The 42088-nt window shown below is 43.1% G+C and carries 32 protein-coding genes (1 of these 32 running past the window's edge); 19 read left to right on the top strand and 13 right to left on the bottom strand.

The features are described from left to right. The 6 genes from M23134_RS42245 to M23134_RS25635 form a co-directional block, all read left to right on the top strand. Positions 1-579, top strand: the 3' portion of a protein-coding gene (locus tag M23134_RS42245) for a polymorphic toxin-type HINT domain-containing protein (protein ID WP_232296835.1). Its footprint begins 612 nt before the window's first position; the window shows 579 of its 1191 coding nt (coding positions 613-1191); its start codon lies beyond the left edge, outside the window; the stop codon is at positions 577-579. A 13-nt stretch (positions 580-592) separates the two neighbouring features. Beyond that, entirely contained in the window at positions 593-1084 is a 492-nt protein-coding gene (locus M23134_RS25620; protein WP_157558646.1) for a hypothetical protein, read from the top strand. Between the two features lie 93 nt (positions 1085-1177). After that, positions 1178-1366 carry a hypothetical protein gene (locus M23134_RS41360; RefSeq protein WP_002701149.1) on the top strand — a complete coding sequence of 63 codons (189 nt, stop codon included), beginning with the start codon at positions 1178-1180 and terminating at the stop codon, positions 1364-1366. A 382-nt stretch (positions 1367-1748) separates the two neighbouring features. Continuing rightward, positions 1749-3254 (top strand): IPT/TIG domain-containing protein, encoded by a 1506-nt coding sequence (locus tag M23134_RS38890; RefSeq protein ID WP_002701152.1) that lies wholly within the window; start codon positions 1749-1751, stop codon positions 3252-3254. A 97-nt stretch (positions 3255-3351) separates the two neighbouring features. After that, entirely contained in the window at positions 3352-8019 is a 4668-nt protein-coding gene (locus M23134_RS25630) for a T9SS type A sorting domain-containing protein (protein WP_002701153.1), read from the top strand. 131 nt (positions 8020-8150) lie between these two features. Next, positions 8151-12908, top strand: coding sequence for a hypothetical protein (locus M23134_RS25635; protein WP_002701155.1), 4758 nt, complete (start codon positions 8151-8153; stop codon positions 12906-12908). Between the two features lie 450 nt (positions 12909-13358). Here the strand turns inward: M23134_RS25635 and M23134_RS25640 are convergent, their stop codons facing one another. The 3 genes from M23134_RS25640 to tsaD all read right to left on the bottom strand — a co-directional run bounded on the left by M23134_RS25640 (position 13359) and on the right by tsaD (position 16106). Beyond that, positions 13359-13664 (bottom strand): GIY-YIG nuclease family protein, encoded by a 306-nt coding sequence (locus tag M23134_RS25640; protein WP_002701157.1) that lies wholly within the window; start codon positions 13662-13664, stop codon positions 13359-13361. 319 nt (positions 13665-13983) lie between these two features. Continuing rightward, on the bottom strand, positions 13984-14535 hold the full coding sequence (locus M23134_RS25645; RefSeq protein ID WP_002701159.1) for a hypothetical protein: 552 nt from the start codon (positions 14533-14535) through the stop codon (positions 13984-13986). A gap of 536 nt (positions 14536-15071) precedes the next feature. Further along, positions 15072-16106 (bottom strand): tRNA (adenosine(37)-N6)-threonylcarbamoyltransferase complex transferase subunit TsaD, encoded by a 1035-nt coding sequence (tsaD, locus tag M23134_RS25650; protein ID WP_002701162.1) that lies wholly within the window; start codon positions 16104-16106, stop codon positions 15072-15074. Positions 16107-16136: 30 nt separating this feature from the next. On the opposite strand from tsaD, the gene M23134_RS25655 reads away from it, so the two are divergent. Further along, on the top strand, positions 16137-20924 hold the full coding sequence (locus tag M23134_RS25655) for a translocation/assembly module TamB domain-containing protein (protein ID WP_002701164.1): 4788 nt from the start codon (positions 16137-16139) through the stop codon (positions 20922-20924). An 80-nt stretch (positions 20925-21004) separates the two neighbouring features. Further along, the gene (locus tag M23134_RS25660) at positions 21005-22348 is read left to right on the top strand and encodes a cryptochrome/photolyase family protein (RefSeq protein WP_002701166.1); all 1344 of its coding nucleotides are present in this window, start codon (positions 21005-21007) and stop codon (positions 22346-22348) included. Between the two features lie 8 nt (positions 22349-22356). Here the strand turns inward: M23134_RS25660 and M23134_RS25665 are convergent, their stop codons facing one another. Then, positions 22357-24456: a nucleotidyl transferase AbiEii/AbiGii toxin family protein gene (locus M23134_RS25665; RefSeq protein ID WP_002701168.1), complete on the bottom strand. Its 2100-nt coding sequence runs from the start codon at positions 24454-24456 to the stop codon at positions 22357-22359. Positions 24457-24489: 33 nt separating this feature from the next. Continuing rightward, complete coding sequence (locus M23134_RS25670) at positions 24490-25002, bottom strand: hypothetical protein (protein WP_002701170.1); 513 nt, start codon at positions 25000-25002, stop codon at positions 24490-24492. A 486-nt stretch (positions 25003-25488) separates the two neighbouring features. Here M23134_RS25670 and M23134_RS25675 point away from each other — a divergent pair, with 486 nt between their 5' ends. Continuing rightward, positions 25489-26820 (top strand): hypothetical protein, encoded by a 1332-nt coding sequence (locus M23134_RS25675; protein WP_002701175.1) that lies wholly within the window; start codon positions 25489-25491, stop codon positions 26818-26820. A gap of 346 nt (positions 26821-27166) precedes the next feature. Next, a complete protein-coding gene (locus tag M23134_RS25680; RefSeq protein ID WP_045114337.1) occupies positions 27167-27616 on the top strand; it encodes a DUF2147 domain-containing protein in 450 nt (149 codons plus the stop codon). Between the two features lie 55 nt (positions 27617-27671). On the opposite strand, the gene M23134_RS25685 is transcribed toward M23134_RS25680, so the two are convergent. Beyond that, complete coding sequence (locus M23134_RS25685) at positions 27672-28178, bottom strand: hypothetical protein (RefSeq protein ID WP_002701180.1); 507 nt, start codon at positions 28176-28178, stop codon at positions 27672-27674. 276 nt (positions 28179-28454) lie between these two features. Here M23134_RS25685 and M23134_RS38895 point away from each other — a divergent pair, with 276 nt between their 5' ends. Both M23134_RS38895 and M23134_RS25690 read left to right on the top strand, forming a co-directional pair. After that, positions 28455-28943 (top strand): PD40 domain-containing protein, encoded by a 489-nt coding sequence (locus M23134_RS38895; protein ID WP_082226693.1) that lies wholly within the window; start codon positions 28455-28457, stop codon positions 28941-28943. 17 nt (positions 28944-28960) lie between these two features. Next, positions 28961-29971 carry an OmpA family protein gene (locus M23134_RS25690; protein ID WP_002701184.1) on the top strand — a complete coding sequence of 337 codons (1011 nt, stop codon included), beginning with the start codon at positions 28961-28963 and terminating at the stop codon, positions 29969-29971. 278 nt (positions 29972-30249) lie between these two features. On the opposite strand, the gene M23134_RS25695 is transcribed toward M23134_RS25690, so the two are convergent. The 4 genes from M23134_RS25695 to M23134_RS38900 all read right to left on the bottom strand — a co-directional run bounded on the left by M23134_RS25695 (position 30250) and on the right by M23134_RS38900 (position 34521). Further along, complete coding sequence (locus M23134_RS25695) at positions 30250-31269, bottom strand: hypothetical protein (RefSeq protein WP_002701186.1); 1020 nt, start codon at positions 31267-31269, stop codon at positions 30250-30252. A 126-nt stretch (positions 31270-31395) separates the two neighbouring features. Then, positions 31396-32079 carry a hypothetical protein gene (locus M23134_RS25700; RefSeq protein ID WP_157558647.1) on the bottom strand — a complete coding sequence of 228 codons (684 nt, stop codon included), beginning with the start codon at positions 32077-32079 and terminating at the stop codon, positions 31396-31398. A gap of 190 nt (positions 32080-32269) precedes the next feature. Continuing rightward, positions 32270-33082 carry a DUF5683 domain-containing protein gene (locus M23134_RS25705; RefSeq protein WP_157558648.1) on the bottom strand — a complete coding sequence of 271 codons (813 nt, stop codon included), beginning with the start codon at positions 33080-33082 and terminating at the stop codon, positions 32270-32272. Positions 33083-33159: 77 nt separating this feature from the next. Then, complete coding sequence (locus tag M23134_RS38900; RefSeq protein WP_053337389.1) at positions 33160-34521, bottom strand: OmpA family protein; 1362 nt, start codon at positions 34519-34521, stop codon at positions 33160-33162. Positions 34522-34846: 325 nt separating this feature from the next. On the opposite strand from M23134_RS38900, the gene M23134_RS41365 reads away from it, so the two are divergent. Both M23134_RS41365 and M23134_RS25715 read left to right on the top strand, forming a co-directional pair. Then, a complete protein-coding gene (locus M23134_RS41365) occupies positions 34847-35017 on the top strand; it encodes a hypothetical protein (protein WP_002701194.1) in 171 nt (56 codons plus the stop codon). A gap of 314 nt (positions 35018-35331) precedes the next feature. After that, positions 35332-36126: an ABC transporter substrate-binding protein gene (locus M23134_RS25715; protein WP_002701196.1), complete on the top strand. Its 795-nt coding sequence runs from the start codon at positions 35332-35334 to the stop codon at positions 36124-36126. Positions 36127-36135: 9 nt separating this feature from the next. On the opposite strand, the gene M23134_RS25720 is transcribed toward M23134_RS25715, so the two are convergent. After that, the gene (locus tag M23134_RS25720) at positions 36136-36906 is read right to left on the bottom strand and encodes a sulfite exporter TauE/SafE family protein (protein ID WP_002701198.1); all 771 of its coding nucleotides are present in this window, start codon (positions 36904-36906) and stop codon (positions 36136-36138) included. A 1074-nt stretch (positions 36907-37980) separates the two neighbouring features. Here M23134_RS25720 and M23134_RS25725 point away from each other — a divergent pair. Further along, positions 37981-38355, top strand: coding sequence for a hypothetical protein (locus M23134_RS25725; RefSeq protein ID WP_002701203.1), 375 nt, complete (start codon positions 37981-37983; stop codon positions 38353-38355). Positions 38356-38564: 209 nt separating this feature from the next. Further along, complete coding sequence (locus tag M23134_RS25730) at positions 38565-38915, top strand: hypothetical protein (RefSeq protein ID WP_002701204.1); 351 nt, start codon at positions 38565-38567, stop codon at positions 38913-38915. Between the two features lie 71 nt (positions 38916-38986). On the opposite strand, the gene cobT is transcribed toward M23134_RS25730, so the two are convergent. Both cobT and M23134_RS25740 read right to left on the bottom strand, forming a co-directional pair. Further along, complete coding sequence (gene cobT, locus M23134_RS25735; protein WP_002701206.1) at positions 38987-40057, bottom strand: nicotinate-nucleotide--dimethylbenzimidazole phosphoribosyltransferase; 1071 nt, start codon at positions 40055-40057, stop codon at positions 38987-38989. Between the two features lie 251 nt (positions 40058-40308). Beyond that, positions 40309-40683 (bottom strand): cysteine-rich CWC family protein, encoded by a 375-nt coding sequence (locus M23134_RS25740; RefSeq protein WP_198145091.1) that lies wholly within the window; start codon positions 40681-40683, stop codon positions 40309-40311. A 361-nt stretch (positions 40684-41044) separates the two neighbouring features. On the opposite strand from M23134_RS25740, the gene M23134_RS25745 reads away from it, so the two are divergent. The 3 genes from M23134_RS25745 to M23134_RS42860 all read left to right on the top strand — a co-directional run. Next, on the top strand, positions 41045-41338 hold the full coding sequence (locus M23134_RS25745) for a hypothetical protein (RefSeq protein ID WP_002701209.1): 294 nt from the start codon (positions 41045-41047) through the stop codon (positions 41336-41338). A 212-nt stretch (positions 41339-41550) separates the two neighbouring features. Continuing rightward, positions 41551-41886: a leucine-rich repeat domain-containing protein gene (locus M23134_RS25750; RefSeq protein WP_157558649.1), complete on the top strand. Its 336-nt coding sequence runs from the start codon at positions 41551-41553 to the stop codon at positions 41884-41886. 107 nt (positions 41887-41993) lie between these two features. Then, positions 41994-42088: ACP phosphodiesterase (locus tag M23134_RS42860; RefSeq protein ID WP_002701212.1), on the top strand; the 95-nt coding region annotated here is incomplete at its 3' end.

The raw sequence follows: 42088 nt of genomic DNA on the forward strand, positions 1-42088 counted from the left end.
GAGTTTAAAAAGATCTATGATGGATTCAAAAATGGCTCAGTTGCTAGAAAACATTCTAAAGAATTATCCTTACTGGAAGAAACAAGCATTAAGTTTTATACCAATGAAACGTATTTTAAATTTAATAATGCGCTAATCCAAGGTTCTAAATCTGATGATACTTTAGCACTAGAGAAATTATTAAATAAAAGTTTGGATAAAACCCCATCTTCTCCCGGTAAATATTATAGAGGCATAGGCAAGCCTGAAATAGCTATGCTAAATAAATTAAAAATAGGAGGTGAGGTGCCTTATAAAAATTTCGTGTCGACATCCAGCGATATTGGGACAGCAGGAACGTTTGCAAGAAAAAACAATACAAAAACAGGAGAAGCAGCTTTGGTTATTATTGAATCTAAAAATGGAAAGAATATCAAAAAATATTCTGATGCAGAATTTGAAGCAGAGGTATTACATAAAAGTGGTTCTAAATTTATATTAAAAAGTATTGAAGAAAATAAACTTCTAAATGCTTTTGAGCATCAGTTTGATTATATGCCACCTGTATATGGCAGAAAATATACAATCGTAGAAAAGTAGATTTATGCTAAACTTGGAAAAAATCGCAGATATTTACTCTTACAATGATTATGATACAGAGGAATTAATGCATATTCAATCAATAAAAAAGGCTAAAGATTGGCTTTTAAAAACAGATAAAGAAAAACAAGATTATAGGAAGTCTTATTTACAAATGTTGACGGTTCATTTTCAGGATGAACAGGATTTGGAATACATAAAACAAGCAGTACTTGTTACTGATAGAATATTAACATTTTTACAAAAGGCAACATATTATCAAAATTTGTCTGATAATATTAGTAGTAGTGAAGAACCTTTTTATCGAATTTATAATATGCTATGGTGTGAGAAAGAATACTTATTGTATTTTACAAGCATAAGAGCGATAAAAGTTCATGTCCCTATTGATTTATTTAAACCTTTGATTATTAAGATAGAAGATACCAAGAAATATAAAGAATATGAATTAGATAGGTTATTTAAGGAGTATAATAAAATGCTGTCATTGTTCATGTCAAAATAGCCTCACTGGCGCACATTTTAATGCATACCTTTTTTCTACAAACATTAACTTTGTTGAGCTCGCGAAAAGCTCGGTTTTAAAGGCATTAGAACATTGATTGTTAAAGAGTCAAAGCCAAGCCCTCACACCCAGCTTTTTTCTCTCCAAACCTCACAACAAAACCCCGATGGTAAATTTATCGCAAAAACGAAAAAGGGGGATATGGGATTAATAACCACCAAGGAAAAGCTTGTTTTACAGCCAGTCACTCTTATACTGACCAATCCAGGCCACAAAAAATAGAAGACATCAAACGTACAACGATCACCTACCGTACTCAAACTCAAATAATGCCTCAAAATCTTACCTCGACAGGTTGCCCCCCAGAAAAAAAAGCATGGCAACAAATTAATGCCTACTTTTAGAAAAAAATACCACTCCTACTTTCCACAAAAGCGCTTCATCCTTGTCCAACTACACCTAAATGGCGATATTTGCCTGTATTTTAGAAGTTTTTTTCCAAAAAATGTCCGAACCGTTCATAAGATTTGGTATCAATTGTAAGAAAGCTTTTTATACCAAACACCAATTTAAAATTAAACGAAGTGACTGAATAGACATACTTGGCTATTTTTGAGTCACTTATCCTTACTCTTAATTCTTAATTGATAATTACTTAAGTTCCATGCGATTAATCCAAAAACAATTGCCTTTGCTGTTGGCAGCCTTATTTTTATTCACTGTTGGTTGTAAGAAAAAAGAGGAAGACCCTCAACAACCTGCCCAGACCAGCCTGAGTACTTTTATTCCTACTTCGGTAGATTTTACATCGGTCACCCTCAAGGGAAGTATTTTGACCGTAGGGGATGGAGGCATTACCGACCACGGTTTTGTCTGGGGTGAAACCGCCAGTCCTGACCTCAACTCAGCGGGCAAGCATTCTCTAGGAGCCAAGTCTGAAGCAGGCGCTTTTGAGCACGCCGTGACTGGGCTTACTGCGGGCAAAACCTACCACGTGCGCGCCTACGCCACCGATGCCCAGGGAACAGTCTACGGCGAAGATAAAACCTTTAGCACTACCAACAGCCCCACCATTACTGAGTTTACCCCCACCGAAGCCGGGCAGGGCGATACCGTGACCATCAAGGGTACGAACTTCAACGCTACCACCGCTGAAACAAGCATTAAATTTGGCACTACCGCCGCTACTACCATTTTGAGTGTAAGCGAAACCGAAATAAAAGTAGTAGTACCCAGCGGAGTAACCGAAGGTGCCAACAAAATCACCGCAACGATCAAAGGGCTAGAGGCTGCTTCTACCACTGATTTTACTTATTTGTTGGGTACTTGGACACAGAAAAAGGATTTTGGGGGAGTGGCAAGAACTGATGCAGTAAGCTTTAGTGTAGGAACTAAAGGTTATATTTTAGGAGGACGTACAGAATATAATACCTCAAAAGGGTTGAATGATATGTGGGAATACGATACTGCTACGGATACTTGGACGCAAAAAGCCAATTACCCTGGTGGGAAAAGAACCTTACCTGTTGCTTTTGTTTTGCAAGATATTGCTTTTGTTGGTTTGGGTACAGATGATAACAATGTGGATAAAAAGGACTTTTGGCAATATAAGCCTGCTGATAATACTTGGACACAACTTAATGATTTTGCTGGAACAATCTCGTTCGGAAGAAACTTTGCCTTTTCGTTAGGCAGTAAGGGCTATGTAATAAAACATGACTCGAATGAGTTGTGGGAAGTTAGTTTAAACACTTGGACACAAAAAAATAATCTTCCAGCATCTAACTTTAGAGGTCACTTTGTACTGAATGGTGTTGCTTATATTGTAGCTAAAGATAAGAAAGCTTGGAAATATAATGACTCTAATGACACTTGGACTTCAGTTGCAAGTTTTCCAGGAAAAGATTTTGTTAATCACTCGTTTAGTGTGTCTAATATTGGCTACTTGACTGAATCTGTGTCTTCAAGTACCATCACTTTTGGTCTAGATAACTCTAAACTATGGAAATACTCCCCTACAAGTGATAGTTGGCAAAGAGCGAGAACCCTAACTGATAATTCTAAAAAGTCTTGGATATTTTCTGACGTGTTTGTCATTGGAAGCAAGGCTTATATTAGAACTGGTAGCTTTAACGGAGTGGGTTTGTGGGAGTTTGACCCTGCCAAATAAAAGCATTGAAAAGCAAGAAGCTAGTATTGACTGCTGGCTTCTACTTTTTTATGTGTGATCAAACAATGCAATGATTACCTATTTTAATCCATCCATCATGAAATTTACAATTACGACATTCAGGCATTTTATTATTTTATTTTTACTCTCAGTGGGCATTCAGTTTGTGGCTCAAGCCCAAATTGCGGGTAATATTACTGTCACTAACTCTGGCATAGGTGCTTCCGAATCTTATACTATAGTGTTCAATGGGGAAAACAAATTACCTGGTATTTCCAAAGGGCATTTCTACCCTGATCCTTTGGTGCAAGATGGAGGCTGTGAGTATACCGCCGAAGTAACCACCCTCTCCGATTATGATGCAGGAGTGCTTCATTCTCAAACTATCATACCACTTAATACCAATGGGTGTAGCAACCGGGGATTTGCATTTCGGTGGATACCTCAGTCGATGTATGTTCCTACCATTCCTAACAATAGTGTATGTTCAGGGAGTAGTTTTATTTTGTCTCTACCAACGAAAGATGAGGACAGAATTGACCAATACCATTGGCAACAATCTACCGATGGAGGGGCTACCTGGACAGATGCTGCTAACACCAGCGGAGGCACGGCTTACACCACCAGCCCTTCCTTAGTGGTCAATGCGCCCAAAGTAGCCAGCGCACAAAATATGCTGTACCGGGCAAGGGGTTTTCGTTATGGCAAGTTGGTGGCTCCATTTGGAGGGGCACTGCCCGTTTATATATTTTCTACGCCACCCGACGCATACAAAGACAACTTGGGCAACCATATATTCTATCAAGACAATACCTGGAGAACAAAAGACATTATACCAATTACAATAGGAGGGGTATTAAAAGGTAATATTGAAGTCACTCACCTTGTTTGTCGGAATGAATTCAAAGCAAAGGTTGCTGTCAAATTTAATGAAGACATTGCTGCAAATTATTATTATAGTTTAGCATCTGGTAAAGTTTTACCTGGACAAAGCCCTAATTCTGCTTTAAACATTCCTAATCCATCCCAAACCAGTACTTTCCCTGATGATGCGTTTGGTAGCCCTGGAGATGTATTAGGTGCCGGAGAGTACACCTTAATGATAGAGGCTGTAGATAGAAGCCAGAGTCCTGCACTTAGAAATTGCCTGGAAAGGTATTTTATTAGGGTCAAATCTCCCTCCCCAGTCACTCTAGTAGAGCAAACCACCCAAAGACGCAACCCCAGTTGTATTGGTGCAGCCGATGGGCAAATTGTACTTACGGCTGGTGGGGGAGCTGCAGCACAATCTGGTACTTACAAATACACGATTTTAAAATACCGCAATGGTGCTTTGGTAGAAACCCGCCCCAATTTGTCACCGGGTAGCCATACCTTTGGCGGGCTCGATGCGGCAAACTACCATTTTGAAATTAGAGAATCGGGTTGTGGAGCCAATACTTTGGTTACTTTGCCCAATCCTGGCGCCATTACCTTGTCCAATCCACCCACCACGGTGGCTACTTCGGCAGTTTTGGCACCCATTATTTGTGAGGGGGGCACGGGCAGCATCGAAGTCAAGTTTACCCAAGGTAACGGGAGTGGCACCTATACTATAGAAGCTTATAAAGACGGGGCAAGTACTGCCCACGCGACCGCTACTGGAGTGACTTTCGCTTCGGGAGGGCATACCTTTACTGGTTTGCCTGCGGGCAGTTATACCTTTGCCCTCAAGCACTCGTGTAGCAGTGGAGGCAACTACGACATTACCACCCCTCAAACCCTGACCAACCTGGTGCCCGTAGCGGGTACTCTGGCAAGCATTCCACAAACGGGCAGTACCCACGCCATTTCCTGTAAGGGTGGTGGCGATGGAAGACTGGGGCTAAAAGTAACCACAGGCAACGCCGTCGCTCCCAATACCGCTTATACGTTGGTACTCAAACAAGAGGGAGCGGTGGTCAACGCCCCTACTTTTATGGGCTTTGGTACCACCTCACTTACTGGGGTCACCGTAGGCGATTCGGTGGTATTCACCGGACTGGCGGAAGGGGCGTACAGCGTAGAAATCAGCCAAAACAACTGCCCCCAACCCGCCAAGGTCTTGGGCAGTGTGACCCTTACTGCCCCGGAAACTTTGACGGCAACGATCACCCCAGTACTCCGTTTTGCTACCTACCACGTTACTTGTGCCGATGGTGAAGACGGACAAATCAGGGTAGACAATGTGACGGGAGGCAACGGCAGTTACAGTATAGAACTTAACGAAAACGGCTCGAAGATAGCCACCCAAACGGGCGTTTCGGCTTTGTTTACGGGTTTACGCCCGGTAAACTTCCAGGGGGGAAGCATCAATTACAGCATTCGAATAGTGGACAGCAAAACCTGCGAGTACATTAGCCTGCCCATTCAACTACAGGCACCCGCCGTGCTCACTACCACGCTTACTCCGGAGCGGGTGACCTGTAAAGGTGAAAGCAACGGAAGCATTGCCGCTACTATTGGTGGTGGAGTCAAGCCCTACACCATTCAATGGGTAGATGGAACTGGTACTGCCATTACCGGAGAAATTACTTTGGGAGCGACTGAAGGCACGGCTACTTTGGATAACCGCCCGGCGGGTGCCTACACGCTCCGGGTAAAAGACAGCAAAGGTTGCCACAATTTTGTAACCGGGGGCTGGTATGAAACGGCTACCACTATAGACGAACCTGCGGTGGCTTTTGCCTTTGAAACGGCCTCTTTTACGGTGGATTCAGTGTCTTGTCACGGGGGCAACGATGGCCGTTTGAGCCTGGCGGTAGCCGGGGGTTGGGGTGGGTACACCTATTCCAAAGACGGCACCAACTTTCAGGCATCAGCGGCCTTTAGTGGCTTTGCCGCAGGCGACCATACCCTGTATGCCCGTGACGGCGAAAACTGTACGATCAGTACGATCGTCACGATCAAAGAACCATTGCCGCTTGCGCTGACCCAGCAGCAAATTACCCACGTCAGTTGTCACGGAGGCTACAACGGGGAATATATTTTTGAAGCCAAAGGGGGCAACGACGTGGGCACCCAGCCTTATACCATCCTGGTCAATGGGGCACCCTATGCCGAAACCGATTGGTTCCACTGGACTAGCAACCGTCAGATTGCCTTGCGGGGTTTGGCAGCAGCGAGTTATACCATTCAAGCGACTGATCATAAAGGTTGCCAGCAAACCTTGAGTTTTACCATTACTGAACCCGCCCAACTGGAAGCCAACATTACGAGTATCACCACGGCTACCTGTGGTTTGCCCAACGGCAGCGCCACGGTGGTAGCGACCGGAGGGACAACGCCTTATAGTTACACCTGGAAAAAATACGAAGCAGCTTTGGGTACCTTAAAAACCTGGAGCACTTCGGCGAGCCTGACGAATGCCGAAGGGGGCGCCTATGAAATGATTGTAACCGATGCTTTGGGTTGTTCGGTGACCCAGGTGGTGCAGCTATCCAACGCTGATGCTGCCACGGTGACCAACCAAAACATTGCCCCGGTGAGTTGTGCCGAAGCCAAAGACGGTGTGGCTACTTTTAGCGTAGCTGGAGAGTTTCCGATTACTGTGAACTGGGTAAACAGCAGTGAAACCGGGCAGATTGCCTGGCAAGATGCGACTACCCTAAAGCTTAGTGGTCTAGCCAAGGGTTACCACGATTTCCAGACCCAGGACGCCAAGGGTTGTATCCGTTTCGAGCGGGTGCTCGTGCCCGGTCCCGAACCTTTGCTTATTACCCGTCAAACGAGCCAAGACCCTACTTGTCATAATGGAACCAATGGGGCTCTGGCAATTGCCATCAGTGGAGGCACTGAACCTTACCAAATTGCCTGGGACCAGGGGCTGACTGCGGGAGCCACTTCTTTTGACAACCTCGGTGCGGGCACCTACACCGTAGTAGTGACCGATGCTCAGGGTTGTACTCGACAAGCAGGTTTTGTACTCCAAAACCCCCTGCCAATCAGCGTAGACCTGGGGATAGGCAGCACAGTATGCGCTGGACAAAGTGTGACTTTAAAACCGACCATTCCGGCGGGCAACACCATTGCTACCTACGCCTGGACTTCGGCGAGTGGGAATTTTAATAGCACCGCCAGCGAAGTGACCATAAACACCGCGGATACTTATTTCTTAACCGTGACCACCACCGCAGGTTGCAGTGGCAGCGGTGAGTACAAGCTGGCAAACTCGGCGAACGCTTTCGAGGCTGATTTTCTAATGCCTTCCGACGCAGTCGTAGGCGATACAGTAGTGCTGATAGAGATTTGCCGCCCGGCACCTACCACCCTATTTTGGGACATCGAGGGGCTCGATCAAGACGTGTTCTTGTTGGAAAGCACCGTGACCAATCCTAAGCAACATTTACTCGTTCCCAAAGAAGGAACCTATACGGTGCGTTTATATGCCTCGTTGGGGGGTTGTCAGGACGTGTTCGAACGCCAGGTAACGGTAGTCAAGCCCGAAGGGAAGCGTTTTGCCCAGGCTGGTAAGGCAAGCCAAAAGATCACCGCCCAGGTATCACCTAACCCAGTGACTGGTGGCAAGGTAAACATTGGGGTCTCTTTGGCGCAAGCGGCCCCGGTATCGGTAGAGATTTTCAATATTTCGTCGGGCAACCGTTGGCGTTACAAGCAACCGATCAAAGGCAGTGGGAAAACCGATTACCATTGGTCGCTCCACATCCCCGAAATGACCCAAGGGGTGTATGTAGTGAGGGTGCAAACTCCTACCAGCCAGAAAATGTTGAAGGTGGTGGTGAAATAAATAAGAATGAATGCTTTTGGCGAACGGTTTGAGGGTTAACAAATCCTTCGCCAAAGGATGAGCCCCAAACAAGCTCTCAGCATTATCAAGCGAACTATTTACTTGAAATATCAAATACTTGATCAAGAGTTATGAAAATACAAATCCTACAGAAAAACAAAGGGCAATCGTTTCCCTTAAGTGTACTTGTCTTTTTGTTCAGCATCTTTTTGTCGATGGTGACTTGGGCAAATGATACTTTGCGGACTGACACCACTATAGTGCTCAAGCCCTCCCACATTGTCAGTGGCAAAACACCTGCTTTGGTAAAGCCACCCCCGCTCCCCAAAAACTACCAATTGGGCAGTACCCGCTCTTTTGCCGGGCTCAATGGCTTGCAAGCCTTGCCGATAGAAAGTGTAGACATGCACGCCTTATATCAGCAACGGCTTCAACGACCGATGACCGATTCGGTGCGCAAAATAGTGAACAAAATAGAAGCTGATCTTAAGAAGGTGACTGAAGAGAATTTGTTTGTCAAAACCATTACCAGCGGCGAACTCGTGAAGCTTAACCTTCCACAGGGTGTCACAAGAGAAATTGGTGGTAAAGAATATACCCTGGTGCTACATGGGGTTCATTTTCGCAAAGGCGATGGCTATATCCAGGTATCGATGAAGTTGCCCATACCCGAAAGCAAAGACAGTCAGGGAAAAGATCGTGCGCTCTATTTTTGGGGGCAGGTAGGCTTTACCCAGGGTGGTGCTTTCCAGCAGGGACGCATTGGCTTATTGGTAGACTTTCCGATGAAGTTTGGCGACAATATTCTCACTTTTGAGAATTCAACTTTGGGAGCCCAAAACCCCGATGGCACCTTTGTTACCTTCGATTGCAATGGTTTCAAGAATATGGGGGTAAAAGGGCAATTGGAGTTTTCTCGGAATGTATTGGTGCCCGAAACCGCCGCTGGCAAACGAGATCCCGACACCAACAACAGGGTCAAAGGAAGTTTCAACGCTGTAGTAGGGGGTTGGAACGATATTTTGCTGGAGATAGACCTACCCCAACGTTTTCAGGCGGCTCGTTTGCCCCGCTTTGGTTTTGTGGTAAAACAAGCAGTACTCGACCTCAGCGATGAACGCAACGCCGCCGGACAACAGTTTCCGGCGGGGTACGCTGAAAGCTACCTGCCCGACGGCAACAGCCCCCTTTGGCGAGGCTTGTCTATCAAAGAGTTTAGGTTATACCTACCCCCCGAATTTAAAAAGACCGACAACAACCAGGCTTCCTCTGCTGGTTTGTATATAGTTGCCCAAAATGCCCTCATCGACAAACAAGGTTTTACTGGAGAAATAAGCGGTACCAACATCATTGCTAAAGGGCAGGGTAAAATGGGCAAGTGGCCTTTTTCGGTAGAACAGTTCTATGTGAAAATGGAAGCCACCCAATTGCGAGCCGCCCACTTTGGAGGCAAAGTTCGCTTGCCCATTAGCAAAGACGACCCAAGTGCTTACCTTGGTTACACGGTCATTATCAACCCCGATGCAGGAGACTATGTAGCACAAGTACGCTATAACAAAAACATGAAACTTGGCTTGTGGGTAGCGCAAATGGAAGTATTGCCTTCTTCGTCGCTGGAGTTAGGTGTGCAAAATGGTGAGTTTCTGGCGCGCGCCACCCTCAACGGTAAATTTACTGACATTGGAGGAAAAAAATTCAGCAAGACCCTGCAAATGAAAGACATAGATTTTGAACGTATGGTTATTCAAACCCAGGCGCCTTACCTGAGCGTAGGGGCTATGTCGTTGGGGAGTATAGGCAAAACTCAAAAGCTGGGCGGTTTTACTTTTACTTTAGAAAAAATTGGCTTTATCGAAGGCGAAGCCGAACGCCTGGGGCAAACTGGTTTGCAGGTAGGGGGCAAAGTAAATTTCGTGCAAGGAAAAAATGGTTTTGGTGCAGAAGCCTACGGGACTATTTATGGACGTTTAGAGGATACCCCTTTGGGTTTCCAAGTCCCTGTATTTGAAGACGTAGAACTCAACAAAATTGGCATTGATATAGACATGGGGGCTTTCCGGCTTGCCGGGCGACTTCAGTTTTATAAAAATAACGACCTCTATGGTCGAGGTTTTCGGGGTGATATTCAGGCAGCCTTCGGCAAATCAAAAATGCGCATTAACGTCAAAGCTTCGGCTATGTTTGGCAATGTAGGCGGTTTTAACTATTGGTTTGCCGATGCCCTGGCTACCTTTACCCCTGGTATTCCGCTCGTCGCCAATGGCATTCAATTGGGAGGCTTCGGTGGGGGAGCTTATTACCATATGAAACGTGCCATCAACTCTAACTTTAGCAACCAATTGGGGGCAACCCGTTCGGGCATTAGCTACGAACCTGACAAAGCCACTTTTTTGGGCATCAAAGCAAGTGTGATGCTTATGGGACCCAATCCTAGTACTTATAATGGCGAAGCAGGTTTTGAGATTGCCTTTAACCGTAATGGAGGGTTGCGTAAAATTGGTTTTGATGCAAGGCTGGACGTTGCTACCCCTACCATCGAGGTAGATATAGGGGTAATGAAAAAGATGACTGCCGAAATTACTAAAATGGAGCAAGCAGCCAACAAAGCTTCTGGTGGTTTGTTGTCAAAACTCACCAGCAAAAGTAAAGGGGGTGCTCAACCCAGCTACAGTGCATCTGGCAATGGCGCTATCAGGGCGGTAGCACGCATTGATTTCGATATCCCCAACAGTACTTTACACGCCAATCTGAGTGTAGATATCAATGTGGCAGGTGGAGCAATTAAGGGAGGAGGAGAGGCTGTTTTTCACTTTGCCCCCGATACCTGGTATGTACACATTGGTACCCCCGAGCGTCGTATTGGAGTAAATATCATGGGAGTAATTCAAACCGGAGCTTATTTTATGGTAGGCGACCACATTCCCGAAATGCCTGCCCCACCCGAAAACGTAATCCGTATTTTGGGTTTGCAAAGCGAATACAACACCCAAAGAGACGATGCCGCTATGTTGGCGGGCAAAGGTTTTTCTTTCGGGGCGAACTTTAGCATGGACACAGGCAATATGAGCTTTCTGATGTTTTATGCCCGTTTTGCTGCCGGGTTGGGGTTTGATGTGATGCTTAAAAAATATGGAGATGGGGTCAGTTGTAAAGGACGCCCCGGAGGAGTGGGAATCAATAATTGGTACGCGCAAGGGCAGGTATATGGCTTTTTTGAGGGAGAAATTGGCATCAGGGTAAACTTACCTTTCAAAAAGGGTAACTTCCCTATCATTCAGGGAGAGCTTGCCGCACTGATGCAGGCGCAGTTGCCCAACCCAGTATGGATCAGGGGAATTGTAGGAGGGCGATTCAGCATTTTGGGAGGATTGATCAAAGGTAGCTGTAAGTTTGAGCTTGAAATAGGCAAAAAGTGTGAATTAGTAGGTGGTAGTGCCCTCGATGGTGTCGAGATTATAAGCGATGTAAGCCCCGCAGCAGGTACTCCCGAAGTGGGTGTATTCACCTCCCCTCAGGCTACCTTCAACCTGGCCGTAAACAAAACTTTTGAACTCAAAGACCCGGTCGCAGATAAGCTGAAACGATTCCGGGTCAAGCTCGATTATTTTAAAGTAACTGCGCGCACTACTGGGCAGGCGATTGAGGGCAAAATAGAGTGGAACGAAGACCACACCGCGTTGTCTTTTGTACCCAAAGATATTTTACCTTCCGAAAAGGTAATGAATGCCGAAGTACAGGTAAGCTTTGAAGAGGGCACCGGAGGTGTTTGGAAACCAGTAGCGGGGGTAGTAGAAAAGAAAAGCATGGAGTTTAAAACGGGCAAAGCCCCTGACCACATTACCCGCCAAAACATTGCCTATAGCTACCCAGTGATCCAGCAGTTAAACTTTCATGTAGGAGAAACCAGCCAGGGCTATATTCAGCTCAAACAAGGGCGCCCCGATTTGCTGGCAGACGAAAAAACCCAAAGTTTATTCGACCAAAAGTTGCGTTTTGTGGCAGCCAATAACCCCAAGGTTTTCAAAGAACTACCTTTTGTATATGACCGGGCAAATGTTCGGATTAACTTTGCTATTCCACAAGACCTGAGTAAAGAAGTAGTATATCACTGGCAAATTGTAAATATACCCAAAGGCAAAGCCGCCAGAGTAGATGAAAATGTAACCAACGTAGTAAAGAAAAACAACTCGGCCAATGTATCGGTGACCTCGAAAAAACTGGAAGGGAGTCGTTCGGTACTTAAGGAGAAAAACATCTTTAATGCTCCGGTACGTACGAGTGCCTATGCTACTTTTGCCGATAAGTTCAACGCCTTGACCCGTACATCGGGCTGGAGCTGGCCAATTGCTACCAGTGTACACGTGTTAGGGGCTACTTATACGGGTAAAGAAACTTTTGACCTTTTTGAGATTGCTGGAGAAGGAGGCAAACCAGCACTTGTTGAGCTGGAAGCGTTGATTGCCAACACGCCTTGGTATCAAAACGTGATCAATCCCTTGATTTATCAAAACTTATCAAGGGTGGGGCTGGAACGCAGCGTGAAGCCCTTTGGTATACCGCCGTTCAAGGCGATGTTTATCAATCAGAAAAACTGGCAAACCGTACTTTCTGAAGAAACATTGCAGGCAACCAAACCCGCGCATTACCGGGGAGCATTCATTTTTAATATACCCTCGGTGGTGCAACGCGATTATATGGACTTAGTATACAAAGCTGCTGCGCTTAAGCTGACCACTTCGGCACCGTGGATTGACCGTATACTCACTACGCCTTTTCCGAGCATCAGTACTGGAAGCTACGAAGCAGTCATTCGTTATCGTTTGCCCGGTAGCAATCGGGTTACCTTTGAGCGCAAGTTTACCATTATTAACCCAGGTATTAAAGATTAATTGGACTGGCGGGTTATACTGCTAAAATATAGGGGCTGTCTCATCAGGGATTTTATGAGATTATTCTTCTATCTCTACCTGCCAGGTTTTTGAAGCTTGGCAGGTATAATTTTTTTTCAGGTGGTGGAGGTATAGCAGGAAACGGAAATGCTTTTATGTCTTTTGCTAATACCTTAGGGAACGCTCCTTTTGTTGCTTTGACAACTGCTTTGGCAAAAGTCCAAGTTTTTTTCTTAATCCTTATTATTTATTTGTTCCCCCCGTTTGCCGGGAGGACACAGAGAAAGTCCAAGTTTTCTTGCCGTTCCAAGGCAGGAGGAACTTCTTTGTGTAAAACAGCTGCTTTGGCAAAAGACCAAGTATTTTCTTACTTCTGGTGGCTTAGGAGCTCCCTCCATTCGTTGTGAGGACATGTTAAAAGCACAAGTGTTTTTCTCATCCTTTGTTCTTCTATTCATCGACTATTTCGTCGTTGAGAAAAAGCCATTGAGGGTTCAATGATTCAATCAAGGCAAGCTTCTTGGAGAATTTCCAGCCCTTGATTTGCTTTTCGCGGTCAATGGCGTGGTTTACGTATTGAAACCGTTCCCAGTAGACTAAATAGTAGCAACTGTTCTCCCCTGCAAAACTTCCTTTTTTTCCTCGATTGCGGTAATGTTCATCCAGTCGCCTTTCCAAATCGTTGGTTATACCTTTGTAAATGGTTTGTCTTTGGGCATTGGTGATGATGTATATAAAATAGTTATGTTGCCGCATTTTTTCTTGTGCTTAGTGGTGTTTTATTTTGCCGGGTTTTTTAGGTGTTTCCGAGGTGCTAGGAACCTCTTTGTTGTTTGCTTATCTTTGTAAAACAACTAAACTGCTTTAGCAAAAGTCCAGGTTGTTTGAGTTTGTCAGGAAGACAGGTTAACAGTACAAGTTTTTTCTTAATCCTTGTGGTTTAGGTGCTCCCTCCATTCGTTGTGAGGACATGTTAAAAGCACAAGTTTTATTTGGACATAAAAAAACGTTGAGCATTTCGACAATACCCAACGTTTTTATTTCTTAAAATAATGGCAGAAAGCATACAGTGCTACTATACCCACAAAATACTGTAAATGCTCGACTCGGCACCAATCAAACGATGCGGCAAGTTGCTGTCTAGCTGTACATTGATCAGCGAAGCATCACTCGGTTTAAAGCCACGGCTTAGTCCGGTAAGAATGCCCCGATCGAGGTAACAGGGATAAGGGTTTTTGCATTCTACTCTGGCCTCTTTCTTACGTCGGTCAAAGCTCAACAAGCGGTAGTACCCACTTTGCCCCTCACGGTGACTCTGCTGTAGTACTACATCAAGGTGGTTGAGGGCTGCTTCCAGGGTTCTTATTTCTTCGGGAAAACTCAACGATTCAAACATTGCCTTGCCCATCTCAAACAAGAGGTGGGGGCCTAAGTTTTGGGCTACTTCTTTATAGCTATTTAAAAACTTTTGCTGGGCAAACCAATCACTGGTTTGTATGTTTTTGATGCCATTGCGGGCGAAAATATTTCTTACTTTTTGCTCTTGCTGAGGAATTGCTGCTATGATGGAGGAAATGAGATTGGTAGATACCTCTACCTTTGGGGAAAATGCTATATACTGCGCCATAATTTATCAAAATTTTAACATCTGTAAGCCTATACGTTGGGTGTTTGGCATAGAAAAAAACATCGTACAATAATACTCAGAGGCAAATTTTATACCTTTATAGATAAAATCCTAGAATTAGTTGGATAATCACAGGTAAGGCTTGCATCTATTTGTCTAAAAAACCATCTTAGGTAAGGTTTGTCTAAAAAACAAGTTTTTTATTGATGGATATAAGAAAAAAAGTGTTGGGTGCCATAAAAGCCGATTAAATAAAAATAATACATTCAAGAGTGTGGGATTTATTGGATAGATATAACAAACATACAATCAAAACCTTACAAAAATAAGGTATAAAATAGAATTACACAAAAACACTATTCTATGCCAGCAAGTTACAGCTTGGTAAAAGGTAGCCGTTCTACCAGTGAACAGGTAAGAGCAGTTGAAACAAAAAGTTGATGTGTAAGTAAACCAGCCAAACATTATGTTTGACTGGTTGTATGTTTCTAAAGGCTTGAAAAACTACTATTGAGAGGGGGAAATGTGGCTTTTTATTAGAATTTCATTCGGGGCATAGCACTTACCTTTTGGTTGGTAAACTCTCCTTGTTGGTATTTGTAATAGCCCGCAATGGCAATCATAGCCGCATTATCGGTACAATACTCAAACGCAGGAATGTACACTTGCCACTGTTGTTTAACAGCCAGGTCTGTCAATGCCTGGCGCAATCCGGCATTGGCCGAAACCCCCCCCGCAATGGCTATTTCTTTAATGCCAGTTTCTTTGGCGGCTTTTTTTACTTTATGCAACAAAATGCGAATCAAAGTATATTGGATGCTGGCGCAAATATCAGCCATATTTTTTTCGATAAACTGCGCGTCTTCTTTTACTTTATCGCGCAAAAAATACAAAATGTTGGTTTTTATACCGCTAAACGAGTAGTTGAGTTTGGGCATATTTACCTCAGGAAAAGGAAAAGCCAGTGGGTTGCCCTCTTGAGCATAACGGTCGATGATAGGACCACCTGGGTAAGGTAAACCCAGCAGCTTGGCTGTTTTGTCAAAAGCTTCGCCAACCGCATCGTCCAGGGTTTCACCTATTACCTCCATTTCCAGGTAATTTCTTACCAACACTATTTGGGTGTGCCCACCGCTTACAGTAAGGCAAAGAAACGGAAATTTGGGTTTAGGCGTATCGATAAAGTGAGCCAGTACGTGGGCTTGCATGTGGTTTACCTCTACCAAAGGGATACCCAGCCCCAGGGCAAGCGACTTGGCAAACGAGGTGCCTACCAACAATGCACCCAATAAACCAGGCCCTCTTGTAAAAGCTACGGCATTTAAATCCTTTTTGCTTACTTTTGCCATCTCAAGGGCTTGGGTGATCACCGGGACAATGTTTTTTTGGTGTGCCCGCGAGGCAAGTTCAGGTACTACACCACCGTAAGCTTCGTGTACTTGTTGGTTGGCAATGACATTAGATAATACTTTGCCATCTTTTATTACAGCGGCAGATGTTTCGTCACAAGACGATTCTATAGCAAGTATAGTACTGGGCTTAATATTTGAGTTTAAAAAATCAGGGTTCATCCTAGGCTATTAGGGTGTTAAAAAAAATAGATGCAAAAAACTTTGGTAGAAAATAGTGTTACATCAAATGCTCCAAAACCGTGGCGCAAAGTAATGCGTAATGCCCGGCAAGTTATTAAAAAAATCACGATTAGAATAATAAAGTTTTTTTTGATAAGTGTTGTAGGGTTTACTGTGTTGGCTGTTTTTGCCCTTTATTTTTCGTTTACTCAAACCGTGCTTACCCAAGAAATGATGCGCTACCTGACCAGCAAAAGCGGGTTTGAGATGGAATTGGAGCATTTAGACATAGATTGGCTCGGTTCTAAAGCCACCCTCCAGCAGGTAAGTATTCGGGATTTGCAAAAAAAGCAAATGATTTTTGCCCAACATGTAGTGGTTGATTTTAGCTATCAAACTATATTTGCCAACAATAAAATTGTGCTTGATAGGGTAGAGGTAGACCAGGCAAGTGTAAACCTGGCTATAGATGCAGGCTCCGAACAGCTCAACATTGTAGCATTTACCGACACATTGGGGCAACTACTTTCATCGCCCAAAGCAAAGAAGACCAAGACGGTTTCCCAAAAATTTATCATCAAAAAAATTATTCTCAAAAACAACTATTTTGGCTATGACGATAACCGCACCGAAGCCCTGATAGACCACCGTTTGTTTGACTACAACCACTTTAGCATTGACAATATCAATCTAAAAGCCTCCCGTTTTTTGAACGTGGCAGATACTACCCAATTACAAATAGAACGACTTACAGGCAAAGAGCTGGGCAATGAGTTTCCAGTACATCGTCTGCAGACTTTCTTCCGGGTGTTTGACCAGGGCATGGAGTTTCGAAACCTGTATTGTGGTGTAGGCAAATCTATTTTGCGCGATGAGGTGATTTTTAGGTTTGAACGCTTGAGTCACATGGGCGACTTCAACACGATGGTAGACTTTAGCGGACGCTTTAAAGAAACCATTATTCATAACGAAGATCTGGCAAGGTTTGACGAGTACTTTAGGGGTTGGCACGATGCCACCAAGGTATGGGGCAAGGTAGCGGGTAAGGTCAATGATTTTAAAGGAGACAAGGTAAGGCTGCGTTTTGGTAAAAATAGTTTTATTACGGGTAAGTTTGCCTTTAGTGGTTTGCCCAACCTGGACTCTACCCAAATGAATCTTGACTTTGACAACTCTAACTTGTTGGCAAGCGATATCAGCCGTTATGTAAACAGTCCCTCCACTGATACTATTTTGCAGAAGTTTGGCAATATACAATATCAGGGTTCCTTTGTGGGTACCATGAACGACTTTGTAGCTACAGGCAAGGTACGCACCGACCTGGGAACCATTATTACCGATGCCCGGTTTCAGTTACACGCCAACGAAGCTTTGTCGGCTTACCAGGGCAAGGTGGCTACTCAGGAACTCGACTTGGGCAAACTGCTCAATCGCCCTGATTTATTGCAAAGTGTAACCCTAAAGGGTACCATCGATGGGGTGGGCTTTTCTACCAAGAGCGCGGTTTTTTCACTCAATGCTGCTATAGAAAAAATAGGAGTGAATGGCTACGATTACCGCAACATAGAGGTAAATGGTGAACTGGGTAAAAAACGGTTCAAAGGATATTTTTTATCGCTTGATCCCAACTTCAATTTAGAAATGAAGGGCGAGATTAACTTTGCCTATAAAGACTCGACGATCAAACGTTTGCCTCAAGGAAAATTTGACCTTGAGTCTACCATAAAAAACGTTGACTTTCAGGCAATTGGTTTATCTGCCTACCCTGCCCGTATTCAGGGCAACCTATTGATGGATATTTATGGCTTAAGCCTGGACAGTCTGGTAGGGACTGTAGAATTGAGCAAAGCCTATTTTCAATACAAAGACAAGACAATTGCCCCTGAAAAAGAGTTTTTGTTTAGCTCTTTTGAGAAAAAAGACCGCACCGGAGCCTATCATCGTACCGTCGATTTTAATTCAGCGTTTTTGAAAGCACACTTTGAGGGCGATTTTTTGTTTTCTCAGCTTGCCGCCAATATTCCGGAGCTTCGTCACGAGTACCAAATGAGCCTACGCAATAACCCCAAAGAAATCAAAGATTATTACGAAGAAAAAAAGAAAAAACCCAGTCCAAAATTTAACCTGGCTTATAGTTTTACCTTCAAAAATATCAACCCTGTGTTGAACTTTTTAGACGTAGATGCATCCGTTTCGCCCGATGTCAACTTTGAAGGGTACCTGGTGCAAGACTCTACCTCTATGATTGCCACCATTCACAGTACCAATGATATTCCTCAGATAAGCTACCTTGACAATCAATTGTTCGATACTGGTTTAGACTTATCGTCGCGTCGTAAAATAGATAGTGCCAGTGTAGATGTTGAGTTTTACATTAAATCAAACAAGCAAAATTTTGGGGGCTTTACTACCGATAGTTTACTCATTACTACCCGTTGGCAGCGCGACAGCATCAACTTTTCGGTCAATGTAGCACAAACCCCCCAGCTGGAAGATTCTATTCGAAATTTTCTGAAGCTTGCCGGAGGCATCAAAATCACCTCTGAACGTACCGACATTGCTTTCAAAGATTCTTATATGGACATTTTTAACCATCGTTGGACAGTACTTAACTCTCACCTGATTACGATTAGGGACTCATCGGTAGTGGTAGACCATTTGTTGATCAAAAGAGGTCAGAAACGAGCCACTATTTTGTTAGATGGCAAGATGGGTTACAACGATCAGGATACGATGCGGCTCGATGTTAACAATATAAGAATAGGGGCATTTGCCCACTTGTTTGGAGTAAACGCCAGTGGCTTGGTCAGAAGCTCGTTCAAGGTGCACCACGCCTATCAAAAGCCACAGGTGGTGGGTGAGGCTTATATTTATAATATGATGCTGGACAGCGTGCTCATTGGCGACTTGATGATAAATAAGCTCAACTGGAACGACTCGCTCAAAAAAGCAGCCATTGACTTTGACGTGTACCGACGAAGTATGCAACCTATGTTGAGCGTATATGGCACCTATGATCCGTTTGCCCCACTAGATCGGCGTTTTGATGTATTGGCTAAGTTGCAGGGAATGAATTTACAGATTTTATCGCCTTTTGCCAAGCCTTACCTTAGCAAGTTAGATGGCTCTGCCAATGGGCGTCTCAAGCTTTTGGGTTCGCTCGACAAGCCAGTGCTGGAGGGCAGTGTAGACGTAGTCAACGGAACATTTAAGATCAATTACCTGGGTTCTAAGTTTTATTTTTCTGACCGAATCTTTTTTAAACGCAACGAAATTGGTGTCAAACGATTGACATTGTACGACAACTGGGACAGCTACCAGGCAGAGTCAAAGCAGCGCGTATTAAAGGTAGGTGGAGGGATTTACCACGACTACTTTAGTAACTTTTTGATGGCCATCGAGGGAACGTTTAATAACCTAAAGGTGATCAACAAACCTGCTGTTCCAAACGAGGTATTTTATGGCGAAGCCTACGCCTCGGGCAACCTAAGAGTAACGGGTTACATCGATAACATGGTAGAACTCAAAGTAAACGCTACCAGCGATAAGGGCACCAAGGTTTATATGCCGTTGGATGGCTACACAGAGGTATCAAAGAAGAGTTATATCGAGTTTGTAAACTTCAGCGATACCCTGCAGAAAAAACTATCTTCTGTGGTAAAAAAGGTAGACCTTACGGGTTTTAAAATGGACTTTAACCTGGACTTGAACGACAATGCTCAGTTTGAGATTATTTTTGATGCCCAGGCGGGCGATCTGATCAGGGCAACTGGCAGTGGTAAAATAAACCTGGAGATGGACGAAGAGGGAGATTTTAGTATTTTTGGTGACTACATCATTTCTAAGGGAACTTACAATTTTACCTTACTCAACCTGATCAACAAAGGATTTAACATCAATGCGGGAAGCCGGGTAGTATTTAATGGCGATTTATACGATAGTAATATCAATATAAGTGCGGGTTATCAGCGGCAGGTGTCATTGATGCCGCTTATTAATTTAGACCAGGTGACTGACCCACAAAACCCCGAATACAGAAGACGTTATCCGGTCAATGTATTGCTCAACCTAAGAGGCAAACTCATGAGCCCCGAAATCAAACTGGACATTGACTTAAGCGAGGCTCAAAAGACCCCCAATGTGGTATTGCAAGATGCCATTAGAGACTTAAGGTCTATCATTAGGCTCGACGAACAGCAACTCAATCGTCAGGTATTCAGTGTATTGGTGCTGCAAAGGCTTGCCCCCAGGGTTACTGGGTTTACTGGATTGGGAGCTGCTACTGGCAGTAGCCTTACCGAGCTGTTGTCAAACCAATTGAGCAACTGGGTTTCTCAGGTAGACAAAAACCTGGAGCTTACGCTTGACCTGGACCCTAGTGCCCTGGATGCTGCCCAACTCAATGTGTCTTATAGTTTGCTTGATGGCAGGTTGCGCATTAGCAGGGCAGGTGGATTTACCAACACCCAAAACCAAACTGATGTGGCAAGTGTAGTAGGAGAGTGGACTATAGAATATATGCTGAGTGATGACGGACGCTTTAGGGCAAAAATGTACAATAAAAATAACCAAAGCCCTTTGGGTAATATCAACTTGAGCAATGCTTCAAACACCACGGCAGGCTTTAGCATGTTGTATACCGAGAGTTTTTCGAGCCTGAGGGACTTGTTGAGGTTTGGCAAGAAGAAAAAGCCCGGAAAAAAGCCTGGTAAAGAGAAGAAAAAATACACAAAAAAGGCGAAAAAAATTAAAAATAACTCACCACTTATGCCGCCCAAAAAAACAGATGATTCCTCTAAAAAAGGTGCCAATTACTGATTTATGAAAACATTTTAGTTGTGGAGAGGTTTTGTGTAAATCAATATCAATTTGACACATTCCTAAAGAATTTCTTCTACATGAATTCAATCACTGTTTTTTGGTTTCGCCGCGACTTAAGGTTGCACGACAATACGGGTTTATATGAAGCATTGAAAAACGAACAAAATGTACTGCCCATTTTCATTTTTGATCGCCACATTTTAGACGATCTCGAAGACAAAAAAGACCTTCGGGTTGCTTACATCTATGCTGCATTGCAGCAAATACAACAATCGCTTGCCGATGATCTCCAAAGCAGCTTAAAGGTGTACTACGACTACCCCGAACAAGTATTTGAGCAATTGACGCAAGCCGGTATAACCCTCAATGGTGAAACCTATCAGGTAAAATCGGTTTATACCAACCACGACTACGAACCTTATGCCCGGCAACGTGATGAAAAAGTGCAGCAAATACTCTCAAATTCGGGCGTTGCCTGGCATAGCTTCAAAGATCAGGTGATTTTTGAAAAGCAAGAAGTACTGACCAATGCCGACAAACCCTATACAGTGTTTACACCTTACAGCAAAAAGTGGAAGCACCACCTGACTGATGCTCACCTGCAAGAACGTTTGGTAGCATCACACGCCCAAAACCTGCTTAAGTTAAGCCCGCAACTGCCCTTGATGCCCTTAGAAAAAACAGGGTTTGTAGATATAAACAAGAGTTTTTCATCCAAAACTATCAAAAAACAGTTGGTGATTGACTACCAGCAAAACCGCGACTTTCCGGCAGTACAAGGTACCAGCCGCCTTAGCGTGCACTTGCGTTTTGGTACAGTAAGCATTCGCAAAATAGTAAAGGCTGCCCAAAAATACAGTGATACCTGGCTTAATGAGTTGATTTGGCGGGAATTTTATATGATGATTTTATACAGTTTTCCACACGTAGTTGATAAATCGTTTAAACCCGCCTACGACTGTATCCAGTGGCGCAACAACCCCGATGAGTTTAAACGTTGGTGTGAGGGAACCACTGGCTACCCTATAGTAGACGCCGGCATGCGCGAGTTGAACACGACTGGTTTTATGCATAACAGGGTGCGTATGATTACAGCGAGTTTTTTGACCAAACATTTGTTGATAGACTGGAGGTGGGGAGAGGCGTACTTTGCCAAAAAATTGCTTGACTATGACCTTTCGGCAAATAATGGAGGGTGGCAGTGGGCGGCAGGCTCGGGTTGCGATGCTGCCCCTTATTTCAGGGTATTTAACCCTTATGCCCAAACCGAAAAGTTTGACAAGCAACGCCAGTATATCAGGCAATGGGTGCCTGAGTTTGAGTTGTCGCGTTACCCTGCGCCTATTGTAGAGCACAAGTTTGCCCGACAGCGCGCCCTGGATACTTACAAAGCTGGTTTGAGCAAAGAGGCGACGGTCTAACAGCAAAGCTACCCCGCCAGTACTTTGTTTCTTATGCGTTGCAAGCGTTGCCGGGTTTGACAGTGTGCCAGTAAAATTTCGGTGACAATTTCGGCAAAATTGGTGGCTTTGCCGTGGGCTTGATAAGCGTGCCACCCTCTAAACGCTAAACTCTCTCGCAGGCTATTTTGACGACGGGCGTAGCTCAAGGCAAACAACTTGTTAGCTTCGGTGGGAGTGTGGGTAGCCTTGCCGATGGCTTTGTGTGCCCCCGTTACAAAGTCTTGCAACCATTGGATCAAGTGTTGGACGGCTGTCGCCAATGTATTTGAAAACGCTTGAATATTGGGGCGCAAGCCAGGGGCAACCCCTGCCAGCATATCGGCTATTTCACCCTTGAGGGTTGCTTGCCAAATATATATCTCGTTGCTTTCGTGTGCCACGAGTTGATGCAGTTTTTGGTACCACTTGTTTTTTACCTTATAAAACCTGTCATCCGGAAAACGTAAAATATACCCTTCGCCCCGCCGCTCTGTGGCTACTGTCTCTACAAAACGTTGCGCCTCTTCAAGATTTGCCAAAATACCTACCTGTTTGATATGGGCTACTTGGTGCCGTTGGGCAAGTGCCACCATGGTGTCAAAGTTGAGGTAATGCCCTGTTGTAGTATGGCGCACTACAGTCAATACCAGGCGGTCGTTGGGGTGGTCAAGCACTATGGGGTGTTGGCGGCTACACCACTCAAAGCAAGGAGTCCAGCCTGCCTTAAGCAGTGCTTGCACCATAGGTAGGTAGCCAGTAGTTGCCCCGTTTTTTTGTTGCCTTTCGGCGAAAGCCCCTGCCTGATCAGCAATCGTAGATAAACCCTTGCGGGTAGTCCAGCGCAAGGTTCCCTGCCATACTATAGGTGCCACCAGTGAGCCGTCTAGTTTTTCAAGCACCAGGCAAGGGTGTGTCCAGTCAATATTGGTCAGACGACTCTCTTCATTTTCGTCTATTCTAAAAAACTTGTGCAACTTGCGGTGTACCAACTCACCCCTTTTGTTGAAAATAAGTCCCCGACACTCGCGGCGGAGCGCATAAATACTGGCCACCGATGGGTGCATTGCCTGAGCTACGGGCAAAAATGAATACTTGAGCTGGTTTTTGTAGTCTACTATTTGGTAAGTATCACGTGTATATACCTGAAACTCGTCGCGTTCGGCAATGGCAGGCAATACATCCTGGAGGTGTTTGATCAGAGGGAAGCCTCGCTCGCCCAAGGCTGCAATGTGGCTGTGGGTATGCAGCAATTGTTTGAAATGTGGCTCTAGCTTCTGGCGAATGGTTTGCACCACTTCTTCCACCTTTTCGGGCAAGTCAAAGCCAGGGTGTGTTCGACAAAAGCTCCTCCATAGGCGTTGACTACCTTTACCACGGGCAAAAGTACCCTCAAAAAAACGAGCTGCCATCCCTAGAGGAGTGCCCCGCTCTACTGAAGTCTCCCGAAAAGATGCCAGGACCTGGGCAAGGTTTAGGTTGTAATGAGTAAGCAACCAATAAAAGCCAAACAAATCTTTGGGGCGCCATTTATCACGTTTGCGCTCAAACAAACCGTAAAACTTCCAACCTGCCGAAGTTTCACGGTGCACCATTTTTAGTTGTGGGAGCGCATGTGTTGCCAATACAGTAGCGTAAGCACGGGTGGTAGCAACAGGTACTACAGGGTCGGCGTAACTAATGTCTATTTGGGCGTTCAGCAAAGCATCTTGGTGGGCCACTTTTGCCTGCACAAAAATACGTAAGCCTGGGTCTTTGGCTTCAGCCCAGGTCACCTCGCTGTGCAAGCCTTTGGTTAAAAAACGAACCTCGTCGTCAGGAGCAGGCACCTGGTTTAAGATGTGCCGCCAGGCTTCTTCCATTGCCTCAACTGCCATTGGGGTTTGCACCATAAAATCAATATCGCCTGGCATCCATTTACCTGGTGCATACCAGTGCCGCGACATCATTCCTCCCCGTAGCACCAATGTTTGGCTAAACTCAGTCGTGGCTACCCGCCGAATGATCCCCTCGAACACGTGCAGTTGCAACAGCTCGGCTGGGGTATACACAGATTGTTGCGCTATTTGTTGTAGTTGTTGAATAAGCATGTGGGTGGTTTTATCTTCTTTGACCGTATAATCTTACGCAAAAAACTGCATGTCCAGTGCTTGAAACTTGTCTATTACTGGCTGAAGCATATACCACTCTTCGGGTAAGTCTGAGTGCCATTTGAGCGAGATATGACCACTGTAGTGGTGCAGGCGCAGTTCATGATAAGTACCATCACGAATGATTAATTCGGGTTTAGGCGGCAAAGGCATCGTAAAGGCAAGCCCTTGGGTGTGTTCGTTGAGTTCTCTAAAACTATCTGGTGCCAACAAACAAGTTTGGGTGGTAATGGTAGGAACAAAGTCGTGCAAATTCATTTGTCCCGAAAGGTTTGCCTGTTGAAAATTCTGAAAGTCTTTGCCACTGTCCCAAGTCATTTTTTTTATAAAAATGCCCTCAGGAGTTTGATAGACTCTGAGTGCGTACAATTGTTGGGCGTTGGGTTCGCGCAGTAGCTCTATATCGCCTGCCCTGCCCAAATGGTTAAAATAGCTTAGTACCAAACGACGAAAGCTTTCCCACTTCTCATATTTTATTGCATTCATTCCCACTTCATGTATAGTTCAACAAATTCCTCTTGTTGATTGTTATTTACTCAAGTTACGCCACGTGTACAAAGTAAATGAGACAGGTTTTTACCTTGGGGGAGCTCAGCAAAGCCAAGCAATGTGCTCGTAATAAGGGAGCAACCATTAAAATAGGCATACTTTACCGCAGCAGCGTAACATCCAGAAGTTGTTCCTATTCATTTAAAAACAACTGACAAGGTAAACCTGTTCGATATTTAAAACAAACCTGCCAGAGTAAAATTCACTTTGTTAAAGTAATGGCTCTCCAGTAACGGGCTTTGCCCAGGTATAGTTATATAAGCAGCAGCAAGTAAGAGTAACTCATTCATAATATGGCTGTTATACCTACTCATTAGGTATATTTGATTCTACCTCGGTACTTAAGCCGTCTAAGCCTGGCTATTTCTTTTATAAGTGCTAAAGATTATTTATATTAATATAACCAATCAATAACTCTACTCAATGGGGCACCTTCAAGGTTTTAAACACATTATAAAATTAATAGCCCTTTGGGTAACCTTTCCTTTAGTGGTGGAGGCACAAACCCCACCTGCCAACGATGAAGCAATAGACGAAATTTTACAACGTACCCAAAAGTTTCAGATAGAAAAATACCAGTTTCCGATAGCAGACACTGGCTATGTCAAACTTCGTATGGCGTTTGACAAGTTCGAGGCGATCAACCCCAAAGTATTGGCAAGGTTGCGTAAGCAAAAGATATTTGCCATTGACCTAGTGTACACCCAATTTCCCAAAAAACGGTCTTTTGATAAACTCAACCGCAAACGACTCGTAAACCTGCAGCAGTATTTGCCTCGCAAAATACAGGATACAGAGATAGCCTGGAGGCACTTTGGTCAAAATAGCTGCAATACCTATGCTGAAGCTTACCAGCTTTTTCACGGCTTGGTGGTTTATTTTTATCCACTCAAAGATACCATCAACGCCCCCTTTGTGGTCATTGGTGCCGACAATCCTGAGTTGGTGCTTAAGCCTGATACTTTGCCTGCTGTAGCCAAACCCAAGTATGACCTGACCAACCTGCCCTTACTCGATGCACAAAATATTGACTATAGCCACCCTCGTACGTTTTACCAAATTGCCCAGCAAAAATATCTGCCCGAAGACTCGACCGTGTTTAAGGTGTTTGAGCGTAACCGTTGGGATAGTATGCTGGTAGTGGTAGACTGGACAGGCAGTATGTACCATCATGGGGCACAGTTGCTGGTATGGATGGAGGTTTTTCACCAACAAAAAAACCGCTTAAGAAACTTTGTGTTTTTCAACGATGGAGATGGCAAAACACTGGGCGAAAAGATAATGGGGCAAACTGGAGGCTTGCATTATGCCAGTGCTCAAAGCCTGGATGTGGTGATAGATGCCATGCATAAGGCAGAAAAAAGCGGCAAAGGTGATGATACCCCCGAAAACGACATCGAAGCGCTCATTAAGGGTGTTCGAAGATTTCCTGATTGCAAGGAGGTGATTCTAATTGCCGATGCCAGCTCGCAAATACGTGACTACCCGCTCCTCAAAGAACTTGTTCGGCTTAAACGCCCAATCAGGGTGATTTTATGTGGTAAAGAGATGATGCCCGATTATATATTGTTGGCTTATTATACCAATGGTTCGCTGCATACTATAGACCAAGACGTGACCGAAATGCAAACCAAACTGCGCAACGGTGAAGAGGTAGAGGTGGGCAACACCCTGGTAAAAATCAAAAAAAAGAGGTTTCATATGAAGCTCACGTCTCCGAGGTACAAAAAAAGAAAACGTCGCAGGAAAAAGTAGCTTTATCTTCTTGTAAAATTTACTGCGATTGGGTAAAAAAAGTGTACTTATGCACCCTACATTCTACTGAATATTACATAAAAAAAACACCTTTTCACTAATTTTAAACAAAAGAACCACTCTGGAGTTTATAGTACTTTATACAGTGTTCGTAGCATTATTTAGTATTCAAGGTTTTTTGTCGGCTTATTTCTTGTAAGTAGCAGTTAAAAATTATGAATATTTTTGCATAAAAATAATTCAACGCCGTTATTGTATCAGAAAAATTATTACGTTTGACTGTTGGTCATTAAAAAACCAATTGTAAACACATTGTCTAACACACTATATTAAAACCCAGAAAAATATGAAATTAAGCGCGACATTTTTGTTAGCCGCTCTTTTTTTTGTGAGCACCCAGGCATTCTCTCAAGATGTGGTGGGAACATGGAAAACCATTGACGACGAAACAGGTAAAGCCAAATCTCATGTAAAAATATACAAAAATAAAAGCGGAGTTGTTTTTGGAAGAGTAGTAAAAATTCTTGACCCTAAAAAACGCGATGCTACTTGTAGCAAGTGTCCCGAAAAATACAATGGCTTTGGAAAAAAAGGTCAAAAAGTATTGGGAATGTTGATTTTAAAAGGATTGGCAAAAGATGATGACGAATACAATGGAGGCAACATCTTTGACCCAAATAAAGGCAAGTCTTACCGTTGTTATATTACGCTCAAAGGCAAAGACAAACTTAAGGTAAGAGGTTTTATTGGCACTCGTTATGTAGGCCGTACCCAGTATTGGTACCGGGTAAAATAATTACTTTTTATTGAAAAATTCACAAGCCGATTGGTGTTATACTAATCGGCTTTTTTTATGCTTCTTGCGCAAAAAAATGTTGAATTTTATCTAAGATTTCGTCTTTATTGCCCTCTTTATCGAGACAATCAAACAACTCGTGGAATAGTGAACAATTGATGGCTCGACCGTTTCTTATTTTTAATAAATGAGGAAACTGGGTGAAATGATCAAAATTGTGAAAGGTTTTGAGCATATGTTGACCGTTGTAGGCTGGTTGGCTGTCAATGCGCCTGCCTTGTAGGTAGAGCACTTCTACTTGGGGGGGCAAGGTGGGCAAAATTTCATGTTCGATAAATTTCTGTCCTTTTTCGCGGTTGTTATAACAAAAAAAGTCTTTACCTTCCAGACTTCTTATATAACGTTGGTAAGCATTACTGGCGCGTTGGTTGCGAATGAGGCGCAAAGTACCCCCAATAATAATGAAGGTAAACACAAAAGGGAATAAAATAATGCCTCCAGTCAGTAGTATTAATACAATGGCAACCATTACCTTCACTTTTTTCCACCTACTCATCAACATTTGCTTACTGTTTTGTTTCAGAAGGCAAGTTTAGCAAAGTCCGTTGTTAGATCAAACGATATGGGCTAGTTTGATGACGATTTCTAGGCATAACCTCGATATAATTGTACTTTTCTTTTGTTGGGCATAATGTTGTGTCTTTCATAAGCATAGGCTGTGCTTCGTAGCTACTGGCAGCAGTGTTTTTTGGGGTTGCCCTTTTTTAAAGGTGAATTGGAGAGTTGGCTTTATGACCTGAACACCCTATCTTCACCCAAAATTTTAAAGCTAACAACAATGAAAAAGCTATTATGTATCTTATGGGGGGTGATGGCGTGCCTGCCCACACTTGCCCAAAATGAGGGCATTAATTATCTGAAAAACATCGAGTATTACAAGGCTGAAGATTTGGGAGGAAACGTCAACTCAAAAAGCGATGAGTCTTATCCGGTGATTTCGCCCGATGGTAAGATTTTGTACTTTACCCGTGAAGGGCACCCAGGAAACATAGAATACAAATACGACAAGCGCGATCAGGACATTTGGTACGCTACTATGGCAGCAGGCGGAATTTGGTCGTTGGCAAAAAACCTAGGCAAGCCCGTGAACGAAGGCTACCGAAGCTTGGTCAATGCACCTAACAATAATACCCTCATTGTTTGGGGGGCACCCAAAGGGTATACCGGAGTAAAGGTGTCAAAACGCACTTCAGATGGCTGGACAACTCCCGAAAATTTTTATCGACACAAGACAAGAAAAAATGCCAAAGGAGAAAATATTTTGTAGGCAACGACCTTCAGACAATGCTGATTTCGCGCAAGGGAGATATTTTTGTCTTGTTTAAAGCACTCGATGGTTCCTGGAGTGAACCTAAGTCTTTGGGAGCCACCATCAATACCAAAGCTATTGAGTCTATAGCTTTTTTGGCACCCGACAATGTCACCCTTTATTTTGCGTCTGTGGGCCATCCGGGTTTTGGAGGCAGTGATTTGTACTTGAGTCGTCGACTTGACGATAGCTGGCAGAAATGGTCTACCCCGCTAAACCTGGGACCCTCCATCAACACTCAAGAGAGCGAAAGTGGTTTGTATTTGCCCGCTTCGGGCGAATATGCTTATTTTCACCGCGAAAGCCGTCGTCGAAACCGAGAAATTTTTAGGGTAAAACTGCACGAAAAGTTGCGACCAACCCCTGTAGTATTGATCACCGGAAGAGTGCTTGATGCCAAAACAAAAAAGCCTATAGGCACCGCTATTTCTTACCGCCACCTTGCCAAAAATATCGAGGTAGGGGTGTCATCGTCTGACCCAAAAAACGGCAACTATGAAGTAACACTACCCGCCAGGCATAAGTATGGATATTTTGCTACCAAAAAAGGGTATTACCCCATTAGTGAAAACATAGACCTTACTGGACTTAAAAACTACAAAGAAATAAAGGTAGATTTGTTTGTGACACCTATAGAAAAGGGGGTGAAGATTTTGTTGAATAATTTATTTTTTGGGGTATCGAGTTCCAAAATAGAAAGCACTTCGTTCGACGAGCTTGACCGCCTGGTACGTACTTTAAACGAATACCCAAAAATGGTGGTTCAGCTCAATGGGCATACCGACAACCAGGGAGGGGCTACCCGCAACCAGCTTTTGTCGCAGCATCGGGCACGTAGTGTACGCAACTACCTGGCAAACAAGGGCATTGCCCGCCACCGAGTCAAAGTAAAAGGATTTGGTGCAAGCCAACCTATTGCCGATAACAACACCCTAAAGGGGAGGATAAGAAACCGTAGGGTAGAGTTTGAAGTGTTGGAGTTTTAGATAACCATTGATCAGTGGTCAATGAGTACAAAGGGAGTGTTCAAAAAATGGCGCTTGCCAGTCATTTGGTTTTGTGACAAACTACAGGCGAATGAACACTCCTAAAAAAAACAAGTAATTACTCAAATTACGCAGATTTACTTTGTCGTTTTAATTTCTACTGTGATACGGTTATATTGCTACATTAGTGATGCAACGCATCGCGTAACTATCAAACAATAAAGCCATAGAACAATATAAATAAGCAGACTTAGAACTTACTGCGTAACATCAGGTAACTATTCTACCGATGCCAGCAATACTTCAAATACTTTTTTATAAACAACAAGACGGGCACGGCTAATGTCTATCCTCAGCACAATCATTCGGGCTTTTTCTGTTTGGTTGCCAAAGTAGCCAAAAGCCTGGTATATGTTTTTGTTTTTACTTATCAAGTTGCGTTCTTGCCCCCGCTGACCAGTATAACCAAAATACATGTTGTTATAAGTGAGCAGGTTATTAAAACTCGATTCCATATTATAGCCATTTCGGTAAATATAAGGTTGCCCTTTGATGCCTTCGTGCCAATCTCTTATTTCGTATATACCGTTTTTGTAGTCGAGCACATAGTCTAATATGCTCACGTGTTGAGGGGCAAAAACAAATTCCTGGCGTTGTTTCCAATAATACTGCACCAGCATATCGCCTCGTTTGGCAAGGTCTACATCTATAGGAATAAAACCCAAATCATTGGTTTTGCTTACTAAGCGCTCTACATTGATATATTGAGGGATTTTTTGCGAAAGGTTGGCTTTTACTTTCTTGCCTGGTGTTTTTGCCTGTAGCTTTTGTTTTTCTATTTCCAGGGTTTTTTTCAGCAGGTGTACTTTGCCATAAGCCAGCTCACGCAAATTGCCTACCCCAGTGCCTGCCATTACCTGGCACCATCCGTTTACACAAGTGTTGCTTTCGTCATTTTTGCCATTGTAGCCGTAGTTATGGTAAATGTTTTTTCCTTCCATTTTTCGGGCAACCAACCACACTCTGTACTGGTAATACTTATCGCGCAAAGCATGGAGTTGTTTGATCAGGGTATCTTTTTCAAGTTTTTCTTTGGCAAAAAAAGTGTTTTTATAAGCCACCAGTCTTTGTTTGAGGGTAGTAATACTTGTGTTGAGTTTTTTCGATACAGTTTGAATAATTTGTTTTGCAATGGGGTAATTGATAGAGTAAGCAGGATCATTATTGGCGTAAGTTTTCTGTAAAGCCGCACTGCCAAATATCAGAGAAAACACCCCTAAAATGAAAAACCTTTTCATAATTTATTATGCCTGTTATTTTAATAATAGATGGATTAAAAACATTTACTCCCGCTAAAGTTGTGCCATCCTATATACGTTTTATATGACAAGACAAGGTGGCACCAACGAATTGTTGTTTACCAGTTATTTTTCGGGGAGAGTGATAAACGAGCCATTCTGTCCATACAAGGTGTCTTTTTGTGTAATAATGTATGTACGTACATTATATTCGGTTTCCCTGTTTAAGTAACCCATATTACTTATAAAATCAAGGCTGTCAGATTTGGCTCCCAACTTTGTAACGCTGTCAGCAATGGTGGGGTTTTCGTTGATTGACCAACAGTGCCCGTGCTCTATAACGGTATTTGTAGGTACAAGATCTAGTTTACCTATTGCTTGAGCACTGGTGTCTTTTACAATCACTATAAAAGTAGTGACTCTGGGGACGGTAAACTTATAGTTTTCTCCATAAATAAAGCCGTTTTCGTTGTCATAAGTATACCCCCTCACAAAATAAGTAGTGCCAGGTTGGAGCGGGGCAAGGCTACTGGTATAATTGCTCGCTTTGCGTTTTTCGCCCAGTTCGGTAAACTGTTTACCTTCTCCTACTACAGGGTTGATGATGGTGTCCCAGCAATGCCCGTGTTGCTTTACCCTACTACTATTGCGGTTGCTTACATCGCGTAACGTACCTGTAATGGTGGCCTTGGTATAGTCCAGGCTATCGGTGGTTCCGGTAGCCACAAAGCTTTTTCGTTCCAGTTGCACCAGGTCACAGGCAGAAAGTGCCATCAGGCAAAAAAACATATAAAGTCCAGTTTTTGTCATTGTAAGTGCCAAATCAAAATTAAAAGTGTAGTTGGTTTCTTATTAAAGCAAGCATCCCGATCCCGACAAATTGCAGATGGCTATTATGCTCCGGCAAGGGAATCGCCCCTCCTACATTTGTAACCGAAAACATGCCAAGATTTTAGCTAATTCGTAATTACTTATCCTGGCGTCACCATCAAACCATTGTTTAAAACTTCCACAAAAAACCTATGGAAGAAGAGTTAAGTACGGGGTTATACCCTAGGCTGATCACCTTTTGTTGCCTTCTTTGCAGGTTTCGTCTGATAATTCTTTTCTTTCGTCTTTTGTTATGTCCTCCTCTTATGGCCACTTTTACTATGTCGTAAGCCCACAAACCCGCCGCCAACACCGCTGCTGTAGTAGCAAGCAGGTTTTGCCGATTGGCTCGCTTATACAAATCCTGGGTTTCGCTTAAGGTGGTTGCTTCCAGGTATTTTTGGTAGTTGTTGTTCGACAACTGCTTTAAATACAAACTACCTGCAATAAGCCCATAAGTACCTGCTGCAGTAAGTATCCAGCGCCATTTCCATTTTTTACGGGGTTTCTTTACATACACATTGCCCCAACCCGGCAACAACGCTGAACGCAAGGCATTGATTGGACCACCCAAAAAAGGTTCATACGAAGCGTCTACCTTAAACTCTACGTTTTGCCCGTCAAACCCATTGCCTTCGGCCAGGTAATACCAATATATTTTTTGGTCTTTTCCGGCAATCAACTCATTGCCTACATCACCTTTTACTTGGGTAAGAGGCCCTATAAAAGTAGCACCACCATCTTGAGTATACGTCAGCTGAATGTTATAAGTAGCCAGATAGTCACCCAGTTTGGCGTTGGTTTCTACTATGCTATAGCCAATCATAATACGGTTGCTGTCTTTTTGCAATACCGGATTGAGCTGTTGGAAATCTATCTGGGCGTTGGCTATGCCAGCAAAAAGCCCCACAATCATTACTGACCTTATTAGAAGTTTTATCATAAAATACCCCTTAGCAAATGGTTTAATATTGTTTGTTTTAAGTCACGACTTTTCGTGATACTACTGTATTTGTGGGTCTATTGTGTCGAGCGAATTACCCGCAACTCTACCCGTCGGTTTTTAGCCTTGTTCTTTTTGCTGGTATTGGGCACCAGAGGGCGGTCTTCGCCAAACCCCTTGGTGACCAATCTGTTTTGGTCAATTTTCTTTTCTTTGAGATAGTCTGCCACACTTTTGGCGCGTCGGTTCGACAGTTTCAGGTTTTTTGCCTTACTTCCTACATTATCGGTGTGGGCTTCTATGCTCAACTTTACCTTTGGATTAGTCTGCAGCATTTTTACTACCCGGTTGAGCTCTATAAAAGAAGAGTCTTTGAGTGCTGCCGAGTTAAAGTCAAAATAAATATCGTTCAGGGCAATTTTAGCCCCGGTTTTTAACTTGGTCAATTTTACCATTACATTTTTTGAAGCACCCTTCGGCTGAACTTTTATTGTTTGGGTATGGAAAAAGTAGTTTTTCGAGGCGTTCACTTCCATATCGTATTCATCGCCTTCACGTAGTTTCACCTGAATAGCCCTGCCCGAACCCGTTGTTGGATGGATAATAATTTGTTCATTGCGGTTTTTGTTGGTAAAAATAGCCCCTGCTTTTATATTTTCATCTGTTTCTAAATCTTGCACATTCAACGACACCGTCTTTCCCCCCTTTACTGCCAGCAAGCTAGCATCTTTTAGGCTTGCCTTATCTTTAAATTGGCGTACTGTATATATATTATAACCTTGCACTTTTTGGGCGGTTATCAATAAATTGGTTCCTTTACTTTTGTTGATTTTTCCTTTATAAATCGCCAGGTTATTGCCATCTTTTATCTCTACATCGTAATCGTCTTTCTCGCGGATACCTACCTTGTATACACCATCTTTGTTTCGGTCTTTGTTGTTCAGCGTAATTTGCTCATTTCGGTTTTTGTTGTTCAGTACTACATTTACTGGCACATCGTTTCCTGTTTCTACATCGCTTACTTTTAGCCCAAAAGCCACTCTTTGGGGGCGCATCAATACCTGCTGGTTGTCTTTATAGTTAACCTTTTTGCCTGTAAGGTCATAAACAAGGGTAGTATCGGCATAGTCGGCAAGGCTAAGCTTAATTTGGTACTTTTTATAAATAGGCAGGTTTAGGCTGAGCTGGTCTTTTGTAAAACTACCCGGAAATTCACTCAATACTTGCTTGGTAGAGTCGTTGAGCACCTGTACCCGGGGGCGTAAAGACTTTTGGGGGTTTTCAGCGTCTTTTGCTGTCAGTGTGAGCGTAACAGTGGCTACATCGAAGTTGGCTTTTTTGGTTTTGGGCGTGTTTATCTTGATTTGGGCATGGCTCTCAAATCCTATAAAAAGAATGAGTAATAAAACAGTAAAATATCCAGGTAGAGGTCTTTTCATTGCTTGTTGTTTTAGCACTTGGGCAAAGTTTATAGAAAAAATAAAGCTCTTAGTCACGCTAAAAAACGTATAAGTTGATGTATAAAATAATAACTGGGAGATAAAGTAATGAAATTTCAGGCAAAATGCCGTTTTTTGGAGTGGCAAATCTACCTCACCTTATTGATTAAATTGCCTAAATTCTTTGAATACTAGGTATAAAAATGTAACTTGCATTACATAATACTCGTTATGCATATTACGAGAATCAAGGTAAAACTTGCACAAAACGTTAAATTTTCGTTTATTTATTATATCATTCGCAGAAACAAAATCTATATAAGACATGAATAAAACAACAAAACTTGTTTTTTTTGTAGTACTAATTGTAGTCGGTTTGGTTGCGTTTAAGTTCCTTGCTGGAATGCTACGCAATATTCTGTTTATAGCAGTTGCCGCCGTTTTAGCAATTGGTGCGTACCGTTTCGTATTTGGCTCAAAAGCAGGAAAAAAATAAACACTCACCCGTTCAATTGGGAAAATGTATCGAGGCATACTCTGTATTCAGGGTGTGCTTTTTTTATGTCCAATATACTAGGATTAAAGTGATTACCTGCGGTGAGCTCGTCACAGCAAGCTGCCCCGATGAATCGGGATTTATAAATAGACTCGGTTTTAGGATTTACAGGATTAGCTGAAGCAGAACTCAGCACAGCAAGCTGTAGCTTCGGTTGATTAATGTTGGTATTCAGACAATTAGTCAAAATCTATCCTCAAAACCATTTTTGTTTAAGTATATTATACCTTTGCCGTTCAACAACTCTTATAATTATGCCTGTATTTACTGATCAAATGCAACGTAAGGTAACCATTGCTGACTCGCCTCAGCGCATTGTGTCTTTGGTGCCCTCGCAAACCGAACTTTTGTTTGACTTAGGGTTGCAAGACCAAATAGTAGGCATCACTAAGTTTTGCGTGCATCCCAAGGCTTTATGTGCTGCTAAAACCCACATAGGAGGTACCAAAAACTTTCACTTTGACCGCATAGAGGCACTCAAGCCCGACCTGATCATTGGCAACAAAGAAGAAAACTACCAGGAAGGCATTGACACCTTGGCAAAAAAATACCCGGTATGGATGAGCGACATCTTTACCCTGAATGATGCTTTGCAGATGATGCAGCAATTGAGCGAAATCACCCAGACCAGCCCACGGGCTCAGGTGCTCATACAACAGATAAAAGACCAATTTGAGGCATTTGTACTGCCCGATCAGGCATTTTCTGCCAAGGTTGCTTACTTTATTTGGCGCAAGCCCTATATGGTGGCTGGCAGCCAAAATTTTATCGACGAAATGATAAAACACTGTGGTTGGCAAAATGTATTTGCTCACCAGCCCCGTTATCCAGTGGTAAACCCTGAACAACTGGCGGCACAATCGCCCGATATTATTTTGTTATCGTCTGAACCTTACCCTTTTAAGCAAAAACACCTGGAAGAGTTTAAACAGATTTGCCCTCAGGCTAAAGTCCTGTTGGTAGATGGAGAGCTTTTTTCGTGGTATGGTAGTCGGTTGCGTTTGGCTCCTGCTTATTTTGGGCAATTGCTAAACGAGGTGGTCGTTTGATAAGCTTGCCTACTTCAATAGTATCACAATGGCGCCTATGCCAGTGAGTATAAGAATAAGTTTACGGTAATAGCGTTCGTTTATTTTTCTGACCAGGCGTACCCCTGTCAACAAGCCCAGCAAAACCAGGGGTACCAAACGCACATCAAGGCTTGCAGTATCTAAGTTGATGGTTTGCCAGGCAAAAATATGAAAAGGTAGCTTGAACAGGTTGATAAGTAAAAATAGCCAGGCAGCCGTGCCTATAAAATTATTTTTGGGTAAACGCATGGCCAGAAAAAACAAGTTGGTAAATGCCCCGGCAAGGTTGCCTATCATAGTAGTAAAGCCAGCCATGAGCCCCATCATGATGGCAAACCACCAATGATCGGGTACTTGTTTGTTTTTTTGCCGATCCCACCAATACATCATGGCTACAGTGGCAAGTATAATGGCTGCCATCATTTGCTTGAATACCCTTTCGGGTAAATCTTTGCCTACCCAGGCACCTACCACTACGCCCAGCATCATGGCGGGCAACAAACGCTTAAGGTGATGCCATTCGGTGTAGCGGTGGTAGTAGATAACGGCAAACACGTCGCCTACCAACAGCAAAGGCAGTATAATGCCAGTAGATGCTTTGCCCCCAAAAACCATTGCCATAAGGGTAACTACCATAATAGAAATGCCTTTGATACCTGCTTTAGACACACCTATGATAAAGCCAGCAAGCCCAGCAAGTACCCACGAAAGCCAGCTGAGCTGGAGCGAAGAGGATAAGTCGAATATAAATAAAGCCATATATGCGCAAAACTATGCATTGCAGTGTCCAGGTGCAAGCGTTGAGGGTGGGCATTAGTCAAAAAAAATGGGTATGCTCTTAAGCTTTAAGCGACAAGTTAGGCTAGTGCATTAGGGATTAAATAATATGTGAGTAACTTAGTCCCTGATGCACTAGTGTATGCCTTTCAGTTAGGCTGTTCAAAATTAGTGACTGACCTTTCGCAGGTCAAAAATTTGTTTTCTGTGAAAAAATACCACTCAGCAAAATATGCTCATAAAAAGCAATGATTCGAGTATCTGTGAGCCATTACTTTTTTCTACAGGTAAAAAAGTAATCAAAAACCCCGCAGCTGTAATTTGTTTCGCCTAAATCTGTTGCACTACGCCGAAACAGCTCAAACTCGCCTGTGGCTCAAACAGTGATCTGTTTTTACGGCTTCGTTTCACAGATTCTTAACGGCAACAAACTAAGGCTGAATCCAGCTGACGCAACCTTAGTCCTATACTGTATTTTTTTGCTTAAAAACAAAAATACGTACTGCGAAAGGTCAGTTAGTGAATTTCTTCCCCAAGAAAACATTCAAAATCTATAAAAACCACTACATTCGGCTTATTCCATACCTGTCAGGTATTTGTCCGTATTTTAGCTGGAAAAAGTTGTTTTTAAGGAGACAACAAGAAAAATGTGTACCTTAATAGTATAGCAAAAAAAGACTTCCCTTAGTCCTTCAAAAACGTGGGGCATTTTTTTTAATGCTGAACACCCTACCTGGCAGGTATAAAATTTGGGTTTTACACCTTGCTCTAAAAGCTTTTACAGGACTTTATAGCTCGTTGATTGTGAGCGATTTATAAAATTGGCAGAAGGGATATTTCGCACTTACCACATATTTATGAGTCAAATTTGAACAACCTGCCTGACAAAGGGTTACTTAAGCCGGGAGTTTTTGGGCGAAAAAACTGAGCTCCGCTCAAAAACAGTGAGACTACCCAAAAACCATTTGCACTTGACTTGTGTGTGAGGTGGGGCAAAAGTGGGTTTTATAAAGAAACCCTGCTGTTCAATCATATATATTCGTTATTTTTGCATTTATGAGAAAAGCGATTTACTATGTACTATTTTTAGGGTTGATAAATGTCTTATTTAGTTGCAAATCGGCTCCTGAGATAGAGGGTTTTGATGCCAAAAAATGGAAAGGTGACCCCAATGCCTGTAAAAATTACCGGGCAGCTTTATTACCCGCATTGGAAAAAAACAAAGATAAACTGGTCAAAGTAGAAGCGGGGCAACTTATGCAATTGCTGGGTCGTCCGGATAAAAATGAGTTGTATCGCAGAAATCAACGTTTTTATGTCTATTTTATAGATGCAGGCAGCCAGTGCAAAGGCAACAATGGCAGTTTGGGCAGAACATTGCGGGTACGTATAGATGCTTTGCAGAGAGTATCTGAGGTGGTAGTAAATTAGACTTATCACATACACAAGACGTTTTGTCAGCGCTACCTTTTCTGGTAGCAAATTTGCCGAAAAGCACTTGTCTACATTCAGGTTTTTATAGGTGGGTAGGCTGTATACAACCAGGGGTACACATTAAACGTTGTAGTTAACCAAAAGTAGTTGGAGGTTTACAATCAGCAATATTATTAAAGCACGTTTTTAAAACACACTATTTCACTATGAGTTATTTATTACAAGGCATTGGTATTGGCGTCGGTTTTATACTGGGTATCGTATTGGTGGCTATTATCATTGTTATTTTGGCACGGTTATTCAAACGAGGATCAAGCTATCAGGAGTTTACCCCTGAGTTATTTGAGCAATACCGCGACGAAATATTGATGGAAGAAAACTTTGAGGAAGCCAATGTGGTTTCTCAGATCATTGACGACCTCCGAAACCATGAATACCCCAAAAAGTTGCTCAAAGAATATACGGTGAAGAAAGACGTTGATTTTATCATTAAATCTCAAGGAGAAAGTGGCGAGATCATTTCTTTTAAAGAAAAACTAAAAATTGTAAGGAAGTAGGACATAAGTATTAAGCGACAAGTATTTGTTGAATAGCAAAAACCTGTCGCTTTTTTCTTTTAGCCCTTTCGCTAACTCTGGCTTACACCTGCACTCTCAAACGACGCCATTTGACTGACAAACTGTACGGCAGACTGCAGCAGGGGATAAGCCACTGCACACCCAGTGCCTTCGCCCAGACGCATTTGTAGGTTGAGCAAGGGAGTAGCCTTCATAAACTCAAGCATTTTGGCGTGCCCCTGTTCGTCTGACTGATGACAAAACACACAATACTCTAGCACTTGAGGGTGCAATGCCTGTGCTACCAATAATGCCGACGAAGCAATGAAACCATCTACCATCACGACCATTTTGTGTTCGGCAGCCTGCAAAAATGCCCCTACCATTTGAGCTATTTCAAAGCCCCCAAAGGTGCTCAATACCCACAAAAAATGAGCTGCTCCTGCCTCGTAGGTAGTATCTACATCTTCGAGATGGTCGGCGTGGTGCTCAAGTGCTTCCTGCAAAATATGAAGCTTTTTCTGTATTCCTTCGTTGTCAAGTCCGGTACCTTTGCCCACACATACCTCTAGGTCAATTTTGGTAATGACGTGCATCAATGCTGCGGCTGGTGTAGTGTTGCCAATGCCCATTTCACCAAAGCCTATTACATTGCAACCAGTTTGGTGTACTTCAGTCACTACCTTTGCCCCTTGGCTGATCGCTTGTACACACTGTTCCAGGGTCATGGCAGGGCTTGCTAAAAAACTTTCGGTACCTTCGGCTATTTTTTGGTCAAGCAATTGGGGGTGTGCTTCAAACTGCCCTTTTACTCCAGCATCTATTACTTTGAGTGCTATGCCGTGTTGCTGACAAAACACGTTGATGGCAGCCCCACCCGACAAAAAGTTGAGCACCATCTGATAGGTCACTTCTTGTGGGTATTTGCTTACCCCTTCGTTGGCTATGCCATGGTCAGCGGCAAACACCAATACATGTGGTTTTTGCAGTTGAGGTTCGAGGGTGTTTTGAATAGCAGCTATTTGACGGGCAGTGTCTTCTAGTTGCCCCAAGGCGCCTACTGGCTTGGTTTTAAAGTCTATTTTATGTTGTATTTCTTTCAACACCTCAGTATTTACTGAGCAAATGTTAAACTCCTTCATGTAGTTTTATACTCTAGTTTCGCAGACAAATATAGTAGATTCACCTCAATTTAGGTGGCTTGAATATATGCGCTGTTTTATTTTCAATACTCTGTTGTAATTTTATGTAAAATAAAGTGTTGATTATCAGTAGTTTAACTACCTTGCTTCTATTTGTTTGAGCATTTGTATGGAGTTAAGCAGGATGCACCTAGCGCCCAGTTCCTGGAACCCTGTCATTGCTGTGGACGATTGATTTTATCCTACCTACCTTAACCACTTTTGGTTTCAATGGCTCTGAAACCATAAGCACAATGCATACAATTGGGTTGGTGGCAGCACTGCCCCTGTTGCAAGTGGTACAGCTCGGTATACACTACCTGGTTGTTTTTTTTATAATAATGTAGTCCCTCTACCAATACTTCGCCTTGCTGGGGCAGGGGGTGGCTTTGGGCAAAAGTGAGCATCTTGTCAATTTCGGCAAGGCAGTTTTTACAAAGGCAGTCATAGTAAGCGTTGGCGAGAAACTCATTGGTTCGAGCTTGTACTTGTACTTCATAGCATTGGCAATTGACTACATCACCTACTTTGCATTCAAACCCTGCTCCACACCGAGGGCATTGTTTCTGTTCGTGTTTTAGTTGCATAGGCATTTTTGCCAACAAGTTACACTTTAATTGGTAGCCAATAATGAGTATAAGAATTTTTTTTTAGCGTATTTTTAGAACAGTTGTTCAAGGGAGTTTTTATGATAAGCTTTAAGCATACCCTTAGTAATGAAGGGGGAGACACAACAGTTTACTGATTATCAAGGCTTACTTTCTGGCAAACTTGTGAGTGTTTTGAAGTATAAAAAAAGCGGTTAATTATACATAATTGGTTGAGGTTGAAGTAGCTTATATTTTAGCGTGATTATTTGCCCCAGCTTATGAGAGCATTTTGTTGTATACAACAAATCATTGTTACTTTGCGTAAGAGGTGGGGGTACTTGCAAAATATAATAAACAGATGAGGCAACAAGACTTAGAAACACATCAAAAAATTACACGGTTGTTTGACAGTGGCGATGAAACAAATATAGCCCTTGCCTGTGAGTTGATCAAAGGTTGTGGAATGCCACCTGTCATTGTTCAAAAACTAAAAAATAACCCTGAAGGGAGTTTGTATTTTTTTACGAATTATGGTTTGGTACAGCATTTTGCCCAAAGCAAGACTTTAGACCTAAGCAGGTTAGGATTGGCTGTTTTGCCGCCAGCTTTCACCACACTTAGGAATGGTGAGAAATTAAATTGCTATTCTTGAGGTAGAGGTTTTGTTTTGAGACGAGGCTATTTTTTGCGCCCATAGCAGCGCTACGGGCAAAAACCGATGGCTACAGCTACGCTGTGCCGAGCTCTGCCAAAGGCTAAAAATAACGAAGTATCAAGGCGAAAAATCACCTCTCAGAGTGTAAATTTATTTTTGAACAATTCCTAAGCCAACTAGAGCATCTCAATCTGGCGTTTAATCAGTTGGTGGGGTTACCAGAAACACTCGAACAATTAAACCAACGCAAGGTATTATTGTTACACTATAACAAGTTGGCCACTTTACCAATATTTTTAGGGGCTTTTCGGCAACTCGAAGAGCTCACGCTTTGCTTTAATCATTTGACCAACTTGCCAGCAAGCATTGCCCAACTCAACAGCTTGAGGGTGTTGCACTTGCATCACAACCAACTTAGTCAATTACCACTTGAGTTGAATAGTTTGCCTCAGTTAGAAAAAATCACTTTATGGGGCAATGCTTTTAGTTTAAAAAACCAAGCCTTGTTGTCTGAAGTATTCGACCGGGTAGCGTTGGTGTTTTAAGTGCGTTTATCCTCTAAATATGGGGTACGCTACAACCCTTGCTACTATATTCAAGTTTATAACATAGAACAAGCATATACTTATTAGCAAACTTTAAACACTTTATTTTGAACTTTTTAGCACATACATTTTTATCGGGTAAGTCAGAGGAAATACTTATAGGAAACTTTATTGCAGATTTTTTAAAAGGAAATCAATTTGA

Origin of the sequence: Microscilla marina ATCC 23134 (assembly GCF_000169175.1) — a bacterium.
Taxonomy (GTDB): Bacteria; Bacteroidota; Bacteroidia; order Cytophagales; family Microscillaceae; genus Microscilla; species Microscilla marina.

What these genes read in the sequence shown, in the direction of transcription:
- M23134_RS25690 (WP_002701184.1), top strand. Translation starts at nt 28,961, where the DNA reads ATGCTGATTTCGCGCAAGGGAGATATTTTTGTCTTGTTTAAAGCACTC.
- M23134_RS25665 (WP_002701168.1), bottom strand. Translation starts at nt 24,456, where the DNA reads ATGCTTATTCAACAACTACAACAAATAGCGCAACAATCTGTGTATACC.
- M23134_RS41365 (WP_002701194.1), top strand. Translation starts at nt 34,847, where the DNA reads ATGAATAAAACAACAAAACTTGTTTTTTTTGTAGTACTAATTGTAGTC.
- M23134_RS25660 (WP_002701166.1), top strand. Translation starts at nt 21,005, where the DNA reads ATGAATTCAATCACTGTTTTTTGGTTTCGCCGCGACTTAAGGTTGCAC.
- M23134_RS25730 (WP_002701204.1), top strand. Translation starts at nt 38,565, where the DNA reads ATGAGTTATTTATTACAAGGCATTGGTATTGGCGTCGGTTTTATACTG.
- M23134_RS38890 (WP_002701152.1), top strand. Translation starts at nt 1,749, where the DNA reads ATGCGATTAATCCAAAAACAATTGCCTTTGCTGTTGGCAGCCTTATTT.
- M23134_RS25740 (WP_198145091.1), bottom strand. Translation starts at nt 40,683, where the DNA reads ATGCAACTAAAACACGAACAGAAACAATGCCCTCGGTGTGGAGCAGGG.
- M23134_RS25675 (WP_002701175.1), top strand. Translation starts at nt 25,489, where the DNA reads ATGGGGCACCTTCAAGGTTTTAAACACATTATAAAATTAATAGCCCTT.
- M23134_RS25720 (WP_002701198.1), bottom strand. Translation starts at nt 36,906, where the DNA reads ATGGCTTTATTTATATTCGACTTATCCTCTTCGCTCCAGCTCAGCTGG.
- M23134_RS25670 (WP_002701170.1), bottom strand. Translation starts at nt 25,002, where the DNA reads ATGAATGCAATAAAATATGAGAAGTGGGAAAGCTTTCGTCGTTTGGTA.
- tsaD (WP_002701162.1), bottom strand. Translation starts at nt 16,106, where the DNA reads ATGAACCCTGATTTTTTAAACTCAAATATTAAGCCCAGTACTATACTT.
- M23134_RS25685 (WP_002701180.1), bottom strand. Translation starts at nt 28,178, where the DNA reads ATGTTGATGAGTAGGTGGAAAAAAGTGAAGGTAATGGTTGCCATTGTA.
- M23134_RS25700 (WP_157558647.1), bottom strand. Translation starts at nt 32,079, where the DNA reads ATGACAAAAACTGGACTTTATATGTTTTTTTGCCTGATGGCACTTTCT.
- M23134_RS25725 (WP_002701203.1), top strand. Translation starts at nt 37,981, where the DNA reads ATGAGAAAAGCGATTTACTATGTACTATTTTTAGGGTTGATAAATGTC.
- M23134_RS25695 (WP_002701186.1), bottom strand. Translation starts at nt 31,269, where the DNA reads ATGAAAAGGTTTTTCATTTTAGGGGTGTTTTCTCTGATATTTGGCAGT.
- M23134_RS38900 (WP_053337389.1), bottom strand. Translation starts at nt 34,521, where the DNA reads ATGAAAAGACCTCTACCTGGATATTTTACTGTTTTATTACTCATTCTT.
- M23134_RS38895 (WP_082226693.1), top strand. Translation starts at nt 28,455, where the DNA reads ATGAAAAAGCTATTATGTATCTTATGGGGGGTGATGGCGTGCCTGCCC.
- M23134_RS25630 (WP_002701153.1), top strand. Translation starts at nt 3,352, where the DNA reads ATGAAATTTACAATTACGACATTCAGGCATTTTATTATTTTATTTTTA.
- M23134_RS25715 (WP_002701196.1), top strand. Translation starts at nt 35,332, where the DNA reads ATGCCTGTATTTACTGATCAAATGCAACGTAAGGTAACCATTGCTGAC.
- M23134_RS25640 (WP_002701157.1), bottom strand. Translation starts at nt 13,664, where the DNA reads ATGCGGCAACATAACTATTTTATATACATCATCACCAATGCCCAAAGA.
- M23134_RS25635 (WP_002701155.1), top strand. Translation starts at nt 8,151, where the DNA reads ATGAAAATACAAATCCTACAGAAAAACAAAGGGCAATCGTTTCCCTTA.
- M23134_RS25745 (WP_002701209.1), top strand. Translation starts at nt 41,045, where the DNA reads ATGAGGCAACAAGACTTAGAAACACATCAAAAAATTACACGGTTGTTT.
- M23134_RS25705 (WP_157558648.1), bottom strand. Translation starts at nt 33,082, where the DNA reads ATGATAAAACTTCTAATAAGGTCAGTAATGATTGTGGGGCTTTTTGCT.
- cobT (WP_002701206.1), bottom strand. Translation starts at nt 40,057, where the DNA reads ATGAAGGAGTTTAACATTTGCTCAGTAAATACTGAGGTGTTGAAAGAA.
- M23134_RS25655 (WP_002701164.1), top strand. Translation starts at nt 16,137, where the DNA reads ATGCAAAAAACTTTGGTAGAAAATAGTGTTACATCAAATGCTCCAAAA.
- M23134_RS25645 (WP_002701159.1), bottom strand. Translation starts at nt 14,535, where the DNA reads ATGGCGCAGTATATAGCATTTTCCCCAAAGGTAGAGGTATCTACCAAT.
- M23134_RS25680 (WP_045114337.1), top strand. Translation starts at nt 27,167, where the DNA reads ATGAAATTAAGCGCGACATTTTTGTTAGCCGCTCTTTTTTTTGTGAGC.